The sequence below is a fragment of the Cryptosporangium minutisporangium genome, from assembly GCF_039536245.1.
Classification (GTDB): Bacteria; Actinomycetota; Actinomycetes; order Mycobacteriales; family Cryptosporangiaceae; genus Cryptosporangium; species Cryptosporangium minutisporangium.
Map to the genome: position 1 here is coordinate 1 of NZ_BAAAYN010000052.1, position 57,239 is coordinate 57,239.

Here is a 57,239-nt window from a genome sequence, read left to right on the forward strand (position 1 = left end):
GACCGAACCCGGCGCCAGGCCGAACTGCGCCTCGATCGCGGAGTGGCTGGACGGGATCAGCCCGTAGAGCCACTTCGTCGCGGTCGGCTCGCTGATCGTGAACTCGGTGACCGGCGCGTCCGAGCCGAACTCCGCCACCCGGCTGGCGGCGTGGAAGGCTCCGCAGACGTAGAGCGCCTGTGAGCGGTCGAGGCCGGTTCGGGCGAGGTGCCCCCGAATCCGCGTCCACATGTACCGCTCGCGGTCTTCGTCCCGGTCGAGCTTCGCCGCCTTCGACGGCCGCAGACGCCGGAACAGGCTGCCGATCAGCACCATGACCTGCCGGTAGGTGTCGTAGTCGGCGCCGACCAGCGGCTGCTCGACGTACTGGTCCCACCACTCCGACCAGTGCCGGACCTTGCCGTGGTGGAGCAGGTGCTCCTCCAGTTCGGCGAAGCCCGGCCGCAGGTCGCCGATCTCCAGTCCGATCGCGTCGCCGTGCAGAGCCGCCTGATCTTCGGGCGCCTCGCTTTCTTCCGCCGCCTTGCTCTCGTCCGGGTTGGCGGTGGCGTGGGGCTCCTTCGGCAGCCACTGGAAGACGTGGTCGGTGGACCGGTCGACGAGCACCAGCTCGACACCGGGCGTCTCCAACGCGTACGAGATCGCCTGGTACTCCGCCGAGGCGGCGGTGATCGGCGCGACGACCGAGAGCGGCGCCCAGTCTTGCGGGTGGCCGTGCAGTTCCGACGCGAACGCCTGCAGCGCGACCGGCAACGTGCAGTTGCGCAGCTCGGACAGGAGCGGCTGGAAATCCTCGCAGAGCTCCAGGTAGATCACCGACGGCTGCTTCTGGCGCAGCCGCCGAACCATCGCCAGCGCGGACGCCGGGGAGTGGTGGCAGACCGGGAAGATCTCCAGCGGCTCGCGCAGCGCCCGGTCGACGTCGTCCACCAGGCCGGTGAGGATGCCGCCCAGGTCGCGCGTGTCGTCGGTGAACGCTTCCGCCGCTCCGACCAGTTGGTCGCGCAGTGCCGCGAAGACCCCGTCGGCCACGCCCGCGTCCGCGGCGGCCTCGGTGGCGACCGTGTCGGGGCGGGGCGTCACGAGAGCGTCGCGATCGCCTCGCGACCGCCTTCCAGGAAGCCCTCCCACTCGCCGGCCTCCTTCTTGCTGCGCTTCTCCACCGTGCCGTGCCAGTACTTGTTCAGGATCGCGAGGTCTTCCGGGCTACGCCGGGCCAGCGAGCCGACCAGCGACCGGGCGAGCGTGTCGGCGCGCAGAGCCCGATCGCCGAAGAACTGGCTGTGCAGGATCGCGTCCTCCAGCACACCGATCTGCTCGGCGGTCGACAGCGACGACTCCAGCTTCTCGTCGTCGCTGGTCGCCGACGCCGCGGCGGTGCGGAGGTCGGCGAAGCTCTGCAGGAGGATGTCGAGCAGCGTCGGCGGCACCTCCAGCTCGATCTCGTGCCGGCGCAGCAGCTCGACGGTCCGGAACCGGACGATCTCCGCCTCGCTCTTCTTGTTCGTCACGATCGGGATGCGGACGAAGTTGAACCGCCGCTTGAGCGCGGACGACAGGTCGTTGACGCCCCGGTCGTGGCTGTTCGCGGTCGCGATGATCGAGAAGCCGGGCTGGGCGAACACCGTGTTGATCGCATCGTCCTTGAGCTCGGGGATCGACACGTACTTCTCCGACAGGATCGAGATCAGCGCGTCCTGGACGTCGCTCGTCGTCCGGGTCAGCTCCTCGAAGCGCCCGATGACGCCGCGCTGCATTGCGGTCATGATCGGCGACGGGATCAGCGAATCCGGCGACTGGCCCTTCGCGATCACCATCGAGACGTTCCACGAGTACTTGATGTGGTCTTCGGTGGTGCCCGCGGTGCCCTGCACGACCAGCGTCGAGTTGCGGCTGATCGCCGCGGCCAGCAGCTCGGCGAGCCAGCTCTTGCCGGTGCCGGGGTCGCCGATCAGCAGCAGACCGCGGTCGGACGCGAGCGTCACGATCGCACGCTCGACGAAGCTGCGGTCACCGAACCACTTCTGCGCGACCGGGCGGTCGAGGCCGTCGGCGCGCTCGGAGCCCAGGATGAACAGCCGGACCATCTGCGGGCTCAGGCGCCACGAGAACGGCTTCGGGCCGGTGTCGATCGACTCCAGCCAGTCGAGCTCGTCGGCGTACTTCACTTCGGCGGGGGCCCGGAGCATGTCGGTCATGAGCAGCCTTTCACGTGAGGAAGTTCTTGAGCTCGAACACGAGCTTGTCGATGCGGCCGGAGATCACCGGCGTGCCGAGGGTCTTGAACCGGTCGCGGAACCAGGGGTTCACCTGCTGGCTGCCGGAGCTGGTCACCGAGCCGACCGGGATGAACTTCACGCCGGACCGGTGCACCGCCTGGATGCCTTCGAACAACGGCTGCGACCGGTCGAACTCGTAGAAGTCGGAGATCCAGATCATCGCGGTGTTCCGCGGGTCGGCGATCTTCGGCCGGGCCATCGCCATCGCGACCGGGCCGTCGTTGCCGCCGCCGAGCTTCGTCCGCAGCAGCGTCTCGAACGGGTCGTGGACCCACGGCGTGAGGTCGAGCGCCCGGGTGTCGAACGCGATCAGGTGCACGTCGACCTTGGGCAACCCGGCGAAGATCGACGCGAGGATCGTGCAGTTCACCATCGAATCGACCATCGAGCCGGACTGGTCGACGACGACGATCAGCCGGGACGGAGTGCTCTTCCGGGCGGTCTGCCGGTAGTACAGCCGCTCGACGTAGAGCCGCTCGTCCTCGGGGTTCCAGTTGGTGAGGTTCTTCCAGATCGTGCGGTTGACGTCGAGGTTGCGAAACACCCGCTTCGGCGGCACCGATCGGTCGATCGGGCCGACCGTGGCCTTCTCCACCTGGGTGCGCAGTACCTCGGCGACCTGGTCGACGAACTTCCGGATCAGCGATTTGGCGTTCGCGAGCGCGACCCCGGAGAGGTTCGACTTGTCGCGCAGTAGCTGCTCGACCAGTGACATGCTCGGGGTCAGCTTCGCGGCCAGCGCTGGGTCGGCGAGGACTTCGCGGAGCGCCATCCGCTTGATCAGGTCGCCCTCCATCTCGGCGAGCACCTCGCCGAAACCGTTCTCCTCCGAACGGCCACGCAGCTGTCCCGGCTCGTGGCCGAGCGCCCGCTCCAGCCACCCCGAGTCCTGCTGCCAGGTCGACAGCTGCCCGGCCGTGACGTTGCCCGAGCCGGTGCAGAACACGTTGAGCAGCAGCTTCGAGACGAGTGCCGCGCGCCGGACCTCGGCCGCGGTGTCCCGTGCCTCGCCGTCGGCCGGCTCCGGCGGCTTCATCAAGCCGTCGATCTCCGCCGTCAGTTCCGGAAAGCGCTGGAGAACGGTGTCCACCGAGACGGCGGGATCGAGCAGCGCGGCGGGCAGCCCGACGTCGTCGACGACCGCGACGCTCGCGGCCTCCAGCGTCGGCTGCTCGGAGGGGTCGAACAGCTGGGCGAGCAGCCGCCAGTAGAGCACCTGGCGACGAGCGGCGTCGGACTGCGTCGTGTCGGGCTGGGTCTCGTCGGGCAGGGTGGCGTCGGTGCCCGAGCCGAGGGGCGTCGTCATTTGCGCAGCAGTCGGCTCGCCCGCTCGCGGAGTACCGCGACCGTGTCACCGGCGGCCTTCACCGCCTTCGCCGCCTTCGGATCGGTGGGGCCGGACGCCCACTCACCGCCGTGCATCGGCACCGGCTTCCGCTTCACCGTGGCCTGCACGGCCAGCGGCTGCAACGACCACTGCCCGGCGTCCCAGCGGAGCAGCCCGACGCAGGCCGTGGAGCCGCTGACCAGCTGCGGCGTCAGCGGCCCGAGCGTCGGTAGCCGATCGAGGTCGAGCCGCAGGCGGTGCCCATGGAGTACCAGCTCACCGTTGTCGACCGCGTAGCCCTCCACCAGCACCGGCTCGGCCACCCGCACCGGGTGCCGGTCGAGCGGAGGCACCGGCGGGGCGACCGCGTCGGGCAGCTGGAGCCGCGCGACGACGAACGGATCGGCCGGGTCACCGACCTGCGCCCGGTCGTCGGCCCAGAGCAGGTCACCGCTGCTGAGCAGCGGAACGTCGGTGACCGTCAGCGCCCGCCCGTCGGTGAGCGCGGCCAGTAGGGCCGGGTACCCGTCGAACAGCCGCCAGATCGCCGGACCGACGATCGTGTCGACCTTCGCGGCGGCCACCGCGGTACGCACCAGGCGCGGTGCGGCCTCGCCCCGGACCTCCAGCAAGCCGTGCACCTGCACCTGGACCGCGGTGGCGTGCTCGTGCACGTCGATACCGAGCACGAGTAGGCGGCCGGAGACCGTCTCGGCCGCACCGCCCGGCCACGCACCGGCCTGGCAGAGCAGCAGCGCCCGCGTCCAGAGGTCGGCCCAGCGCCGCACCGGCAGCTGGTCCATCGTCGCGATCGGAGCCGAGGCCCGCAGCTCCGCGGCCAGCCCGTCGACGAGCACGGCCAGCCGCCGCAGACGCGGGTCGGCGAGCATGGCCTCCAGCACCTGACCGGACGAGGAGACCAGGTCGTGGTCCACGCCGCGCCAGCCGGTGACGGCCAGCTCGCGCAGCCACGACCGGCAGCCCTCCAGCAGGTTGCGTGGGGCGTCCGGGACGTCGTCGGCCGGGTTGGCCCACTCGCCCCGGGTGCGGCCGAGCGCCGTGTCGACCCGGTCGAGCAGCGCGTCGTGCACCGCGCCCAGTAACGCGGCGCGGGCACCGGCCAGCGTGATCAGGTGCTCGTCGGCGACCGAGCCGGCGGTGAGTTTGGCGGCGGCCTCCGCGGCCCGGTCGCCCAGCGGCGTCACCGCGACACCGGCGGCCAGTGCGGCGAGCGCCGCGGCCCCGTCGTCACCGAGGCGGCCGAAGCCGGAGACCAGGCAGGCGTCGAACCCGGCGACCAGGTCGAGCGCCTCGGGGGTGCCGGCCGGTAGGTCGTCGACGAGCGACGCGAGCTGTGTGCCGAGCATCAGCGCTCCGATCCGTAGGCGGGGAACCACTGCAACTCGGGGATCGGCTCGCGAGCGTCGGGCAGCTCCAGGTACGCGAGGTGACGCAGGAACCGGCTGAACACGGTGGCCGCCGGCGACGGCTCGTGGCCACCGAGCCGGCGCATCAGCTCGTGCTGGTCGGGCACGTCGACCAAGTCGACGCCGAGGTACCGGCCCACTCGCGGGTAGCCGTACTGCAGCACCGCCTCGTCGGCGAGCGAGAGCAGGTGCTTGCAGGGCGTGCCGCGCAGCCCTCCGCACGGCCGGTTGTTGTTCGTGCTGCAGTGGTAGGTGAGCGTGCCGGCGACGATCGACGAGACGTAGACCCGCTCGATGTCCGAGCCGCTGGAGACGACGCCCTGCAACCTCCCGTCGGCCAACTCGACGAACGGGACTTTGGCCAGCTTTCTCGGCGCGACCGGCGGCACGACTCTGGCCGTGCTACGCAGCGCGAGGTCGGGGGCGTTCACGACCGAGAGACCTCCGGCGTCGGGGAACGATGACGATGCCCGGCCGAGCCGGACGCTGTAGTTCCTATCGCACCGGTGCGACAGTTTCGTCAGTCAGTCCCTGGGGCTGGAGAGGCTCCTGAGGCGGAGAGGCCGCGAAGGCGGCGCTGCCAGAACGGGGCCGTCGGCCAGCGGTCCTCGGCGGCGTAGTACTCCACACGCCGGCGCAGGTAGGCCGTGCACTCGTGGTCGAGCGCCGCTTCGTAGGCCGGAAGGGCGTCGCGCCCGGCGAGGAGCGCGAGAACCGTCTCGGCCGCGGCCTGCGCGGAGCGGAGTGCCCGGACGACGCCGGTGCCGGTGATCGGATCGACGGCGAGGGCCGCATCGCCGACCGCCAGCCACGGCGCACCCTGCCCGGCGAGGTCCGGCGCGGAGCGGTGCAGTCGGTGGCTCGATGCCGGGACGACCCGCAGACCCTCGGAGTGCGGTGGGAACGTGGCGTGCGGTGAACCCGGGCCGCGGAGCCGCGCGGCGGTCTCCGGACCCTGGTGCGCCCGCCAGCGGTCGACCTCGCCGAGCCGGAGCCCGCGGCACAGCTCGGCGTCGGTGAGCAGCATCGCGACGAGACGATCCGCCCCGGCCGGCGCGGAGTACCACCAGCCCTCCGGCACGGTCTCGAGCAGCCCGAAACCCCCGGGGTCGGCAGCGGGCAGGAACCCGGTCACCGCGACCAATCGGTCGAACGCGAGCCGCTCCGCGTCCAGGCGCCGGCCGATCCGCGCGGCTCGGCCGGTCGCGTCGACCAGGACGCGAGCCCGGACGGGCTCTCCCGGTGACAACCGCAGGGTCCACCCGGGCGAGATCCCGACGCAGGTCGTCCCGGTCCGCAGCACCGCCCCGGCCGCGGCGGCGGACCTCGCCAACCGGTCGTCGAACGCGACCCGGTCGACGTACCAGCCGGTGCCGTACGGGCTGAACACCGTCGAGCTGGACGCCGCGCCGCCCCAGAAGCTCCGGACGCCGTAGGACGGCGTGCCCTCGGGCAGCGGCACGCCCAACTCGCGGAGCAGGGGATTCACGTCGGGGGAGAGCGACTCACCGACCCGGGGGTGCTCGAAGCGCGAGCGTTCGAGCAGCACCACCCGGGCTCCGGCGCGCGCCAGCCGGAGCGCCGTCGCCGACCCGGCCGGGCCGGCGCCGACGACCGCGACGTCGTAGTCAGTCACCGAGGTACTCGGCCACTGGGTATTCAGCCGCTTGGGGATGCTCAGCCAACCGGGCGCCACACCGCCGCGGTCAGCGTCTGCTCCCGGGCGATCGACTCGCCGCTCGGGGTGGTGCCCCGGCCGCGGATCCGGATTCGGTAGGCGCCGATCTGGTGCGCGGCGAACCCACCGGTGAACCGTCCCTCGTCGCCCTCGGCGAGTGCCACCCGGAAGCCCTCGGTGTCCGGCCTCGTCACCTCCGCCCACACCTGGCCCCAGCCGACGAGCGGCACTCCCGCCCTGGCCAGCGTGGCGTCCAGGTCCACCCAGGAGCCCGGCCCGAACTCCCGCTGCGTGACGTGCGCGTTGAACGTCAGCGACGAGTACGCGTGCACGAGCAGGCTGAACGGCACACTGCGGAACTCGGCCGCCTCGGCAGCGGGGACGTCGGCATCAGCTACGCCCTCCGCGGCGAGCACGGCCCGCCGCGCGAGCCGCGGGAGGTCGTCGGTGTCCGGCGCGCCGGGGACGACGTGCGCCCGGGCGGGCGCCGCGTACCGGAGCGACTGGTCGGTGCCGTTCGGGCTGGCGCTGCGCGCGTCCCGCGGCGCACCGAGCTGCAGGACGACGTGCCACGTGCCGGCGTGGTCGAACCGGTTCTGGTCGTACTCGAACGGCAGCGCGAGCCGGTAGTACGCGACGCCGTCCGACCGGACGTGCCGCATCCCCGGCTCCGCCTCGGCGCGCCACGGCTCGATCAGCTGGCCGCTCGGCGTCTCCAGCCGGAAGTCCACCGCGGCCGGATCCGGCGTGAGCAGGACGACGTCCACGCCGGAATCCTCGGCCACCAGCGTGAACGGGAACCGTTCGAGTTCACCCTCGGGCAGCGTGGCGTCCGGGTCGAGTACCACCTCGGCCTGCGCGATCCCGGCGAGGATCTGCAAGAAGTACTTGTGCAGCCGGAACCGGTCGTCGCCGTCGATCGACCCGGTGACCAGGAGGTACGCGCCGGTGTTCCCGGAGAGCGCCTGCAGCGCCGGCACACTGATGTTCTGCGGCTGCCCGAACCCGATCGCGTACGTCGACGCGGTGAGGCCCCCGACGACGTCGGCGATCCACCGTTCCTGGTTCTCCAGGCCGTCGGTGAGCACGACCAGCGCGCCCGCGTCGAAGTCCGCGGCGGCGCCGGCCAGGAGGTTCCGGCCCTCGGCGACCCCGTCGCCGATCGACGTCTCCCCGTCCGGATCCAGCTCGGCGCTGCTGAGCAGGTCCTTGATCCGGCCCCGGTGGACGTCCGACAACCCCCCGGTGCCCAGCGGGAGCACCGACTGGAGCGGCTGGGCGTCCTCGTTGAACCGCACCAGCCCGACGCCGTCGTCCTCCAGCATCACGTCGACGAACGCGGCGGCGGCCGCCCGCAGCGACACGTGCTTCGGCACGCCGTCGCCACGGTCGTCGGCCATGCTGCCGGACCGGTCGAGGACGAGCGAGACCGCGGTGGTGCGCCGCGCCACGGTGTCGCCGGTGACGGTCACGGTCCAGGTGGACGACGTGCCGGCCTGGCGGATCGTGAGTCGCTGCGGTGGCAACAGGGCACCGGCCAGCCCGGTTCGATAAATCACCCAGAGCCGGGCGGTGGCGACGCCGGACGGCCCGGTCGGCCCGACGGTGACCGACTGGGTGAACGCCACCAGCTGGGGATGTGCCGGACCGCCACCCGGTACGTACTCCAGCGTCACCGGGGCGCTCGCCGCGGTCACCTCGAACGTGATCGCGAGCGCGGCCTCCCTGGCCATGCCCATCAATCCCTGCGGGACGTGCTGGAAGTCCAGCACCGGCGTCAACAGATTCACCGACGTGGTGTCGCAGCGGTCGACCTCCACGTGCTGGTTGCCCTGCCGGACGACGAACCCGAGCCGGTGCCAGGCGGTCACCATGTCCTCGGCGCTGTCCGCCACTCCCGCGGTGAACGACTGGCCGAGCCGTCCACCCCGGATCACCGAGTTCGGCCGGGGAACCGGCCACCACCGGGTACCGCACGCGGCGAAGTCGGCCTGCCACGGCAGCGCCATGACGTGGGTCAGGCCGCCCGGCCGGAGCCGGCTGTGGTCGAGCCGGTACGGCTCGGCGTAGTTGCCCGGGTCGATGATCGGGCGCGACGACTCGTCGAGACCGCCGGCCTCGATGCCGGGAAAGAACGACGCGCCGACGCAGGCGTCCAGCGCGGCCCGGTCCATTCCGTCCGGTGTGACGTCGGCCTGCGGCGCCGGGACGCCGACCCAGTCGTTGACGTAGGCCCCGTCCTTCCAGCGCTGTAGGTGCCCGTACTGGACGCCGGTGAGCCGGCCGTCGCCGGTGCTGTCGTTGAGCCGCGGCATGTTGCCGCCCCCGCCGCCCGGTGTCTTCAACCGGGCGAAGATCCGGGCGCGCAGCGGGTCGGCGACGACCGGCTCGCTCCAGGTGTGCACGCCCGGCACGTCCTCGACCCAGCCGGTGTCCCGGGTGCGCTGCAGGATCGGGTGGACGTCGCGGGTGTACGACGTGGTCGTCGGCGCCGGTAACCGCCCGGCGTCGACCAGCGCGCCGGTGATCCGGTCGTAGAGCGTGACTAGGCTGTCCAGGTCCGGCGCGAACTTCGGCGGGGCGACGAGCACCCAGGCGCCGACCACCGGCGGCGTCGAGCCGTCGGCGCGCACCGTGATCGACGCGGTGACCGGCCCGTCGGCGACGTCGTCGTACCAGTCGTCGTTGGCCCAGAAGTGCCCGCTGAGCGCGGTTCCGGCGGGAGACGCCGAGTGCCCGGAGCCGCCGAGCACGAGCAGCCGGTTCTCCGGGGTGGAGCGGAGCTCACCGAGCGGGACGGTGGTCACCGGGGCGCCGGCGAAGCGGATCGTTCCGGTGTCGAACAGGTGCCGCTGGTTCGGACCGGTCACCGTGCGGGGCCCCGGATCGATCGTGAGGTCGGCGGCGGACTCGGTGTTGCCGCGGTCCGGGTGGGCCGCCTTCGAGTTGGCGAGGTGCACGGTCCAGCGGATCGTCGCCTGCGCGTCGGTGACCTCGGCGACCGTGCCGTCGTCGTGATGGGCGAAGATGCGGAACCGGGCGGCTTGGCGCTTGATCCGGCACTGGTCGTCCTTGTATCCGCCGGGCGGCTCGGGGCGCGCGCCGACACGCTCGGGGCCGAGAAAGAACTCGTCCGGGCTGTTGCCGACGCGCGCTACGCCGATCGCCGGGTGAATTTTGTAGACGGTCGCCATCGACTGCCCCCCTGGTCCGTCGTGGACACTCCGCCCGCAGTGTGCGGGAAGCGCACCCCAGGCGTCCGGTGACTGTTTCCGGGTCGGCCGGTCGGATGACCCGACGTCGTCCGTGTGCTCAGACGGTGACCAGCGCACGCCCGGCGAGACCGAGGCCGACGAGGAGTACCATCCCGGCGGTCGCGAGCGGGGCCGCCGACGACCAGCGCGCGGTGAGCCGGGGGAAGGGGCGCCACCGCCAGCGTTCTTGCACGACGATCAGCGCGAGCCCGGCGGCGGTGAGCGCGCCCGCCATGCCGAGCCCGTAACCCACGACGAGCAGGACGCCGAACGCGGTCCGTCCCAGGCCGATGGCGCCGAGCAGGATCACCAGCGCGGATGGGCTGGGAACGAGCCCGCCGGCGATCCCGATCCCGATCAGCCCGGCCCGCCCCGGCCGCGTCGGCCCGTGCTCCGGTCCGTGCGAGTGATCCGGCGAGTGCGAGTGGCCCGGCCCGTGCCCGTGCCCGTGCGAGTGCGAGTGCGAGTTCGAGTGGCCGTGCCCGTGCGAGTGCCCGTGCGCGCGGCGTCGGCGCGCCGAGACCAGCATGCCGGTACCGACCGCCGCGACCAGCACCCCGCTGGCCACGCCGAGGTACCCCAGAGCGGTCTCCCCGGCCAGCCCGGCCACCGTGGTCAGCACCAGCCCGAGCACCAGCACGCCACCGGTGTGCGTCAGCGTCACGGTCGCGCCCACCACCAGCGCGTCCCGGCGTCGTCCGCGGCGGCCGGCGAGGTACGCGGCCATCACGGTCTTGCCGTGCCCGGGCAGCGCGGCGTGTCCGGCGCCGAGTGCGAGGGCCAGCAGCACCGCCAGGATGCCGACCGTCGGCGTGAGCTCCGACCGTCCGAGCATCGACCGCAGCGTCTCGTCCGCGGCGGCGGTCCACCGGGCGAACACCGAGCCGTCGGCGACCGCCGGGGCTTCCGCATCGAACGTGGAGGCACCTCCGGGACGCGTCCGGAACGACGCGGACCGGACGTCGAGCGGCGAGTTCAGCAGGTCCGCCGGGTAGCTGCGCAGCTCGTTGCTGGAGTCGGTCGTCGGGAGCGGCGAGTCCACCAGCGCGACGCCGCGCCCGACGGCGGTGATCTCCCGCCAGCCGACGCGGTCGGTCCGGTACGCGCTCCCCACGTCCACCGCCGCGGGGGACCCCAGCCCGGCCGGACCGGTCAACTCGCACGTCAGCCTGCTGGTCGTGAGCCCGGCCGACCCCGGTTCGTAGCCGAACGCCGCCGACGCCACCGTCCACGGCACCCGCGCGCCGCCGACCCGCACCGTGAACCCGCGGGCGAGCGCCGCGCAGGCCGTCCCGGCGTACGCCGCCCGCTCGGCCGTGGACGGTGACCCGTCCCGATCCCGGTCGACCGCGGGCTTCTCCTGGAGCGTCGGCAGTTCGGCGGCGTCGACGACCGCCCGGACGTCGACCCGCTCCGGCGAGAACGTGAGCGCCGCGAGCTGGTTCACCGAGAAGTTGCCGAGCGGATGCGCCTCCGCGGGGTCGGCCGACCACACCACGACCAGGCCGAGCGCCGCGCAGACGACAGCCAGCCTGCTGATCAACGTCCGCATCTGCTGCCTCTCAGAGCATCGCGAGGGTGCGCCGGGCCGCCGGGGCCTCGACCGGGGAGAAGTGCGGGTTGAGCGCCAAAGCGGCGCTCAGAGAGCGCCGCGCCTCGTCGGCTCGGCCGAGCGCGGCCTGGATCGCCCCCCGGTGGTACAAAAAATGCGCATTGCGGACGCCGAGCGCGGACGCTTTCTCGGCGAACCGGAGTGCCTCGGCGTTCCGTCCGGAGGCGTGCAGTGCCTGGGCCATGGCGTCCGCGACCTCGGCGAACTGGCGACGCTTCCACTCGCGCTCGGCGGCGGCCAGTGCCTCGGCCGGCTCGCCCAGGGCCAGCTTCAGCGCCACCGTCGTCAGGTCGTCCGAGCCGCCGTTCGCGGCGAACAGCTGCCCGGCCGCCTCCGCGAGCGCGAGCTGCGCGGCGGCGTCGGCCGGACGGTCGGCGGCCCGCAGGAGCTCCGCGTACTCCAGGAGGTAGGTCGGGGTGGGCGAGCGCTGGGTGACCGTGCGGTAGCCGGCGAGTGCGGCGTCGAGATCGCCCTGCGCCGCGGCGACCTTGGAGCGGCCCTGGTGCAGCGGCAGGTAATCCGGATCGGCGGCCAGCCCGGCCCGGTAGTGCCGTGCGGCGGCGTCGAGGTCGCCGGTGTTCCAGGCCAGCTCGCCCAGCTGGTAGCGGCAGAACGCGATCTCGGCCGGGTCGACGGCGGCCGCGAGCGCGCGCCGCATCAGCGCGGCGGCCTCGTCGGTGCGGCCGCGCTGCTCGAGGTCGTAGGACGCCCGGGTGAGGGCGGGCAGCGCCGGGCGCAGGTCCAGCATGCGCTGGATCGCGGCGGTCGCGGCGTCGGCGTGGCCGAGCTGCGTCTCCGCATCGGCCAGGACGCCGTACGCGTCGGCGCTGTAGGGGTTCTGCGCCAGCGCGCGCTGCGCGTGGACGCGCGCGGCGGCGAAGTCGTGGCGGGCGTTCGCGAGCGCGCCGAGACCGGTGAGCGCGGCAGCGTTCGGCGCCGGACGTACGTCGAGTGAACGCCGCAGCGCGCCCTCCGCCCTCGGGTACCAGCCCGGGTCGGCGGTGATCCGGGACTTCTCCAGGTAGGCGCTACCGAGCGCCGCCCAGGTGACGTGATCGCGCGGCAGGCGGCGGAGTCGCTCCTGGGCTGCGGCGATCGAGGCGTCGAGCGCGGCAGTGGGGGCCTTCGGCCGTGGCGCGGCGGCCGGTGCGTCCGGGGACGGGGTGTCCCGGAGGCCGAGCACGCCGCCCACCGCGAGCAGCACCGCCGCCAGTACCGCGACGATCACCACGCCCCGCAGGGCCCCGCGCCCCCGGCCGGTGCGCTCGTCAGCGGGTGCTGCCGCCGAAGCTGCGCCGACCGCGGCGGGTGCGTCCGCGGCCGACCTCGCTGCGTCGGCTTCGTTCGCGTCGGCTTCGTTCGCGGCGGGTGCGGCCGCGGGGGGCGCCGCGGCCGCGTCTGCGGTTCGGGTCATCCGCGTCTCCTGGGGATCGGTGCCGACGGGCGGGCGGCGGTGGCCGGCCGGGATGCGCCCTGACCCGGCCGGCCACCTGGTTCGTGCGGCGGAACTACGCCGCTCCGCGTTGGGCCGTCAGCGTCGTCGGCGGCCGCGGTGCGCGGGGAGCGTCGCCGACGTCGGACGACGCCGGTACCAGGCGACGAACCCGGCGATCGAGCAGAGGATCGCCGTGGTGGTCACCGCCGTGATCAGCGAGGCCCCGGTCGTCCCGAGACGGCTCGCCGCGGCGACGTTGTCCGTCCTCGTCTCCGCAGCGCTCCGGTTCACCGCCTCCTCGTTCGGCAGCGCCACGAACGGGAACTGGCGCTCGAAGCGCACGTCGTTCGCGTTCACCTTGTCGCCGGCGGCGAGCGCGTCGACGAGCTTGCCCTCTTGGGCGGCGCCCTCCATCACCTGGATCGCGATGTCGATCACGTCGTCCCCGAGGCGACGGCCGTTCGGGAAGCCCTCGGTGTCGCCGGCGAGTACCCCGAGCCGGTCGGGCTTGGTGTTGTGCTTGTTCGCGAGGTTCAGCCGCAGCATCTCGGACGCCCGGAACTTCTTCGCGTCGACGTCCTTGTTGTTCAGCTGGGAGTTGAGGTCGACCTCGATCGGGCCGCCGCCCTTCGTCGTGATGCCGGTCAGGAAGATCTCCGCGAGGTCCTCACGGGGTACGTCCGGCGCCGGGATCTTGTAGATCTGCTCGATCAGCTTCGGCAGCTCCGGATCGTTGACCCGGTCGACGACCTCTTCGATGCCCGCGTCCTGGTCCGGGGAGAGCGCGTTGAACGCGTCCTTCAGCCCGGCCGGCAGCACGACCTCGTTCACCAGCGGGTTGCCCAGGCGCGAGACCTGCACGGTGTCGTTGCCGAGCTTCGCCTTCGTGTTGCCGGAGATCCGGACCCGGTTCCGCTCGGTGGTCGACCAGAGCCCGACCACCGGGTTCCGGTCGACCTTGCCGTTGAGGGCGAGGGCCGAGGCCGGCACCTGCAGTGCGATCGAGTTGACGTTGTACCCGCCCAGCGTGTCCTGGCCGACTTCGCTGAGGTCACCGCCGTAGAGCAGGTCGAACACGCGCAGGTCGGCGAAGAACGGGTCGTCGGCCTGGCCGACGAACGACTTCACGCCGTTCTTCAGCTCCAGCGTCGCTTCCTTGCGGAGCGCGGCGTAGTCCGGCATCGACGCCTTGCCGACGAACGACGGCGCGACCGGCGCGTCCTTGACGATCGTGTCGCGGTACCGGCGGCCCCCGTCGTACGACGCCTGCAGCGTGTAGGTCTGCTTGAAGAGCAGGTTCTCGTCGTCCAGCGACGTCACCTGCCCGTTGTTGTAGAGGAACGTGTCGTTCTTGCGCTGGTCGTCGTTCTTGAACGTCCACCGGAAGACGACGTCGGGCTTGGCGTCGCCGTCGTTGTCGACGTTGACCTTGTAAGCGGCGTCGGTCGCGAACGGGTAGAAGTTCGGGCCGCCAGTGGGCTCCTCGAACGGCTGGAAGTTCGCGACCAACAGGATCGAGCCGGGGGTGTCCGGGCTGGCCATCGCGTAGAAGTCGGTGTTGTCGACGGCCGGGTCCGCGGCGATCAGCGGCGCTTCCCGGTGGCTGGAGCCCTGCGCGGTGAGCGGTCCGAGGCCGGTCACGGCGGTCCCCAGCGCGAGGCCCGCGGCGGCGAGCGCGGCGGCGGTCCGGCGCGGCAGCCGAGGTCGCCGCGCGGGTGGGGGAGGCTCCGCGAGCGGGCTACTCGGGGGGTGCTGCGCCGTCGTCGTCATCCGGGATCCTCCACGTTGGAATAACCGTGAGCGCGGTCATCCGGGGGACGGCCCGCGCGCCTTGGAGGATCAGTGGTGTGACTTGGGCCACAGTTCTTCGGATCGAGCAACCCCGGTCTCTCCGCAGGTCAGGACGTTGTTCGGAGTTGCGCTCTGCTTTATGGGGTGTCACATGTACCTCGTCGGGTGACACACGACCCAGAAGGCTCAAAGGGCCCATCGGGCACACACGACCCGCGGAGGCGCCCGGCGGCACGGCACGAATGGACCCGCTGCTCGGTACGGCGCGTCACACGGCCACGACGGACCGGCTGCTCGGCCGACCCAGGCGTCGGCTGATGGTTGTCGCGCTGTCGGGAGAGCGCGCAGTGTGGTTGTCGCGTTGTCGGGGTGGCGCACGGTGTCGTTGTCGCGCTTTCCGGGTGATGCGCGAGATGGTTGTCGCGCTGTCCGTGCCATGGTCGGCGCCGGAACGCTGCTCAGCAGCCGTCCGTCTCCGGACTCGGGGCGACCTCNCGGGGCGACAACCATCCGGCGGCCACCCGGACGGGGCGACAACCATCCGGCGGCCACCCGGAAATGGCGACATCCATCCCGGCAGGCCCCGGGAACGGCGACAACGATTGCGGCGGGCGTCCGGGAACGGCGACAACGATTGCGGCGGGCGTCCGGGAACGGCGACAACGATTGCGGCGGGCACCGGAACGGCGGTGACCGACCGCCGCTCTAGGCTGGTGGCCCCGCCTTCTGGGAGGGAGCCGCCTCAGCGGGCGGCGTGGGCCTCGAGGGTGGGAAGGACGTCGGTGGGGGACGGCATCGCGGCGATCTGCTCGCGGAGCGCGTGGGCGGTGGCGCGGTACACCGGCTCGCCGAGCAGCGTCCGGGCGCACTCGGCGACGATGTCGGGCGTCACCTCGTCGCCGACCAGCGACAGGCCCGATCCCTGTGCCGTCAGCACCTCCGCGTTGACGAACTGATCGGCGCCCTGGGGTAGCACCAGCTGGGGCAGGCCGTGCGAGGCAGCGCCGAGCGTCGTCCCGCTGCCGCCGTGGTGCACGACGAGGTCGGCGTGGCGCAGCACCTGGTCCTGCGGCACGAACCGCCAGACCTCCACCCGGTCCGGCACCGGGCCCAGCGCTGCCGGATCACCGGGGCCGACCGCGACCACCACCCGTACCGGCAGCTGTGCCAGCCCGTCGAGCGCCGCCCGGAACACCTCGGTGGCCCGGAACGCCACCGTGCCGAGCGTCAGGTAGACCAGGGGCGATCCCGGCGAGTGCCACGGCGGCGCCGGTGGACTCCACGGCACCGGGCGCAGCGGGAAGCGCGTCGGAATCGCGGCGGCGATCGGATCGGCGAGCCCTGGTGGCCAGAGGTCGATGCAGGCGTCGCCGAGCATCGGGTTGGCGGGCGATCGTCCGCTCCAGATCCAGTCGAAGGAGTCGGCGGCCTTGTCGCGGATCTCGGGCGGCATCGAGCGCCCGATCGTGATCGACACCGCGGGGACGCCGGCCCGGAGAGCCGCGCCGGCCGCGCCGACGTCGCTCATCTCGTAGATCACCAGATCGGGAGGCTCCGCGGCGAGCACCGGCTCGAGATCGGCCAGCGTCCGGCGCGGGAGCAGGTCGCCGAACATCGTGATCATCACGTCGACGACCGGGCCGTCCGGATGCCGCCGCACGGCTTCGGCTTCCGCTTCGGCGACCGAGATGCCCACGGTGCGGGTGTCGAAGCCGAGGGCGGTCAGCCGGGGCACGAACGCCGAGCCGGTCGCGAGCGTGACCTGGTGCCCGGCCTCGCGGGCAGCCGCGGCGAGCGGTAGCAGCGGATAGAGGTGGCCGTACGCAGGTCGGCCGGAGAACAGGATCCGCATGTCACCGACCGTAGGGGGCAGCGCAACCCGTAGTCGGCGTTGTGCGGAGGCGCTCGCCGCGCTATGTTGTTCTCAGTCCGAGATATACTCATCATGAGAACAACGGAGGCGGCGGTGGACGAGCAGGAGTTCCTCGCGGCGTACGACCCCGGCGACTTCCCGGCGGTCGCGGTCACCGTCGACGTCGTCGCGCTGACGATCCGCGAGGGCGTGCTCCAGGTGCTGCTGGTCGAGCGCGGTGAGGCGCCGTTCGCTGGGCGGCTCGCGCTCCCGGGTGGATTCGTCGGCGACGAGACGCTGGACGCCGCTGCCCTGCGTGAGCTCGCCGAGGAGACCGGGCTCCACCCCGACGCCGGCGCCTCCCGCAGGGCTGGCGCGGCGGACGATCCGGGCACCCGGAACGGCGCGCTGGCACGCGTCCACCTGGAGCAGTTGAAGACCTACGGCGATCCGGGGCGGGACCCGCGGATGCGGGTCGTGTCGGTGGCCTACCTGGCGTTCGCGCCGAGCCTGCCCGACCCGCGGCCCGGCGGGGACGCGGCCGGTGCCGCCTGGCTCCCGGTCGCCACCGCGGCCGAGACCGCGCTCGCGTTCGACCACGGGCGGATCCTCGCCGACGGTCTCGAGCGGGCACGGGCGAAGCTGGAGTACTCGCCGCTGGCGACCGCGTTCGTCGGCACCGAGTTCACGATCGCCGAGCTGCGGGCGGTGTACGCCGCGGTCTGGGGCGAGGACCTGCACGCCGGCAACTTCCACCGGAAGGTGCTCTCGGTGCCGGGCTTCGTGGAGAGCACCGGATCCACCACCGCGCGCGGCGGCGAGCGGGGCGGCCCCCGGGCCAAGCTCTACCGGGCCGGGGACGCGCGGGTGCTGCACCCGCCGCTGCTCCGGCCGGCCAGTGAGGACGGTGTGCGGTGACCACCGTGGTCAGCGGTGACCTCGCCGACCTGTACGGCGTGCGGTCGGCGGACGGCCTCGCGCTGCTGAAGGTCGCCCGGGACCCGGCCGACAACGACCTGCTCGCGACCGAGGCCGAGGCGCTGCGTCGGCCGATCGACGGGCAGTACCGCGCGTACTTCCCGCGGCTCGTCGAAACGCTACGGGTCGAGGATCCGGACACCGGCGAGCAGCGGGCCGCGAACGTCCTGGAGTTCTGCGACGGGTTCGTCAGCCTGGCCGACGTCGCCCGCGCCTACCCCGACGGCCTCGACCCGCGGGACGCCGCCTGGATGTGGCGGCGGCTGCTGGTCGGGCTCGGCGCGGCCCACCAGGCGGGGCTGGTGCACGGCGCGGTGCTGCCCGAGCACGTGCTGATCCACCCCGGCGAGCACGGTCTCGTGCTTGTCGACTGGTGTTACGCGGTGACGCAGCCCGGCGGGTACGTACCGGCGCTGGTGGCGCGGTACCGGGACGCGTACCCGCCCGAGGTGACCGACCGGAAACCCGCCACCCCCGCTACCGATCTCTACCTCGCGTCCGGGCTGATGCTCCGGCTGATGGGTGGCCGCGTGCACCCGGCGCTGCGCCGGTTCGCCACCGGCTGCCGGCTCTCCGCGCCACGAATGCGGCCGCAGGACGCCTGGCGTCTGCTCGCCGAGCTCGACGAACTCCTGCACACCCTCTACGGGCCGCGACGGTTTCGGCCCTTCTCGATCCCTGCCTGATCTCACTCCCGAAGAAGGGACACCACGATGGGAAGCGGACGCTGGTCCACCGACGTCTACTCCGCCGCGGAGAACTACCGTGCGGCCACCGGCCGGAGCGCCTTCGCCTACAGCGACGGCGGTGCCCGGAAGGTCCACCCGAGTCTGGACCCGCGCGGCGTGACCGTGCGGGAGAGCCGGGACAGCGACGAACACCCGCGGAGCACACCGATCGCCGTGTTGTTCGACGTCACCGGCTCGATGGGCACGGTGCCCCGGGTGCTGCAGACGAAGTTGCCGCAGTTACTCGGGCTGCTGCTCCGCAAGGGGTACGTCACCGACCCGCAGATCCTGTTCGGCGCGGTCGGCGATGCGACCTGCGACCGGGTTCCGCTCCAGGTCGGACAGTACGAGTCGGACAACCGGATGGACGACCACCTGGCGAACATCGTCCTGGAGGGCGGCGGTGGCGGCCAGCGGCACGAGTCCTACGAGCTGGCGATGTACTTCCTCGCCCGGCACACCGACACCGACGCCGCCCGGCACGGACGTCGCGGCTACGTGTTCCTGATCGGCGACGAACTGCCCTACGACACGGTCAAGGCGAAGGAGGTCCGGCGGGTGATCGGCGACCCGCTCACCGAGAACATCCCGGTCGAGGCGATCGTGGCCGAGCTGCGCCGCCGTCACGAGGTCTACTACCTGCTGCCGCAGGGCTCGTACTACGCCGGTGACCAGGACATCCTCCGGCGCAGGGGGCAGCTGCTCGGCGAGAACGTCCTCCAGCTGGACGACCTGGGCGCGGTCTGCGAGACGATCGCGCTGACCATCGGCCTGAACGAGGGAACCGTCGGCCTCGACGAAGGCCTCGCCGATCTGGCCGACGTCGGGTCGGCGGCGGGCGCGACGGTCGGCAAGGCGCTGGCGCCGCTGAGCCGGGCGGTGGCCCGCCGGGGACGGACGGTGCGTGCCGCGCTGCCGCGGCCCGGGTCCGCCGGGAGCGGATCGGTGCGGCTGTGAGCCACACGATCGTCGTCGACCTCGGCTACGGGGACGCGGGCAAGGGCCGCGTCGTCGACCTGCTCTGCGCGGGATCAGACGTCACCGCTGTGGTCCGGTTCAACGGGGGCGCGCAGGCGGCGCACAACGTGGTGCTGCCGGACGGACGGCACCACACGTTCGCCCAGTTCGGGTCCGGCACGTTCCGCGGTGTACCGACGCACCTCTCGCGGTTCGTGGTGATCGATCCGCTGGCGCTCGCCGCGGAGGCGGCGCACCTGGCGGCGCTCGGGGTGCCGTCGCCGTTCGAGCTGCTCACGATCGAGGAGGGGGCCCTGCTCGCCACGCCCTGGCACCGGGCGGCGAACCAGGCGCGGGAGCGGCGACGGGGCGCGGATCGGCACGGCAGCTGCGGGCTCGGCGTGGGGGAGACGGTCGGCTACGCGCTCGCCCACCCGGACGCGCCGCGCGTCGGTGACGTCCGGGACCCGGTGCGGCTCCGGCAGCGGTTGGCGGCGGTCCACGACCGGCTGACCGCCTCCGTCGGTCCGCTCCAAGCCCCGGACCTGGACGACGTCGTGCGCGTGTTCACCGCGTTCGGGGACGTCGTCCGCATCGTGGACTCGCGACACCTGGACGGGCTTCTTCGCGCCGGGCCGTGTGTGTTCGAGGGGGCCCAGGGCGTGCTGCTCGACGAGTGGTTCGGCTGGCACCCGCACACCACGTGGTCGACGACGACGTTCTCGAACGCCCAGGCGCTGCTCGGCTCGGCACCGGCCCGGCGGCTGGGGGTGGTGCGGACGTACACGACGCGGCACGGCGCGGGGCCGTTCGTCACGGCCGATCCGGCGCTGGACGCGCTGCCCGAGCCGCACAACGGGGCCGGGGAGTGGCAGGGCACGTTCCGGCGAGGGCACTTCGACGCGGTGGCCCACCGGTACGCGGTCGAGGTGTGCGGTGGGGTGGACGCGCTGGCGGTGACCCACCTGGACGCCCCGGCGTTGGTGCCGTCGCTGGGTCTCTGCACGTCGTACGACACGGGCGCGGGCCGGACGAGCCGGATCCCGATCGGGCGCCGCGGGGACCTACCGGGGCAGGAGCGGCTCACCACGATCCTGCGAGCCACCACCCCAGCGGAGGTCCACCGGCCGGACGACTGGGCGGGCGCGATCGGGGACCTGCTCGGCGCCCCGGTCGTGCTCGGCACCGACGCCCCGAGCGGCCCCGCCGCACTCCGGAGCGGCCCGCCGCACTCCGGAGCGGCCCGCCGCACTCCGGAGCGGCCCGCCGCACCCCGGAGCAGGGCGCCGGGTGGCCGGCGCGGGCCTCACCGCCGGCGGCGGGCGGCGGAGCGTTGCGCGGCGATTGGAGAATGAATGCGGATCAGGCGCGCGATCACACGCCTGATCCGCGATCGTTCGGGGGCGGCGTCGACTCGGGCGGCTCCGTCGACTCGGGCGGCTCCGTTGGCGTCGGCGGCTCCGTCGGCTTCGGGGGCGCGGCCGGAGCCCGGAACGGCGGGAAGAAGCGGCCCAGCGTCGGCAGGCCCGGGGCCGGTGCGGCCGGCGCCTGCGCGGCCCGGACCTCCGCGATCTGGTGCCGCAGGTCGTCCTGGCTGATCGCGCTCGCCGGGGTGCCGGTGCGCGCCTCCCGCATCGCCTTCGACAGCTGGGCACGGCGCAGCACCTCCTTGAGGTCGGCGCCGGTCAACCCCTGGCTGAGCGCCGCGCACTCGGCGATGTCCACGTCGTCGGCGAACATCAGAAAACCCGGCACCTCGTGCTCGACGATCTGCTGGCGGATCATCTTCGCGAGGATCTGGGCCCGGCCGGTGGCGTCCGGGGCGGGGACCGCGAGCTTGACGTCGAACCGTCCGGACCGGATCAGCGACGGGTCGATCCGCTCCGGGAAGTTCGTCGTCGCGACCACGAAGACGTTCGGGTTCACGTCGATCAGCGAGTTCATCTCCTGCTTGAAGATGCCGGCGACCGAGTTGATCGCCTGGCTGGCCGCGTCCCCGCCCTCGCTGGCGTAGCCGATGATCGTGTCGAACTCGTCGAACAGCATCACGGTCGGCTCGGTGTAGCGCCGGGCGTCGCGGAAGATCTGCTTGATGTTGCGCTCCGAGGCGCCGAGCCACTTGTCCAGGATCTCGGTGGTCCGGATCTCCCGGAACCGGGCTCCGATCTCGTTCGCCAGCGCCCGGGCGAGCATCGTCTTGCCGGTCCCCGGCGGCCCGTAGAACAGCGCGCCCTGCGGCCGCCGCGCGCCCCAGCGGGCCATCGCCTGCGGGTGCCGGAACGACGCGGCGATCTCGCGGAGTTGGTTCACGATGTCGTCCAAGCCACCGACCTGGTCGAGCGTCACGCGGTCGGGCCCGCCGGACGTGGCGCTCACCGCGACGGTGCGGCCGGTCAACGCGTCCGGCCCGGTGGCCTCCGCGACCGCGTCGAGGATCAGGCGGCAGAACCCTTCCAGGTGCTCGACCGATAGCTCCGCGGCGGGCACTTCGGCGCGGAGGACGACGGTGCGCTCCGCGGTCCGCGCGGTCGCGGTGAGCCCGCTCGTGTCGTCGCGGACGCTCGCCTCCGTCGCGTGCGGCTCGGCGGGCGCCGGGTCGGTGTGGACTTCGTCCGACGGATCGAGGCGGCGGAGTACCGCGCCGACGCCGTCCACCAGGCGGGTGGCCCAGGGATCACCGGCGTCGACCCGCCGGGACAGGAAGACCCCGATCGGGTCGTTGCCCAGCACGCCCACGCTTCGGTTGGCGTCCCGGGGCTCGGTCCCGGTGCGGATGCTCGCGTCCAGGTAGACCTGGGCGTCGTCGCGGGTCAGCGCGAACGACACACCGCGGACCGGCGGTGGGAACGCGGCCCCGGAGAGCAGCTCGACGCGCTGGCCGTCGACGGTGGTCAGGATGCGGGCGGCGTCAACGAGCGTCACCGTGCACCCGGCGTGGGTGAACGTCCGCAGGTCCGGCCGTACCGGGTACGTCGTGTCGCGCTCCATCCCTCGTTGCTACCCCGGCCGCGCAAGGTCTACCCGACCGGCGTCGGCTTCCGCGGTCGCCGGTGGGAGGTTGCGCCGGGTCCGGGGCGTGGTGGGGCGCGGACGCGGTGGGAGCAGGCGGACGACCCGGCGGCGCGCCGCCAGCGCGGACCGCACCGCCCACCGCACCGGCGCCGGGGCGTCCGGAAGACCGACCGCGGCCCGGACGCCGGGGGACAGCAGCGTGGCGAACACCGGGACCACCAACGGCCGGATCGGCCAGGGCGCGTGGGCGCGCACCATCGCGAGCGTGCGCTCGCTGGCCACCCGCCCGGCCTCCGACGGTGCGAACCGGGTGCGCTCGCACGCGGCGAGGTACTCCGCCTGAGCCGGGTACGTCCGGGGCAGGTCGGGAACGCCCATCCGGCGGCCGAGCTCGGCGTGGAACACCGCGATCGCGGTCCGCTCCGCGGGGGCGAGCGGACGCCAGCCGTAGCGATCGAGCCATCGGACGGCGGTCACCGCGAGCGCGGCGAGTGCGTACCGGTTGTCTTCCGTCGATACCCTGCCGGAGCGGTGACCACGGTTGATGCCGCGGAGGACGGTCCGCCCGGAGGGCGAGTCGAAACCCTCGGCGACCAGGTCACCGAACGCAAGCGACGTGGTGTGGGATCGTCCGGCGAGCGCGTCGGTAGGGCCGATCCGCGCCGCTGTACCCGGAACCGCATAGAGGTGCCAGATGACCAGTTTGCCCGCCGTGCGGAGATCCCAGGGAAACTCGTGGAAGAACAGCAAGCGGACGATCTCGGCGTGGTCGGACTCGGGGTCCAGCCTCTGGATCCGAGCGGTGAGCGTGTTCCGGGGCACCGGCACACGGTAGGGGCGGTTGTCATCAATCGGAGTCGAGCGGGAGCCGGGGTGTCGATGTTCCGGAGACGGCGACGGGAGCGTCGGGGTTCCGTCGTGACCCCGGACTCCGTTCTCCGGGACCGGGTGGTCCTCGGGCACACGCTGCTGGAGCACGGGCGCGCCGGTGAGGCCGAGCGGGTCCTCGTCGAGTCGCTGCCGCTGGTGACGACCGTCGGGGCGCACCCCAACGCGTTCCTCACCCTGCGCTTGCTCGGCCAGTGCGCGCGTACCGCCGGACGGCTGGATCAGGCCCGCGGTTATTACAGCCGGGCGCTGGACGTCGCCGAGGCGCTGGGCGACCCGGACCTGGCCGGAGCCGCAGTCAGCGGTATGGCCTACGTCGAGCTGGCCGCCGACGACCTGGCCCGCGCGGACGGCTACTTCCGGCAGGCCGTTCAACTCGTCCGGACCGTCGCGCCCGGCCCCGGCCGTGTCGCCGTGCTCCGCGACTACGCGGACCTGCTCGTCCGGACCGGCGACCTGCGCGCCGCCGCGTTCTACCAGGAGGCCCTCGACCAGCCCGGCATCGACCCGGCCGACCGCGCGGCGATGCTCGTCGCCCTCGGCCGCGAGCTCTACCGCCGCGGCCGGACCGCGGCGGGCCTGGACCGCCTGCGGGCCGCCGCGACGCTGCTGACCGAGGCGGGCCCGGACGCCGAGGCGTACAACGCCCTGGTGCTGCTGGCCGGCCTCGCGCGGGAGACCGACCCCGCGACCGCCGCGGACGCGTTCGTCCGCGCGCACGACCTCGCGCAGACGCTCTACGGCGGCGTCGACGTCCGGCACTACACGGAGGGCTACGCGGCCCGGGTCCGGCAGGTGGAGGCCGAGACCCAGCGCCGGGCCGACGCCGGTGAGCTGCCCGCCGTGGCGCCGCCCGCACTGCTCGAGGCCACCCGGAACCTCGGCCCGGACGCCGTCCGCACGGTCGCGGTGGGCGCACCTGCGATGATCGGCGCCCGGTCGCTCACCGAGGGCGAGAACCTGCTGGCCGATCACCGCTACTCCGAGGCGGACGAGAAGCTGCGGATGGCCGCGGTGATGTGGTCGGCGCTCGGGGCCGGGCACGTGCTGCCCCAGGTCTGGTCGGCGCAGGGGAGGCTGGAGCTGGCCCGCGGAGACGACGACGCGGCCTGGGCGCTGCTCGACCGCGCCCGCTCGCAGGCCGCCGCGCTCGGCGACGCCCGGACCGAGCTCACGGCGCTCGTCGCGCTGTCCGAGTTGCTCGCCACGGCGGCGGAGCCCCGGCCGCCCGCCGGCGAGGTGCGGCGCGAGCTGCGGCTACTCGACGTGGTCGTGCGCGCGCGGAGCCTCGCGTCGTACCTGGGGGAGACACTGCCGGCGTCGGTGGACACCGCCGCGGCGGTGCTCTGCGAGCGCTACCGGGCCCACGACCTGGCCGAGCGGCACTTGCGGGCCGCGCTGGCGGCGGCGGAGCGCGCGCCGGCGATCCCGCTGGCGAGACTCGTCGCGTACCTGGCCCGGCGAGGGGACGGTGCGGGGGTGGCCGCGCTGCGCGGGCGGCTCGTCGCGGTGGCTGAGGGCAGCACGGATCCGTCGGTCCGGGCAGCGGTGGACGGCGCGCTCGGGCGGATCGACGCCGCCGCCGGGGACTGGTCCGCGGCGACGTTCGAGCGTCTGCGTGCTGCCTGTGCCGCCCACGACGCGCTGCGGGGACGGGCGGGCGCACTCGACCCCGGGATGGAGCCGCCGTACACCGTGGCCGCCGAGGTGGCGCTGCGGCTCGGGCGGTTCCCCGAGGCACTCGCGCTGGTCGAGCGCGCCGAGACGGCGGGGGCGCCGGACGCGCCGGAAGCCGGGGGAGACCCCGGCGACGCCGCGCGGGTCGTGGTGTTCGCCGGCGATTGCGGGGTGTACGCGCTCACCACGGCACCGGGCGAGCCGGTGGCCGGCGCGGTAGTGGCGGCCGGACCGGCCGTCTCGGTGTCCGCGGACGATCCGGCGCAGCGTCGGCTGGCGGCGGTGGTCGACGCGGCCGAGGCGCGGAGCACGGTGGCCCTGACCGCGGCGGGCGCGCTCTACGGCGTCCCGGTGCACCGGCGGCCGGACGGCGGCGCGCGCCTCCGGGTGTCGCTGCTGCCCAGCGCGTCGTTGCGGTCCCCGGCGCCGCACCCGGTTCCCGGCGGGCCCCGGCCGGGCCTCGTCGCCGTCGATCCGCTGGACGAGTTGCCGTTCGCGCGGATCGCGGCCGACCACGCCGCCGGACGGCTCGGCGTCGCCACGCTCGGCGGTGCGGCGGTCACCGCCGAGCGGCTCGCCGCTGACCTGGCGTCGCTGACGGTGCCGGTGGTGCACTTGGCCTGCCGCGTCGTCACCGACGAACGACGTCCGGAGCGCAGCGGGCTGTTGATGGCCGGCGAAGCCGGGGCCGACCGGGTGACCCCGGCGCGGCTCGCGGCGATGACCTGGAACGGCGCGGTCGTCGTGCTCAATTCCGGTGAGGCGGGTGGGCTGCCTCCGATCCTGGTGCGGACGCTGCTCGCGGCCGGCGCCACCGCCGTTGTCACCACCGCCCGCCCGGTCGACGGCCTGTCGGCGGCGCTGCTCACCACATGGTTCCACGACGAGCTCGACCCGGGCGTCGCGGACGTCGCCCACGTGGACGCCGCACTCCTCGCCGCGCAGCAGCGGCTCCGCACCGCGACCGGCGACGACCTGCTCACCTGGGCGGCCGACCGGCCGGTTCTCGGCGCCGACCAGCTCGCGGTGGTGACCGAGCGGGCGGAGTCCGAGCACCCGTTCGCCGACCCCGACCACTGGGCCTGGTGGGCGACGTACGGCGCCGGGGCACAGTGAGCGGCCCGCGCGCCGGGCAGCTGGTCGTAGATACGACGACGTGGCCGTCGTAGATGCCTGACGCGCGAGCCGCTGTGTAGCTGCCCTGGAATCGGCCGGGTAAACGGGGACGGGCACGTCCGTCTGCAGTCGTCTGACACATGGCCGGGTCACGGCGTCCGGCGTAGGTTCGATTCAGATCGCGCTGCGAGTCGAAGGAGTACCCGTCGTATGTCGGAGTCCAATGCTGTTACCGCCAGTGCCGCCGGCACGATCGACGTCGGCGGTGACCTGACCGTCAACCGTCTCGGCTTCGGTGCCATGCGCATCACCGGCCAGGGCATCTGGGGTGACCCGCCGGACCGCGAGGCCGCGAAGGCCGTGCTGCGCCGCGCCGTCGAGCTCGGCGTCAACTTCATCGACACGGCCGACTCGTACGGGCCGAACGTCAGCGAGGAGTTGATCGCCGAGGCGCTGTACCCGTACCCGGACGACCTGGTCATCGCCACGAAGGGCGGGCTGACCCGCACCGGCCCGGGCGTCTGGCCCCGCAACGGTCGTCCCGAGCACCTGGTCAAGGCGCTCGAGGGCAGCTTGAAGCGGCTCAAGCTGGAGCAGATCCCGCTGTACCAGTTCCACGCGCCGGACCCGGCGGTACCGATCGAGGAGTCGCTCGGGGCGCTGATCGAGGCGAAGCAGGCCGGCAAGGTCCGGCACATCGGTGTCTCGAACTTCGACGAGACGCAGATCGCGATCGCCCAGGGACTGACGCCGATCGTCTCCGTGCAGAACCGCTACAACGCGGACGATCGCACGTCCGAGTCGGTCGTCGACCTCTGCGAGCAGGAGCAGCTCGCGTTCCTGCCGTGGGCACCGATCAGCGCCGAGAGCGCGGCGGTGAAGGAGGCCGCGGTCAACCACGGCATCTCGCCGCGGCAGGTAGTGCTGGCGTGGCTGCTCGCGCGGTCGCCGCAGATGCTCCCGATCCCGGGCACCGGCTCGATCGGGCACCTGGAGGAGAACATCGCCGCGGCGAGCGTCAGGCTGAGCCCGGCCGAGGTCGCGGCGATCACCGGCTGATGCCGCTGTCCGCGTTCCCCTTCCCGTTCCGTGCCGACACGTTCCGGTACGGCACCAACGTCGAGCGGGCCCGCACTCCGGTGCGGACCGACGCCGGGGAGTGGGGCGCGCACGTCGTCGACGTCGACGACGACTACCGGGACGAGCTGGCGGAGCGGGCCCGGATCCTGGCCATGGATCCGGGCCGGCTGCGGGTACTGCCGCACGCGCGCCCGGCCTGCTGGGACGCGCTGGTCACGGTGCTGAGGGATCTGGCGTCGTCCTACCCGGACGTCATGTCGCTGGACGCTGTCGACGGCGAGTACCGGTGGCGCAACCGGCTGCTCGGCGTCGACCAGCGGTTCCGCGAAGGGGACGATTCCTCCGTCCCCGGTGGCCCGCTGGCGTTCCTCGGTAGTCAGATCCCGGACGACATCGTGCTGCTCGACCAGCGGGAGGGTGCGCTCTGGGCGGACGCCGCGTGCGTGACGTTCGCGGCCGGGTGGTCGGTGGGGTTCGACGTGGGGATGACGTTCAGTGAGATCCACGGTCCGGTGCCGCGCGTCCACGCCGACGGGGTGGTGTCCCGGGCGGAGCGTTTCCTGATGCGCCTGCAGCCCGGCGAGGAGTACCGGCGGACGAACTGGTCGGTGACGGTCGGCAGAATCCTCGACCAGTCGACCGAGGCACAGCCGTCCTGGGGACCGGCGCGAGCGGCGGCCGGGGCGCTGACCGGCGACGAACTGGCGCGGCAACTGCACCTGCGGGTCGAGGTGCAGCATCTGATCCGGCTGGGCTACTCGGGGGCGGTGCTGTTCCTGATCCGGACGTATCTGCTCTCCCTGGCCGAGCTGGCTACGGTGCCGGCCTGGCGACGGCGGTTCGGGCTGGTGCTCGCGGAGCTGCCCGAGGACATGGCGTCCTACAAGGGGTTGTCCCCGTTCCGCGACGCGGCCGCCCGCTGGCTCCTGGCCGCCTGAAGCACCGCGCCCCACCCCGGCGCCGCGCTGCCCCGCGCGCCGGGGCTGTTTCGCGAAAATCCGCCTCCCGGGGCGCGGCGAGCGGTGGTCTTCCGAAATCCGCCCCCTCAGGCGCCGGGAGCGGTGGTCTTCCCGAAAATCTGGCTGGGCGCGGGCGGGGGTGGGGCGGTGGTGCCGCGGACGACGAGGTGCGGGGGGATCACCTGCTCGCGCTGGAGGACGTCCTGCCCCTCGATGCGAGCTACCGCGCGGGCGATCGCCAACGTCGTCATGGTGGCCGTGTCCTGCGCGATCGTCGTCAGGTCGAGGTAGGTCAGGCGTGCCAGCCGGCTGTCGTCGTAACCGACCACGCTGACGTCGCCCGGCACGCTCAGCCCGGCGCGGCGGAGCGTGTCCAGGACACCGGTCGCCGCGAGGTCGTTGAAGACCGTGATCGCGGTGGGCCCCTCCGGCGGCGGCACGGTGTCGAGCAGCGTCGCGGCTGCGGCGGCGCCGTCCTCCCCGGTGGGGCCACCCGGCACTACCCGGATCTCCCGCTCGAGGCCGTGGCGGCGCATCGCGTCCCGGTACCCGCGACGGCGCTCCGCGGTGCCGGGGGTGCGCCCGCCGTCGACGTGGACGATCCGCCGGTGTCCGAGCCCGACCAGGTGATCGACGGCCTGGTGCAGTCCCTGGCAGTCGGCGTTCCGGACGACGTCCACCGCGCGGTGCCGGATCTCGCGTCCGAGTGCGACGACCGGCAACCGGGATGCGAGCGTGGCCAGCGCGGACGTCGGGGACTGCGGGCCGAGCACGAGGAGCGCCTCGCACCGGTCCTGCAGCAGGCCACCGATCGCGGTGCGCTCGTCGCGGCGGGGCGTGACGGCGCTGAGCGTCAGCTCGTAGCGCAGCGGCGCGGCCGCCTCGTACAAGCCGGTGACCAGGTCCCCGTGGAACGCGTGCTGAACGCCGAACACGACGCCGAGCAGCCGGCTCCGTCCGCTGCGGAGCAACCGGGCCCGGCTGTCCGGGTGGTAGCCGAGTCGGTCGGCGACGTCGAGGACGCGGCGCCGGGTGGCATCGCTGGCGCCCGGGGCGTCGCGCATGACGATCGACGCGAGCGCGGTCGAGACCCCGGCCTGCGCGGCGACGTCGGCGAGGGTCGGCCGGCGCGGTGGCGTCCGCATCCGCGTAGCGTACTGATCAGCGCGTCTCGCTCAACGCGGCAGCGGTCTCCGGGTGCGGCTGCGCCGGGTCCCGGCGGGCGTCGAGGCGGAAGCTGACGACCGCGAGGCCGAGGCCGAGCAGCGCGAGGCCGACACCGACCCAGACCGGGGACAGGTAGCCGAAGCCCGCCGCGATCACCAGGCCGCCGAGCGCCGCCCCGAGGCTGTTCGCGACGTTCGTCGCCGACTGGTTGATCGCCGCCCCCATCAGTTGAGCCTGGGGCGCCACCGCGATCAGCCGTGCCTGCAGCGCCGGGGCATTGAACAGGCACGCCGCACCGACCGCGAACGCCGCGCCGAACAACCCCACCGGGTGCCGCGCGACCGTTCCGAACACTGCGGCGGTCACCACCACGGCGCTCAGCCCGAGCAGGATGCTGCGGCGCAGGTTCCGGTCACCGACCGCGCCGCCGAGCAGGTTGCCGACCGTCATGCCGAGGCCGATCGTCCCGAGGACCCAGGGCACCGCGGACGAGGACAGCCCGGTGACGTGGGTCGTGATCGGCGCGATGTAGCTGTAGACCGCGAAGAACCCGGCGAAGCCGATCGCCGCGACGGCGGCGGCCATCCAGACCTGCGGGGTGCGGAACGCGTCGAGCTCCCGGCGCGGCGAACCACCGGGCGCGGCGGCGATCGGCGGCACGGTGGCCAGCACCGCGAGCAGCGTCAGGACGAACATGCCGGCGATCGCCAGGTACGCGACCCGCCAGCTCGTCGCCTGTCCCAGGCCGGTGATCGCCGGTACGCCGACGATGTTCGCCGCGGTCAGCCCGGAGAGCACCGCCGCGAAGCCCTTCGCCTGGCTCCCGGGGCCGATCAGCGCGGCGGCGACCATGCCGGCCGCGCCGAAGTAGGCGCCGTGCGGCAGGGCGGCGACGAACCGCGCCAGCAGGACGAGGGGGAACGTGGGCGCCAGCGCGGACGCCAGGGTGCCGGCCGCGAACAAAGCCAGCAGGCCGAGGACGAGGCGCTTGCGGGGGACTCGCGCGGTCAGCGCGGCGATCGTCGGTGCACCGACGACGACGCCGAGCGCGTAGACCGTGATCGTCCACCCGGCCTGCGCGACCGCGTCCGAGGCGGAGCGGTCGTACGCGTCCGCCAGCAGTCCGCGGGCCAGTTCCGGCAGCAGACCCATCGCGACGAACTCGGTCAAACCGATCGCGAAGCCGCCGAGCGCGAGCGACAGGACAGCCGCGCTCCGGCGCGCGCGGGTCACGGATTCCACTGGGCCCTCCCGAGACGGTGCCGATGCGCACCGGCGGACGGAGCCATCGATCGACGCAGGTCAGCGTAGCTCGGTCCTTCTAGAACGTTCTAGTGGACCTCCTCACAGCCACAATGGGAGGCGTGCTGCCGCAACTGCACTCCGCATTGGCCGACCCCGGCGCCGGACGCTGCTCGACCACCGTCAGCGTCGCCGCGCCGTGGCTGCGCCCCTACGTCGTGGGGTACGGCGGCTACCGCGCCGGCGCAGCGGACCGTCCCGGCCCGCTGCGCCGGCGGATGTTCCCCATGACGCTGACGACCGTCCTCCTCGACGTCGACCCGGCGGTGCGCCTGGTGACCGGAGCGCGCCACACCGGTGTGCTGCACGACGGGCCACCGTGGCGCGTGGGGGTCTCGGTCGGCCTGACGCCCGCGGGGGTGCGGACGCTGCTCGGTCCGGACGTGCGCGAGCTGGCCGGGGAGACCGTGCCGCTGGAGGCGGTCGCACCCCTCGCCGGCCTCGCCGATCGGCTCGCCGAGCTGCCGGACTGGTCGGCCCGCGTGGCGGCGCTGGACGCGGAGTTCACGGCCCGGCTGCGGGCCGTGCGCACTCCGCCGGACCGGATCGTCGACCGGGCCTGGCTCCGGCTGCAGCGCCCGGCCGGCCGCGCGCCGATCGGTGCGCTCGCCGCCGAACTCGGCGTCAGCCGCCGCTACCTGGAGTTGGAGTTCCGGCGCCGGATCGGGCTGTCGCCGAAGACCGTCGCGCGGGTGGCCCGGCTGCAGCGGGCACTGGCGGCACTGGCCGGCCCGGAGGCGACGCTCGGTGCGGCCACCGCGGTCGGGTACGCCGACCAGTCGCACCTGAGCCGGGAGACCAGGGCGCTGGTCGACGCGACGCCGGGAGAGCTGTTCGCATTCGTCCAAGACACCGTGCGGGCAGCGCCTTAGCGTTCGGCGGCATGACGCTCTCCGGATCGTGCTCACTCGAAGGACTGGTCGCGGTCGTCACCGGCGGCTCGCGCGGTATCGGCCGGGCCATCGTCGAGGAACTTGTCGGGCGCGGCGCGCGGGTCGTCTTCTCCTACCAGGAGAACAAGGCCGCGGCCGACGACCTGGTCGACGCGCTGGGCGACGCCGTCCACGCGGTCGCCGCCGATCAGGCCGACCTGGACACCCTCGACGCGCTGTTCACGCCGGTCACCGACGGGTTCGACATCCTGGTGAACAACGCCGCGATCAATCCGGGCGCGGCGATCGCCGACCTCACCCCGGCGGAGTTCGATCGGGTGCTCACCGTCAACACGAAGTGGCCGCTGTTCGCGATGCAGCGCGCGGCGACGCTGCTGCGCGACGGCGGCCGGATCGTGAACGTCTCGACGCTGAACACCGTGATCCCGGCGCCCGGGCACAGCCTCTACTGCGCCAGCAAGGGGGCGCTGGAGCAGTTCACCGCGGTCGCGGCCCGCGAGTTCGGACCGCGCGGCATCACGGTGAACACCGTGTCGCCCGGCGCCTGCGAGACCGACCTGTTCCGCGACACGAACCCGCCCGAGGCGGCAGCGCAGACCGCGGCGTTGACCGCCCTGGGGCGGATCGGCCAGCCGGTCGACGTCGCCCGGGTCGTCGCGTTCCTCGCCGGGCCGGACGCGGGGTGGGTCACCGGCCAGAACCTCCGCGCGACCGGCGGTCTGATCGTGTGACGGGCCCGCTCAGCCGCCGTTGAGGCCGGCGATCTTGCGGTGGTCCCAGGACGCGATCTTGCTGGGCGTCAGCTTCACCCAGCCGTGCCGGCCGTCGTGATACATGTTGCCCTCGCCCTCGAAGTACTTGGCGGCGAACAGTCGCTCGGCGGCTTCGAGCTCGGGGATCGACTCCGCGCCGGTGCGGGGCGCCTCACCGACCTGCTCCAGCGTTCCGCGCAGCTCGACGCCGAGCAGTTCGAAGAAGTCGTGCCCGGCGTCCACCACCACGGCCACCCGGGGATCCCGGAGGATGTCGGTCCAGCGCTGGCTCTTGACGATCGAGTAGAGCCAGAGCGACGTACCGTCCCAGACGTACCAGAGCGGCGACACGTGCGGTGCGCCCGAGGACGTCAGCGTGGCGACGCGGCACGTGCGGCTGTCGGCGAGGAACGCGTCCAGTTCCTCCTTCGTCATCGCGATCCGACGTCCCCGCTTCTGCGTGCTCAGCACGTCACTGTCGACCACAGCGCCTCCCTCGGTACCGGTCCGCGTACCGGTCTACCGGACGACACGGCCGCGCGTCACCGTACCCGGATATTCGGACCGGTCTAGTTCAGAAACAGTGCGCACCACAGCGCAACCGGACGGTGACGTACAGACGCCGCAGCGGGCGGTTGCAAGTCGAGAACGGTCAGACGGCTGAAGACCGTGCCAGGTGGGTAGAGACCCGGCGCGGGCCGCCGCTGCCCGCCCCGGCCGTGCCGGGACCGACCGGGAGACGCCATGCACGTAACCACGCTTCTTGCCGCGGACGCACCGAGCCCCGCCAGCTCCGATGCCCGACTGATCATCGCCGCGCTGATCGGCATCGCGGTGATCGTCATCCTGATCACCTGGCTGAAGATGCACCCGTTCATCGCGCTCACCGTCGGCGCGATCGGTCTCGGCCTGGGCGCCGGGCTCCCGGCGCTCGACACCGTCGAGAGCTTCAGCAGCGGGTTCGGCGCCACGATGGCGTCGGTGGGCCTGCTGATCGGCCTCGGCGCGATCTTCGGCAAGCTGCTCGCCGACTCCGGCGGCGCCGACCAGATCGTCGACACGATCGTCGGGCGCGCGCGGCCGGCGGCGCTGCCCTGGCTGATGGCGCTGGTCGGCGCGATCATCGGCCTGCCGATGTTCTTCGAGATCGGCGTCGTGCTGCTGATCCCGGTGATCATCCTGGTCGCCCGCCGGTCCGGGCTGTCGCTGATGCGGATCGCGGTCCCGACGCTGGCCGGCCTCTCGGTGATGCACGGCCTGGTACCACCGCACCCCGGGCCGCTGGTCGCCGTCGACGCGCTCGAGGCGAACCTCGGACTCACGCTGGCGCTGGGCATCCTGGTGGCGGTCCCGACCGTCATCATCTCCGGCCCGCTCTTCAGCCGGTGGGCCGCGCGCTGGGTGGACGTCCCGGTACCGGACCTGTTCACGACGGACCAGGACCGCCCGGGTGGAGCGCCCGCCGCGCGGGCCGAGTCGGGCGACGGCGCGGCGGAGCCCGGGCGGCGGGTCGCGGGGAGCGGGGGCTCCGGTGTGGAGGACGTCGCCGACGCCTCGTCGGGCTCCGACGACTACCGCGGCGCCGTGGCGACCGCCGCTCGACCGGGCATGGATGCCCGGCGTCGGCCGAGCTTCGCGGTGACGCTCGGCTGCATCCTGCTGCCGGTCGTGCTCATGCTCGCCAAGGCGATCGCGGACGTCGTCGCGCCGGACTCGGAGACCGCGCTGAAGGACGCGATCGACTTCGTGGGGACGCCGCTGATCGCGCTGACCATCGCGGTGCTCGTCGGCATCGTGGGCTTCGGTCGCGGCGGCGGCATGGACCGCGGAGCGATCGCCTCGTCGATCGGCGACTCGCTGCCGCCGATCGCCGGCATCCTGCTCATCGTCGGCGCCGGCGGCGGCCTCAAGCAGGTGCTGATCGACACCGGGCTCGCGCAGATCATCGCGGACACCGTCGAGGGCAGCGCGCTGCCGGTGCTGCTGCTGGCCTGGATCGTCGCGGTACTGATCCGGGTGGCTACCGGCTCGGCGACCGTCGCGACGGTCACCGCGTCCGGCATCCTGGCACCCGTGGCCGCCGATCTGTCCAGCGCGCACGTCTCGCTGATGGTGCTGGCGATCGGGGCCGGCTCGCTGTTCCTGTCCCACGTCAACGACGCCGGGTTCTGGCTGATCAAGGAGTACCTGGGTACCACCGTCGGCCAGACCCTCAAGACGTGGACCGTGATGGAGTGCCTCATCTCGGTCTGCGGCCTGATCGGTGTCCTGCTGCTGAGTCTGGTGATCTAACTGCAGACCTTCCTCCCCGTCGCCGACTTCGCCGAGTCGGCCGCGCTGCTCGACTCGCCACGGCTGGGCAAACAACGCGTCGAGACGCTGCAGGTGCTGCGCGCACTGGAGCTGCCGGACTACGGCTGGGCCTCGCACCCGGTGACGACGATGTGGCGCGGCCGCACCGCCGGGCTGGTGGTCTACGGGCTGGCGATGGTGCGCGGCTGGCGGGAGCGCGGGTTCGCCGACAGCACGGCGCCGCTGATCGCCGAGTTCGCCCCGGACGCCGCGAGGCTCACCCAGGCCGAGGCCGCCGCGGCCGGGCTGCTGCCGAGCTGGGTCGGCGACGAGGAGGTGCACCGCTCCCACCGGTCGAACCTGCGCGCGAAGGACCCGGCGTACTACGGCCCGTTGTTCCCGGACACCCCGGACGACCTGCCGTACGTCTGGCCGCCGGCGGACGACGTGCCCCCGGCTCCGGCCCCGGACGGTGTGCCGGTGTGGATCGTGCGCCCGCCGGGGCCGTTGGAGCTCGGCACGGCGTTGAGCCAGGGCGTCGTCGGGCTGGGCCTCGAGGCAGGCGTCCCGGTCGACGCCACCGGGCTGGGCCCCGTCGAGCTGCGAGGACTCGCCCGCGAACTGTCCGGACGACGCCCGGCCAAGGCGCTGCGGCAGCTGTCGGCGTTCCTGGACGAGATGCAGCCCGGTGACCTGATCGGCGTCCCGCTGGAGCAGGGCGCCGGACTGCTGCTTGGGGAGGTCGTCGGCGACTACCTGTTCGCGCCGGGGGAGCCGTTGCCGCATCGGCGTCCGGCCCGGTTCACGCACGTCGTGGCGCGGGCCGCCGCCCGGCCCCCGGCGTCGTTGCAGGACCCCCGCGCCCTCTTCCGCGTGGCCTTGGATCCTGTGCACGGCCCGCCCAGGGGGCGAGCCCGACAGGCGAGCGCGAGGCCTTGAGACCACAGCAAAGGTCGCGGCGGCCTCGCGCTCGACTGCCAGCCTCGTCCTGGGCGGGCTCCACCGCCGTCTCAGGAACACGAACCAGGTGCAACGAGGAGCGGGCATGACCGACGTGGAGTTCGGGCTGGACATCTTCGGCGACCGGAGCGTCGACCTGGACGGGAACCCCGTTCCCTACGCCCAGGTCATCCGGAACGTCGTCGAGGAGGGCGTGCTCGCCGAGCGGGTCGGCGTCGACAGCTTCGGCGTCGGCGAGCACCACCGCGACGACTTCGCGATCTCGGCACCGGAGATCGTGCTCGCCGCGATCGCCGCGGGGACCGAGCGGATCCGGCTGCGCACCGCGGTGACGGTGCTCAGCTCGGACGACCCGGTCCGCGTCTACGAGCGGTTCGCGTGGCGACCGCGATCGAGCTCTACGGAACCCAGGTGATCCCGCGAGTGCGGGAGATCCTCGCCGAGGCGCCGCAGCCCACCCCGGTCGGCTAGACCGCCCGCGGTTTCACGCGGGTTGACGTCGAATCGGGGTCCAACGGCGCCGTTGGACCCCGATATGACGTCAAACCCCGGGTGCCGTCAACAACCCGGGGGTCGGTGCGCGCACCGGTAGTCGATTTTATGGTGCTTTGATGCGTAGTGCGTGTGTGCGGGTCGGGCTCGGCCTGGTGCTGGTAGCAAGCGGCGCGACCGCGGGGCACGCGTCGACGCGGGTACCCGGCGCGCCGCGGCCGTACCTCGACGGACCGGCCGGATGTGTCCTCCCGGACCCGGTGCGCACCAGCGGCTGCGTCACCGCGCCGACGGACTGGCTGGTGCTGCAGGTGCGCAACCGGTTCGGCGACCTTCCGGGAGCATGCTGGGACGCGCACGTCTGGAATCCCCGGAGCGACCACCCGCGCGGGCGGGCCTGCGACTACACGATCGGGCGGATCGGTGCGTTCCCGGACCGGGCCCAGGTGGCGGAGGGCTGGCGACTGGCCCGGTGGCTGCGCACCCACGCCCGCGCGCTGCACGTCCACTACGTGATCTTCCAGGGCCGGATCTGGTCCTGGGAGCGCGACGCCGCCGGCTGGCGTCGCTACACCGGCGGCGGTGTCTACGACCCGGCCGACGTCACCGGTGGCCACTACGACCACGTTCACGTGTCCACGGTCGATCGCCCACCCGCCGAAATCTTCCCCGCGGCCGCGACCGGCCCCTAGGCGCGGAAGTCCCCTGAACCATCGAACCTTAAGACCTTCCGGCATTCCGAACCGGTTGAAGCCAGCCGTCCGTACCTCGCTATCGAAGGTCTCAGCGAAGTACGGCCGAAGGGTGTCTCGTGCGGAATCGGAAGTCGAGTTGGCGGCGGACGGCGGCGATCGGTGCGGGCATGGCGCTCGTGTTCGGCGGGGCGACCGCGGTGAGCATCGGAGTGAGCTCGGCCGGCGAGAGCGCCGCGGTGCAGAGCGCGGCGCCGCGGGAGGACTGCGGTGGTCTGGACACCGCGCTGCGCAACAACCTGAACTTCATCGCCGACCAGCAGCGCAACCCCGACGCCCAGTCGACGGCCCGGATCGCGAACCGGCAGGCCGTCGTCGACCTGATCCAGCAGCGTCGCGCGGTCGCCGGCTGCACGGCCGTCGTCGTCGCCGATGCGGCGCCGGGGCAGCCCGCCGCGCCGGCTCCGACGACGGCTGCCCCCGCGCCCGCCACGTCGGCCCCGCCTGCGAACGGCAACGGCGACGCCGCCGAGGGGGACGTCGTCTGCGCGGGCAGCACCGTGACGCTCTCCGGCGAGGAGGGCGGTACGCCGGCCGCGTCGAGCAACCAGTTCCCGGCCGGGACCCGGCTGCGGGTCACGAACCTCGACAACAACAAGTCGATCACGGTGGAGGTCACCGGCCCGTCCGGCAGTTGCGTGCTGCTCAACAACGCGGCGTTCGAGCAGGTCCGCGAGCCGGGTAAGTTCCTGATCCGCCGCGCGGTGATCGAGCGGGTGGGCTGAGCCGCCGGCGTGGACCACCGCCCCGGCGCGGAGGACCGCCCCCGCGCCGGGCGCGGTCACGGCAGGTCGATCGTCGTCGTGATGCGCACCAGCGACGGAGCCTTCGGGGTCGAGCCGAAGCCGAACTGCACCGGCGGGTCGATCTCGGCCGGAGCGCCGAGGTCGCGCCCGTCGAACCGCGCCGTCGCGCCGACGATCGGCCGCAGGTCTCGGGCGCCGTACCACTCGTAGCGGCCGTTGCCCGCGCTGCCGTGAGTCCGGACGCCCGGCAGCACCACCCGGGCGGGCAGGTCGACCAGACGGACCCAGGCCGGCGACCCGGCCAGCCACCGTGGCACCGCCCGCAGCAGCAGACCCAGCGGACCGCGCGGGCCGGTGGTGAACGCGTAGTCCAGCGGCCCCGCCGTCACGCTCCACCGCGCACCGCTCCGCCGGACGTCCACCGGCACCACCCGCACCTCGTCGAACCGGTACGTCGCCGCCACGAATTCGCCCAGCTGGGACGAGGTCGCCAGCAGCGTGCGGCGGCCGGCGGAGTCCTCGATCATCACGTCGCTGACCGGCCCGAACGGCGAGACCGGCCAGTGCCCGAGGACCAGCCGGGTGCCTTCGGTGGTCCCCACGCCCGCGATCCACCCGTCGAAGCGCACGCGATCCCCCATGGCGGTAGCCTCGCGCCCCGCGGCGTCGCCCGCATCTCGGGATGCCTACGATCCGTTCCGCACGCACCCGTTCCGCCACAGGGAGAGCCATGGGCCGCCCGGTCTACCTGGACTGTGACACCGGTATCGACGACTCGCTCGCGATCGCCTACCTGATGGCCCACCCGGACGTCGACCTGGTCGGCGTCGGCACGGTCTTCGGCAACATCGACGCCCACCGGGCGGCGCGGAACACGCTGGACCTGCTCGCGCTCGGGGGCCACGGCCACGTGCCGGTGGCGATCGGGGCGGAGAAGCCGCTGGCCGGCGCCTGGCTCGGCGGTCCGGCGCACATCCACGGTGGGAACGGTGTCGGGAACGTCGAGTTACCGCGTGGCGACCGCGAGCCGCTGTCCGACGAGTCGGCCGCCGACCTCCTGGTCCGGCTGGCTCACGAGCACGAGGGTGACCTCCGCGTCCTCGCGGTCGGCCCGCTGACCAACCTCGCGCGGGCCCTCGACGTCGAGACCGCGCTGCCCTACCTCGTGGAGAGCGTCGTCGTCATGGGCGGCGCGGCGCGGGTACCCGGCAACGTCACGCCGGTGGCCGAGGCCAACATCTTCAACGACCCCGAAGCCGCCGACCGGGTGCTCTCCGCCGAGTGGCCGCTGACGCTCGTGCCGCTGGACGTGACGATGGAGCACATGATCGAGGAGGCCGACCGGGAATCGCTGCTCGCCGCCGACGTCCCGATCCCGCGTGCGCTCGGCCAGATGCTCGACGTCTACTACGAGTTCTACGTCGGGACGTTCGGTCGCCGGTGCGCGCCGCTGCACGATCCGCTCGCCGCCGCGATCACCGCCGGCGGGGCCACCCCCTTGGTGGCCCCGACGGTGCAGGTCGTCGTCGACTCGACCGACGGTCCCGGCCGTGGCCAGACGATCTGCGACCTGCGCGGCGAGCGGGTGGGCTACCCGGACCAACCCACCGCGCACTGCCGCCTGGTGCTCTCGCTCGACGCCCCGTTCGGCCCCCACCTCGTCGAGCGGCTCACCAGCTCCTGACGCCCGGCACGACCGATGGCAGTGCACCCCTCCGACACTGCCTCCGGCCGCGGTCGCGGGAACGTCACCACGAGGGTGCCGTGGCCGCCGCGGATACGCATGACGTGATCACGGGATTCCGTGCCCGCTGACCCGGTCGAGCACGGCGTTCCAGTCGGTGGGTGCGGCGTCGGCGCGCCACGCGATGTGCTGGTCCGGGCGGACCAGCACCAGGCTCCGGTCCCAGCTGGTGCGCACCGACCGATCGCCGACGACGAGATGGGCCATCGGGATGCCCCGCCGCTCCGCGGCCAGCACCAGCGGCTTTCCGGCCTCGTTCTCGGTCAGGTCGACCAGCGTGAACTGCGGGCCGAGCCGGTCGAACAGCGGCGTTCCGTCGTCCAGTCGGACCGCCGGTGCCCGGCCGCCGGTCCAGGTCGTCGGCAGTGCCCTGATTCCCGGCCCGAGCGGCGCGACGACGTCCTGGTCCTGCCAGATCACCGCGGACGTCGCGTACCGGCTGGCCAGGGCCGTGCTGAGCGCCCCGTCGGTCGGAGTCACCTCCTGCCGCAGCACGCCGGCGAGGTACTCGCGGGACGCGCCGGCCGCGGCCAGCCGCCCGAACCGCCGTCGGGTCTCCAGCTGCCGTGCCACCAGCTCCCGGTCCATCAGCGCCCGCGGACGACGTTCGGCCTCGTAACTGTCGAGCAGGCCGGGTCCGCCCCACCCGTTGACCACCGCGGCCAGCTTCCAGCCGAGGTCGACGGCGTCCTCGATGCTGGTCGCGGCGTTGTCGCCGGCCGGGTAGAACCGATGCGCCGACTCGCCGACCAGGAACGCCGGACCGCGGCGGTACCGCCGGGCCACCGCGAGCGAGTCGTCCCACTGCCGTACGTCGAGAACCTCCGCCGACTCCAGGCGCCCACCCAGCTCGGCCCGCAGCAGCGCGATCGGGTCGGCGGTGAGGTCCCCGGACGCCAGCCGCAGGTGCCCGACCCACAGATCGCCGTCGTCCCGGTACTCCAGCGTCAGGCCGCCGACGATCAGCGTGGCGGGGTGGCGACCGTCGAACCGGCGGCTCAGCTCCGGGCTGCGGAAGTACACCGAGCAGTGCTGGACCGGAGCGCTCAGCTCCTCCATCGGCACCTGCAGGCACTGGCGGACCGTGCTCTGGGCACCGTCACAGCCGGCGAGGTACCGCGCTTCGATCGTGGTGCGCCGCCGGCCCGGTGCCGCGCCGTGCGCGAGCGCGACGGCCACGACGCGGTCGAACTCGAGCCGGGCGCCGCTGAACGTCCAGCCGAGCCGCAGGTCGATCAGCGGGTGCTGCTCGACGGCGGTACGCAGCTGGGCGGCGAGCCGCACGCCGGACACCCGCTGCGGCAGCTCCACCGGCGCACTGCCGTCCCGCACGTCCGCATAACGCCCACGCAGCTCGTTGAGCGACGGCACGGTCGACACCAGCACCGGCGGCTCGTCGAGCGCTTGGCTCCACCCCACCTCGTCCGGGACGTCGGGTCCGACGCCCTGCGCGCGGATCGCCGCGGAGAGCCGTAGCCGCCGCAGCAGTTCCATGCTGCGGCCGTCCAGATAGTCCACGTCGGTGGTTTGCGGCGGCGTCTCCGCGCGATCCAGCACGATGCTCGATACCCCGTGGTGCGCCAGCTCCAGTGCCAGGATCGAGCCGACCGCTCCCGCTCCTACGACCAGCACTGGTGCTCCCGGTGCGGATGTGGCCATCGGACCTCCCCGTCGATGCCCCCGTCGATGCCCACGCGGCGGCTCCGCCACGTGTGGTCATGCTGGGGCGGCACCGACGATCGACGCCATCACGTCTTTCCGTGATTCCGGCGACCGCTGGGCGGCCCCGCACCGGGATCGTCGCGGGTGCGGGCCACGAGGACCGCGGCGGCGGCGCGGTTCTGGATGCCCCATTTGGAGAAGATCTTGCGGAGGTGGCTGTCCACGGTGTGCGGCGACACGTGCAGGATCTGGGCGATCCGGTGGTTGGTCAGCCCGTCGGCGACCAGCAGCGCGACCCGCAGCTCGGCGGGGGTCAGCAGGTCCAGCGGCGACGCGGGCTCGTGGCCCGGCCCGGTGGAGGCGCCGAGAACCTGCTCCAGACGACGTCGGGCCCGGTGGGCGCCGCCCGCCCCGGTGAGCGCGTGGGCCTCCTGCCGCCACTCCCGGGCCTGTCGCGGAGCGCCGCTCAGCGCGGCGGCGTCCTCCAGCGCGGCGGCGAGCGCGAGCGGACGCGGTGACTTGCGGTAGTGCCCGATCGCGACGCGCAGCGCGCCGAGGTCCCGGCGGAGCAGCCCGTCGGTGTGGGCGGCAGCGGCGGCCAGCGCGTGCAGGCCGGCGTTCCGCTTGGCCAGGCTGTCGGTGGTTCGGACGACGATCTTGGCGCGCGCGTCGTCGCGTGCGTCGAGGGCGATCCGCAGCAGCGTCGCGGCGTTGCCCGGATTCTGTCCGATCAGGACCGGGCGGGAGGGCAGCGCGTCGTAGAGACCGGCCGCGAGGCGTAGCGCCGGGCCGGCTCCCTCGGTGGCGGCCAGGAACAGGGCCTCGGGCCAGACGACGTCCTCGGGTGCGGCGGTGATCCCGGTGTCGATCAGCGTGTGCATCCGGCCGAGGTGCTCCTCGGCGGCGGGGAGCTCGTCCCGCTCGACGGCCAGCCGGGTCAGCGTCCCGAGCAGCGGAACGGCCAGCTGGTGCGAGCCCAGCTGGGCGGCGACGGTGAGCCCGGCGTCGGCTTCGGCGGACGCGTCGTCGAGCAGGCCACGGGCGGCCAGCAGCGCCGCGCCGTAGTAGTGCCAGAGCGGCGCCGACCAGCCGGTTCCCAACTGCGCGGACTCCTGCCGACCGCGGTCGAGGGCTCGGGCGGCGTCGGCGAACCGGTCGAGGTCGGTGTAGGCGCTGGCCAGCCAGATCCGCGGATGCCGCAGCAGCGCCGCGCCACCGACCCGGTCAGCGGTCTCGGTCGCCTCCAGCGCGTGCCGGAGTGCCCCGTTCAGGTCACCGGTGGCCTGCGCGACGAGGCTGCGTGCGGTGCGCCCGAACACCGACGCCGCGTGCTCGCCGCAGGTCCGGCCGATCATGTCCGCCAGCTCCCCGGACCGGTCGGCGGCGTCCAGATCACCGCTGTAGACCAGCGCGTGGGCGCGGATCGCATAGAGCTGCGCGGCCAGCGCGTCGGACCCGGTGAGCTGTGCCAGACCTTGCTCGGCGTAGTCGACCGCGGTCTCGTTCTTGCCGGCGTGCTTGAACGCCTCGGCGAGGCCGAGCAGCAGCAGCGACTCGGTCTCCCGGTCCAGCCCGGCGCGGAGCGCCGTGCGGCCCAGCGCGTGTGCCTCGGTCAGCCGCCCGGCTGCGGCCAGCAGGCGAACGGCCTGCGCGACCAGCGCGCTGCGCCCCTGCCCGTGGTCGCCGAGCACCTCCAACGCGCGGACGGTCAGGTCGGCGGCGGTGCTCGGTGCGACGTCGGCGACGTCCTCGGCCGCCGCCCGCAGCATCTCGACGGCCTCTCGGCTGCCGTCCGCGCCACCGTGCAGCAGGTGCTGGGCGACCTCCATCGGCGGCCGCCCGTCGGCGCGGGCGATCGCGGCGGCCTCCCGGTGCAGCACCACGGTGATCGGCTCGCCGATCGTGCTGTACACGGCCTGCCGCACGCGCTCGTGGACGAACGTCAGCGCGCGTCCCTCGTCGACGAGGATCGCCGCGGCGGTGGCCTGCTCGACCAGCGGGACCAGGTCGGCGGCGCGCTGCCCGAGCAGCCGGGCCACCTCGTCGATCCCGAACGGGCGGTCGAACACCGACCCGGCCTGCACCAGCCGGCGGGTGCGGTCGGGCAGCTGGTCGAGGACCTGCCGGATCATCGCGACGAAGCTCGACGGCAGCGCCGTACCGACGACCGATGCGATCCCGTCGCTCACCACGAGCTGGTCGGTCACCCGTAACGACGTCATCAGCTGGGTCACCGGCAGCGGGATCCCGCCCAGCCCGTGGGCGAGCGCGAGCACGGTGCCGTCGACCTCGGCCTCGAGCACCTGGGCGCAGAGCTCGCCCACCGCCGCGTCGGAGAGCCGCCCGAGCGTCAGTTCCTCGGCGCCTTCCCGGACCAGCCAGTGCAGCACGTGCTGACCCGGCGTGTCCGCCGGCTCCGGACGCCGGGCGAACAGCCACCGGACCGGTGAAGACGCCAGCGCGGGTACCAGTTGCCGGATCGCCAGCGCGCTGAACTCGTCGATCCAGTGTGCGTCGTCGATCGCGACGACCAGCGGCGCCACCGCGGCCCTCGTCTCCAAGACTGCGCCCAGCCGCTCCAGGATGCCGTAGTGTGGGTCGGCGTCGTCCGACAGCCAGTCGAAGGCGTCGGTCGCGGGCTCGCTGCGCCGCAGCGCGGTGGCGAGCGTGATCAGCGGGACCGCGCGGTCCAGCTCGAACGCCCGCCGGGACGCCACCGCCATCGATCGCTCGGCCGCCATCTGCACCGCGGCGCGCAGCAGGTGCGACTTACCGATCCCGGCCGGACCACTCAGTACGAGACACCCGCCGGTGCCGCCCGCCGTGTCGACGAGCGCATGCCGCAGGGCCTCGAGTTCCCGTTCGCGACCGACCGGCGGGGTCACGCGGCCGGATGGGCGTTGTCCGCCGCGGTACGTCGCGGAGCGGCGGTTCCGGTCGTCAGTACGGTTCTCGAATGGACGGTTCTTCTCGTGAGAGGGGGGCACACTGAGATCACCGAGGGGGTCGTCGTCCGGGTTCGCGGACGAATTGTCGTGGACGGCGTGGAGCGAGCTGAACAGCCGTTCGGGCAGCTCACGCGCGCCATCTGGCGTCGGTGGGGTCGCCGACAGATGAGACGTTACCGGCCGGATGTCCGGCCGTTGACCCCCGTTTGCGGGCATCTGCTCCCCGGATCGGCGGATTCTCCGCCGGGCTGGTCTCGGCGATCACCGCCCGCACCAGTTCCTCGACGACGGCCGGACCGTGCTCGGTCAGGATCGACTCGACGTGGAACTGCACCGATCGGACGCCGTACGTCGCGAGCGCCTGGACCACGCCGCTCGTCGGGTCCCGGAGCAGCCGGACCGCGCGGCCGGTGCGCGGGCAGCGCCACCGGTCGGTACCGCTGACCGCCGCGAACGTGTGGTAGAACGCGACCCGCTCCGGCCGTCCGTGCCAGTCGATCCACCGCTGCACCCCCTGTGCGGGCCGCGGTAGCCGGTGGATCGGGAGGCCGAGCGCACCGGCCAGCACCTGGTGGCCCAGGCACACCGCCAGCACCGGTCGCCGCGCGGTCAGCAACGTCCGGGTGAGCGCGTGCAGGCGGGCGATCCGCGGCACCGCGGTGTCCCGCGGATCGCCCGGGCCCGGTCCGATCAGCACCGGATCGTGCGGCCCGAGACCGGCGAGCAGCACGTGGTCCGGCGCGGTCAACGGACGGATCCGCACGTCGGCGCCGAGTGCGCCGGCGACCGCCGCGAGCATCGCGGTGAAGTCGTCGCCGGCGTCGACGAGGAGCAGGCGCCGATCGGTCAGACCCGGTCCGGCGGTGCCGGCGCCGAGCCCTCGCCAGAAGCCGGAGAGGCCGGTGTTGCGCTGGGCGAGCGCGGCACGGATGCGGTGGCCGGGCACGGCCGCGTGCGCTGTTCCGGCGACGGGCGCTGCCCCGGCGGCGGTGCCCGCCGACCGGATCGTGCGGGTCCTCAGGGGCGGAGCCTTCGGCGCGTGACCGAACGCGGCGAGCAGCGCGGCCGCTTTCGCGCGGGTCTCGGCGGCTTCGGCCACCGGGTCGGAGTGGCGCACGAGCGTCGCGCCGACGCCGATGGTGACTGCACCGTCGGCACGGACGTCCGCGGTCCGGATCAGCAGCGCGGAATCCAGCACACGGCGCCCGGCCCGTCGTCCGAACAGCGCGAGCGCCCCGCCGTAGTACCCGCGGCCGGTGAGCTCGTGGTCCGCGATCGCTTCGCAGGCGGCCGCCAGCGGACTGCCGGTCACGGTCGGCGCGGGCAGCGTCCGGCGGAGTACCTCCCGGACGTCGCGGGAGGTCCGCCCCTCGATCGCGTACTCGGTGTGCGTGACCCGGGACATCCGCCGCAGCCACGGGCCGCGCACCCGCGGCGGCCGGTCGCAGATCCGGGACATCGTCTTGAGTTCCTCGTCGACGACCATGAACAGTTCTTCGGTCTCTTTCCGGTCCGCGAGAAAGGCCGCCAGCTCCCGGTCCCGCGGCCCGGCGGCGGAATGCCGATACGTTCCGCTGATCGGGCTCATCGTCGCTATTCCGTCCTCGCACCGCACTTGCGCCTCGGGTGATGCGCCGATCAGCGTCCGGCCGTTCCCGTGCACGAGAAACGTCCAGTACGCGCCGTGCTCGGTCCGGAGTAGCCGACGGAAAACCGCGAGTGCGCTGCGGTGCGACCAGCCGGGAATTCGAGCGCGGAACACGCGACGCAGCACACAATTCGACCCCACGCCGCCACCGATGTACTCGGCGACCACCCGCCGGACGGCGTCCGCGTACTCGGCGTCCGATCGGTCGAAGCGCCCGTGCTCCGGCGCGGCACTCGACGCGTCCACCGCGTCCAGCGCGTCCACCGGGAGCGTGGTGGACGCGCGGATCGAGAGCGCGATCAGCGGCTCACCGTCGTCCACCGCCCGGAGCTCGCGCTCCGCGACCTGCCGGAACGGCACCACCGCCAGCAGGTCCGGCACCAGTTCGCCGGTGGCCCCGCCCAACTCGGGCAGCGGCAGATCCGCGAGGCTCGCCACGGCGGTGGCCTCGCCGGTGAACAACTCCAGGCGGTCGTTGCCCGCGCGGTGGAGCAGGGCGAAGGCGGGTGCGTCGTCGCGGAGCAGGCGCTCCAGATCGGGAGAGTCGGTCGTCATGGTGCGGAGCCTCTTTCGGCGAAAGGGAAACGATCCGGTCGCCGACGGTGCCGGTCCGTGATCGGCGGTCGCAACTACTCGGTCGGGTAGTACGCCGCTTCCGCTACCCGGAGAGGTAGTGGGGCCGGAGCGCGCACCGGATTAGCGTCCCGATCGAGAAGAGGTCGTGATTTCCGATTCCGAGAAATATCCCGAACCGAGGAGAAACACCGTGCCGGTGAACGATTCCTTCGCCCGCCGCATCCGATTGCAACATCTCTATCGCCGCGACTCCACCGGCCTGGTGATCGTTCCGCTCGACCACCCGGTGAGCGTCGGCCCGGCGGCCCACAGCGGACGCCTGGACCGGCTGATCGGGGAGATCGCCGACAACGGCGCGGACGCCGTCGTGCTGCACAAGGGATCGGTGCGTCAGGTCCGGCCGCGCTGGTTCCGCTCGATGTCGCTCGTCGTCCACCTGAGCGCCAGCACCGGGCTGGCCGGCGACCCGGACGCCAAGTACCTGGTGTGCGGCGTGGAGGAGGCGCTGCGCCTCGGTGCGCACGGGGTGAGCGTCCACGTGAACGTCGGATCGGCCACCGAGGCGCGGCAGATCGCCGATCTCGCGGCGGTCGCCGACGCCTGCGAGCGGTGGGGCGTGCCGCTGCTGGCGATGGTCTACGCCCGTGGACCGGCGGTCGTCGACGGCCGGGCCCCGGACGTCGTCGCGCACGCGGTGACGGTCGCCGCGGAGCTCGGTGCCGACCTGGTGAAGACCGCTCTGCCGGACTCGGCGGCCGAGGTGGCGGCGATCGTCGGGACCTGTCCGGTGCCGGTGGTGGCGGCCGGGGGAGGATCGGCGGACCCGGAGGACACCTTCCGTCACCTGCTCACCGCGGTGCACGGGGGAGCGGGCGGCGTGGCGGCCGGGCGCCTGGTGTTCACCGCGGACGATCCGGGCGCGCGGGTCCGTCGGCTGGCCGCGCTGGTGAGCGACCGGACCGCGGCGGTGGCCCGATGACCGCGCTGGTTCCGCCCGGCGCCGCAGATGCTCCGTCCACCGCCGTGGCCGCGGGGGGAGGTGCGCGCACCGCCGGTGCGGCCGACCGGCGGACGCAGTGCTGGCTGGATCTGCGGACCGTCGGCGATGCCGCCGGCGCCGTCCGCGACGAGGCCCTGCACGCCGGGTTCGACGCGATCCTCGCCGCCGACCCGGCCGACCTCCGCGAGCTGCCGCCGACGGTCACCCGGGTGCTCCTCCCCGAGGGGGCGGACCTGCCGTCCGACCTCGGCGCCGCCGACCTCGTCGTCGTCGTCCCGGCCGCCCACGGCGCCCGGGACCGGCTCGCCGCCGCGCACCCCGGCACGTCGTTCGGCAGCTACGTCGAGGTCACCGACGCCGACACCCTCGCAGCCGCGTGCGCCAGCGCACGCCGCGACCCCTGCACGGTGCTCCGCTTCCGCGACCCGACGAACATCCCGCTGGAGATCGTGCTCGCCGCGGCCGCCGACGCCGACCGCCTCGTGGTCACCGTCGTCGGCGACGCGGAGGAAGCGGCGATCCACGCCGACGTGCTGGAGCACGGCCCCGGAGCGGTGCTGCTCGCCCCCTCCCGGCCGGGCGAGGCGACCCGGCTCGTGGAGGCGGTCCGGCGTCGCTCACCCGACCTGACGCTCTCCACGTTCACGGTCACCGGCATCACCCACATCGGAGCCGGTGAGCGGGCCTGCGTCGACACCTGCACCTACCTCCGCCAGGACGAAGGCATTCTGGTCGGCTCCCGGGCCCGGGCACTCGTGCTCTGCGTCAGCGAAACGCACCCGCTGCCGTACATGCCCACCCGCCCGTTCCGGGTCAACGCCGGGGCGGTGATGTCCTACACGCTGGCCGACGTCGAACGCACCCGGTACCTGAGTGAGCTCCGGGCCGGCGACACGGTGCTGGCGGTCGGCGCGGACGGCCGCACCCGGCGCGTACCGGTCGGACGGGTGAAGATCGAGACCCGGCCACTGCTCTCGATCGACGCGGTGGCCGACTGCGGTGAGCCGGTCAACCTGATCGTCCAGGACGACTGGCACGTGCGCATCCTGGGCCCGGGGGCGCGCGTCCTCAACTCCACGGCGCTCCGCCCGGGCGACCAGCTCCTCGGCTACCTGCCCGAACGGGCGCGGCACGTCGGGTACGCGATCGACGAGCTGTGCCACGAGTTATGAGCGCCGTCGACTTCCACGCCCGGCTGCCGCCCGCCGCCGGGGCCCGTGACGACCTGCTGCGGGTCATGGACGACCTCGGAATCGGCCGGGCTGCGGTGTCCGCCGGTGGGCTGGTGGACCTGGATCGGCTCTCCGAGCTCGTCGGGGCCGGCGCCGGTCGATCCGCCCACCGCGGCGGACGGTCAGCGGTTCGGCCCGTCGCGGACAACGACTTCGTGCTCCGCAACACGCACCGCAGCGGCGGGCGCCTGCTGCCGTTCTTCTTCGCCGATCCGGCGACCGACGTGGCCGCCTACGCCGCCGAGGCGCCGAGCTACCGCGGCCTGGAGATCTCCCCGGCAGTGCACGGGGTGCGGCTCGACGATCCGGGTGTTCGTGCGCTGGTGGCCACTGCGGAAGCGGCTCGCCACCCGGTGTACGTGGTCTGTCTGGGCCGGCCCGGTACCCGCGCCGCCGACCTGGTGACGCTCGCCCGGGCGTTCCCGGCCGTGGACTTCGTCTTCGGACACTGTGGCTTCACCGGGCTGGACGTACGCGGCCTCGCCACGATCGCGCCGCAGCCGAACATCGTGGCCGAGACGTCCGGCTGCTTCACCGCGGTGGCCCGGCTGGCGCTGCACCGGCTCGGCCCGGACCGAGTGCTGTTCGGCACCGAGTACCCGCTGCAGCACCCCCGGGTGGAGCTGGCCAAGCTCGCCGCCCTCGACCTCGCCCCGGCCGTTCTCCGCAAAGTCACGTCGGAGAACGCGCTCCGCCTGCTCGGAGAGGAGACCTGAATGACCACCACGCTGCCGGAGATCGGGGACTGGTCCTCGTTCGCCGACCTCGCCCGGCTCCAGGACGCCCGGCTCGACGCCGTGCTCGCGGCCGCCGCCCGATCGCCGTTCTACCAGCGCCGGGGTGTCCCGTACGAGCTGGCCCTGGCACCGCTCACCACCACGACCGATTTACGGGACGCCTACCCGTTCGGCCTGCTCGCGGTCGACCGCGCCCAGTTGGCCACCTACCACGAGTCCAGCGGCAGCAGCGGCGAGCCGACGGCGTCGTACTACACCGCGGCGGACTGGGACGACCTCGCCGGACGCTTCGCCCGCAAGTGGACCGGGATCCATTCGCAGGACACCTTCCTGGTGCGGACGCCGTACGCGCTGATGATCACCGGGCACCTCGCGCACGCCGCGGCCCGTCGTGCCGGTGCGACCGTCGTACCGGCGGACAACCGGTCGCTCGCGATGCCCTACGCGCGGCTGATCCGCGTGCTGCACGATCTCGACGTCACGGTGACCTGGTCGCTGCCGACCGAGACGCTGCTCTGGGTCGCCGCCGCGCGGCTGGCCGGGTACGAGCCGGGTCGCGACTTTCCGGCCCTCCGGGCGTTGTTCGTGGCCGGGGAGCCGCTGAGCGCGGCCCGGCGGGCACGCATCGCGGCACTGTGGGGCGTCCCGGTCGTCGAGGAGTACGGCGCCACCGAGGTCGGCAGCCTGGCCGGCGTCTGCCCGCACGGGCGCCTGCACCTGTGGGCGGACCGGGCGATCGTCGAGGTGCACGACCCGGCCACCGGACAGATCAAACCGGACGGACGGGGCCGCCTCGTCGTCACGCCGCTCCACCGCGAGGCGATGCCGCTGCTGCGTTACGAGCTGGCGGACGAGGTCGAGGTCTCCTACCGGCCCTGTGCCTGCGGCTGGTGGCTGCCGGACGTACGGGTGCTGGGCCGGGCCGGCTCGGGCTATCGAGGGCTCACCCAGCTTGGCCTGGAGGAGATCGTCTTCTCGCTCCCCGCCGAGCTCGGCGTCCTGTTCTGGCGGGCCCGCTTCGACGGGACACGGCTCACCGTCCAGATCGAGGTCGCCGACCGGTACCGGGCCGCGGCGACGGAAGCGCTGGCGGTCGCGATCGGCGCCGCCTTCGACCTGGAGGTGACCGTGACCGCGGTGCCGCCGGGTGGCCTGGTGCCGGTCGAGCTGCTGACCGCCGCGCCGGACGTGCTGAAGCCGCGAATGCTGTTCGGCCCGGGTGAGTCCTGGGGCGCGGCCCACCGGTACTACTGATGACGCCGTCAGGGCTGGTCGGTCGGGGCGCGCTGGTCACCGGCGCGGGCCAGGGGATCGGCGCCGCGGTGGGCCGAGCGCTGGCGGCCGAGGGCGCCCGCGTCGTCCTGGCCGACCGGAACCACGCGGCGGCCGGCCGGCTCGCCGAGGAGCTGCGCGACTGCGGACACGACGCGACCGCGGTGCCGCTGGACGTCCGGGACACCGCGGCGACCGAGCACGCGGTCGCGACCGCCGAGTCGGCGGTCGGGACGCTGGACGTGCTCGTCAACGTCGCGGGCGTGCTGACCACCGGACCCGCGCTCGACACCGGCGACGGGGAGTGGGCGGAGGTGTTCGACGTGAACGCCGGCGGTGTGTTCCGGTGCTCCCGCGCGGTCGCCCGGCGGATGGTGCCGCGACGGCGCGGCGTGATCGTCACGGTGGGGTCGAACGCCGCCGGTGTCCCGCGGAGCCGGATGGCGGCGTACGCGGCGTCCAAGGCCGCGGCCGCGCAGTTCACCCGGTGCCTGGGCCTGGAGCTGGCCGAGTTCGGAGTCCGCTGCAACGTCGTCGCCCCCGGCTCCACCGACACCCCGATGCTGCGCGGGATGTGGAACGGCCCGGACGACCGGGACGCCACCCTGCGCGGTGACCCCGACCGCTACCGGGTCGGCATTCCGCTCGGGCGCCTCGCCCAGCCGGACGACGTCGCGGACGCCGTCGTGTTCCTCGCGTCCGACCGGGCGCGCCACATCACCCTGCACGACCTGTACGTCGACGGCGGCGCTGCGCTGCGGGCGTGAGAGAGAGGACTGTCCGGTGCCGATACCGTCGATCGCGTCGTACGCCATGCCGACCGCCGCCGAGCTGACCGAGGGCCCGGCGGGATGGCGGCCGGATCCGGCGCGCGCCGCGCTGCTCGTCCACGACATGCAGGGCTACTTCCTGGACTTCTTCCCGCCCGGGCAGTCGCCCACCACCGAGCTGCTCACGAACGTCCGCCGACTGAAGGACGCGGCGAGGACTCTCGGCATGCCGGTGATCCACACCGCGCAGCCGGGGCGGATGACGCCGGCCGCCCGCGGGCTGCTGCAGGACCTCTGGGGCCCCGGCATGACCGACGACCCACGGGCCACGGACATCGTGCCCGCGGTCGCGCCCGCACCGAGCGACACCGTGCTCACCAAGTACCGGTACAGCGCGTTCCACCGGACGACGCTCGCCGCCGACCTCGCCGTCGCCGGGCGCGACCAGCTGGTCGTCTGCGGGGTGTTCGCCCACATCGGCTGCCTGCTCACCGCCGCCGACGCGTACGCCAACGACGTCCAGCCCTTCCTGGTCGCGGACGCGGTCGCGGACTTCAGCGCGGAGGAGCACCGGATGGCGCTCTGGTACGCCGCGCGCCGATGCGCCGCCACCCCGACGACCGACCAGGTCCTGAGCGCGCTCGAGGTCACGCCGTGACCGGGCCGTCGTCCGGGCCGGTGTGGTCGCGGGCGAGCCGGGCCAGCTCGACCCGCGAGGTGAGGTCGAGCTTCCGGAAGATCTGCCGCAGGTGGTAGTTGACCGTGTGCGGCGAGCGGCCGATGCGGCGGGCGATCTGCTGGTTGGTCAGCGCGCAGCCGACCAGCACCGCGATCTGCCGCTCCTGCTCGGTCAGCCCGCGCCAGTCCGGAGCCGGTCGGTCCGGCCCGGAGGCCCGTGCCGGACCTCCGGGCGCCGGGCGGGGGCGACGCGACGCGCGCTCGTCACGGAGGGCCACCCGCACCGAGCGGGGTAGTGACTCCTCGACGGTCGCCCGCACCAGCTCGTGCCGGAACACCAAGTCCTCGTCCACCCCGATCACCAGGCCGGAGGCGAGCGCCTCGTCCACCGCGGGCACCAGCGCGGCAGCGTTGCGGTGCAGCAGCCCGGCCAGCTCACGGAGCCCGAAGCGCTGCCCGATCGTGGCGGCAACCTGCACCAGGTGGCGGGCCGGTGGCGACAGCGCGGCCAGCGTCGCGTCCAGCTGGGCTCGGATCCGCGCAGGCAGACGGATCGCGACGACGCCTGCGCGGCCGGCGTCGACCCGTAACAGGCGCTCCTCCCGCAGACCGGTGACGAGGTCCTGAACGGCCTGCGGATTCCCGGCGGCCACCGCGCTCAACGCGCGCAGTTCGGCGTCAGGCGCTCCGCCGGCGAGCGCCGTGAGCAGCGTGGCCACCGCCGACGGCGTCAGCGGTTCGAGCACCACCCGGTGCAGACCGGCCTGGGTCACCTGCTCCGGCTCCGGCCAGGTCGCACCGCTCCGCCGGACGAGCACGACCAGCACCGGCACGGTCCGGGCGATCGCCTCCAGCTCCGGCCACACCCGCGGGTGGATCCACTGCGGATGCTCACAGGTCAGCAGGCGAGGCACGATCGCACCCGGCGAGGCGTCGGCGGGCCCGTCGGCCGCGACGATCCGCCACATCCCGCTGCCGTCGATCCAATCCGCCTCGCGAACCGTCGCCGCTCCCCGTCGGCGGGCCGTGGTGACGAACTCCTGGAGCAGCCTGCTCTTCCCGCTGCCGCGGGGTCCCTCGATCACCGCCAGCGTCAACCGGCCGGCCGCCGTCCGGTCCAGGAGATCACGGAGTTGTCGCTGCTCGCGGCCCCTACCCACGAGCGCCGGGAACCCGGGGTGACGTCGATCCCCCTGCACGAGTCGTACCCCCTTCGCGAGACGCCGAATGGGGGCAGTCTGCGACGGATCGGCACCGGTGGCGGTGGCCGGGCATCAGTGGACACGGCGACCGGGCGCGGGCTACGATGCCCGACCCTCCCGCAGTGCGCCGCGACCGCGCGTTCTACCGTCGGTCTGTCGAGGTCCGGACGAGAGGCGGGGCGATGGCCGAACAGAAGCCGCAGGTCGAGGTCGAGTACTGCGTCCGGTGCCGGTGGTTGCCGCGCGCGGCGTGGCTCGCCCAGGAGTTGCTGACCACGTTCGAGAACGATCTCCGCGCGGTCGCGCTGGTTCCGGGAACCGGCGGGGTGTTCGAGGTCCGGGTCGACGACACCGTCGTGTGGAGCCGCAAGGACGACGGCTTCCCCGAGCCGACGCAGGTCAAGCAGCGCGTCCGTGACCGGGTCGCCCCGGGCCGCAGCCTCGGCCACAGCGACGCCGCCGACGCCTGACCGGCTCCCCACGTCCGTGCGACGGGAGAGCCGGCCGGAAGGGATGGGGATCAGCCGTTGATCTCGTCCCGCCAGGCGATCCACTGGCGCAGCTCGGTGAAGTCGTACGCGGGGCCGCCGGTCTCCACGGTGAACAGCGTGACGCCCAGATCGAGGAGCGTGCGACCGTTCTCGGCCGGCGTCCCCACGGCGCCGACCGAGATCTCGATCTCGGCCGGGTCCCGCCCGACGTCCGCGCAGTGCCGGCGGAGGACGCCGAGCTTGCGCTCGACCGTCGCGGCGTCGCCGAAGCTGTGCCAGATGTCCGCGTGCTGGGCGACGAGCCGCAGCGTCTTCTTCTCGCCACCGCCACCGATGAGCACCGGGATGTGTCGGGTTGGCGCCGGGTTCAGCTTCGCCAGCCGCGACTCGATGCGGGGGAGCGCTTCGGCGAGGTCGTCGAGGCGACCGCCGGCCGTGCCGAACTCGTAGCCGTACTCGTCGTAGTCCTTCTCGAACCAACCCGAGCCGATGCCCAGCAGGAGCCGGCCGTCGCTGATGTGGTCGACCGTGCGCGCCATGTCGGCGAGGAGCTCCGGGTTGCGGTAGCTGTTGCAGGTCACCAGTGCGCCGATCTCGGCGCGGGAGGTCTGCTCGGCCCAGGCCGCGAGCATCGTCCAGCACTCGAAGTGCTGGCCCTCGGGGTCGCCGTAGAGCGGGTAGAAGTGATCCCAGTTGAACAGGATGTCGACGCCGAGATCCTCGGCTTCTGCGGCCGCTCGGCGGATGGTCTGGTAGTCGGCGTGCTGGGGCTGGATCTGCACACCGATACGGACGGGCCTGGTGGTCATGGCCGAAGCGTAAACCGGCCGCCCCCGACCGGCGGTGGGCACGCCGGGGCTACGCGGCCGCTTCCCGACCTGCGGCCGGCCGTAGGCTGACGCGTCGTGGACGAGTTCGACGGCGCGGAGCTGAACACCGACCTGTGGTTGCCGCACTACCTACCGGCGTGGAGTTCGCGGGCGGAGACCCGGGCGTCGTACACGCTGGCCGATTCGTGCCTTCGCCTCTCGGTACCGGCCGATCAGGGCCTGTGGTGCGCCGACGACCACACGCCGCCGATGCGGGTGTCGGGCGTGCAGTCCGGGAACTGGTCGGGGCCGGTCGGCAGCACCCGGGGCCAGCAGCCGTACCGGGACGGGCTCGCCGTCCGGGAGGAGCAGCCGCCGTTCCAGGGCTGGCTGCCGATCGGCGGGCGCCTGGAGATGCGGGCCCGGATGGTGCTGGGGCCGACGTCGATGGCGGCGTGGTGGCTGGTCGGCTTCGAGGACGTGCCGTCGCGGTGCGCCGAGATCTGCGTGGCCGAGGTTTTCGGGAGTGCGGTGGTGCCGGGGGAGTCGGCGGAGGTCGGCATGGGACTGCACGCCTTCCGTGATCCGGCGGCACGCGAGGACTTCGCCGCGCCCCGGCTGCCGATCGACGTCGCCGAGTTCCACACGTACGCGGTCGACTGGACGCACGAGCGGGTGGTGTTCTCGGTCGACGGCGCGGTCGTCCGGGAGTGCGCCGGGCCACCGTGGTACCCGATGCAGCACATGCTCGCGGTGTTCGACTTCCCGGACGGCTCGGACGACGCGGGCCCGCCCCCCGAACTCGTCGTCGACTACCTCCGCGCGGAGTGACGGGCGCCCGGCCTCCAGCGCGTGCCGGATGCGCGTCAACCGGCGTCGGGGCGAAGGACCGTGATGCCGGGATGGGCGGCGGCCCCGACCTCGGCGAGGGCCTGCGGACCCGCGTCGAGGGGTAGCTCCCGGGTGACCAGGCGATCGAGGGGGAGGCTGCGCGCCAGCTCCAGCAGGCGCGGGTAGTCGTGCGCGGCCATGCCGTGGCTGCCGAGCACCGCCAGCTCGCGCGCGATGACCAGCTCCATCGGGACGCTCGGCCGCCCCGCGGCCGGGGGCAGCAACCCGACCTGGACGTGGCGTCCGCGTCGGCGCAGGCACCGTATCGACGCCTCGCACGCCGCGACTTGCCCCACCGCGTCGAGCGAGACGTGCGCGCCACCGCTGGTCAGGTCGACGATCGCGGCGGCGCTCGTAGCGTCCGCGGGGTCCAGCGCGTGCTCCGCGCCGAACGCGACGGCCAGCTGCCGGGCGTCCGGAGAAGGATCAGTGGCGAGCACCCGCGCGCCTGCCGCCACCGCGATCGCGACGGCCGACAGGCCGACGCCGCCGCACCCGTGCACGGCGACGAACTCCCCGGCGCGGACCCGCGCGACGTCGATCACGGCGCGGAACGCGGTCGCCACCCGGCACCCCAGGGCGGCGGCGTGCGTCGGCGAGAGGCCGTCCAGCCGGACGAGGTTGACGTCGGCGTGGTCGAGCGCCACGAACTGTGCGAACGAGCCCCAGCCGGTGAACCCCGGCTGCGTCTGGTTCCGGCACACCTGCTGGTCACCGGAGGCGCACTCGGGGCAGATCCCGCAGGCCGTGACGAACGGCGTGGTGACGACGTCACCGGGCCGCCACCGCCGGACGTCGGCCCCGACCGCGACGACCGTCCCGGCCAGTTCGTGGCCCGGAACGTGCGGCAGGTGGACGTCCGGGTCGTGGCCCTGCCAGCCGTGCCAGTCGCTCCGGCAGACACCGGTCGCGTCGACCGCCACGACGACGCCGTGCGGCGGTGGAGCCGGGTCCGGCACGTCGGTGACGCTCAGCGCGCCGCCGAACTCCTCGAAGTAGATCGCCCGCACCTCAGGACTCCCTCTCCGGAGTGGGGAACGGCGCCCGGTCGGGGCCGACCCACCCCTGCTTGGCGGTCGGCGTCGCGAGCGTCGCCGGGTGGTGGAACCGGGTGAGCAGGCGCTCGTCGAGCAGCGCGGGGTGCCGTTCGACGAACGTGTCGAACGTGTCCTCGCCGGTCTCGGCGACGGGGAGGCCGTCGCTCACCGGGCCACCTCCGTGAGGGCGTCGAGGCCGGCGCGCAGACCGTTGAGGGTTTCGGACGAGAGCCCGCCGAGAGCGCGCTGCTCCAGCGCGCTGATCGCGTCCCGGATCACGGCAGCGGTCGCGCGCCCGGCGTCGGTGAGTTCGATCAGTACGGCGCGTCGGTCGCCAGGGCGCGTCCCGCGAGTGACGAGCCCGCGCCGTTCCAACCGGTCGAGGACGCTGGTCAGCGTGGTCGGCCGGGAGCCGATGTCGGCGCCCAACTGGGAGACGGTGCGGGGCCGTCCGTCGGCGAGGTTGGCCAGGGCGCTGATCTCCGAGGCGGTCAGGTCCAGGTCGACCAGCTCGGCGGCGAGAAGCTGCAGCGTGGCGTGGGTGGCGCGCTGCAAGGCGAGCAGCGCGGACCAGCCGGTGGGTTCCACGATTTCGGACTATACGAATTCGTTCCTTCCGGGTCGAGCGCTTGACTCGGCTTACCGGCCGCTCCGACGGGGAATGCCGATCCCGACATCGCCGGCGAAGGAGTGAACGTGGACACGCCCGATCAGCAGATCTTGTACGCGATCCGGCAGGAGATCTCGCAGCACCAGCTGAGCATGAACGCCAGCGGCCTCGATCTCGGCGTCGGCGTGGCCCTCATCGACACCGGCCGCGCGCAGTGGCAGCAGGACCCGGACCAGGTCGTGAGCTTCACCGCGGTCCAGTTCGCCCAGGCGATCGCCGCGGCGAAGCACCAGGGCATGGAGGACGCCTTCCAGATCGCCCAGGACGTGATCTCCCCGTCCGCCCCCGACGCACAGCCGACGACCCACCGCTGAACCCGCGTCGGCGCTCCAGCCGGAAGGAGGCAATTCCGGAGTCGGCTAGCCGACCGGATAGTGCGGTGCCCGAACGTTGCTGTCTATCGTTCACGCCGGTCAGCAGGGTGGGCGAAAGGACACAATAGAATGTCGGGAGCGCTCGTCGCCGA

The 57,239-nt window shown here is 73.4% G+C and carries 48 protein-coding genes and 2 pseudogenes (1 of these 50 running past the window's edge); 25 read left to right on the forward strand and 25 right to left on the reverse strand.

Annotated features, from left to right (window positions below):
* From ABEB28_RS35485 to ABEB28_RS35535, 11 genes and pseudogenes are all read right to left on the reverse strand, one after another.
* Window positions 1-1,083: pseudogene (locus ABEB28_RS35485) on the reverse strand (DUF5682 family protein); the annotation flags it as partial.
* Complete coding sequence (locus tag ABEB28_RS35490; RefSeq protein WP_345732659.1) at window positions 1,080-2,198, reverse strand: ATP-binding protein; 1,119 nt, start codon at window positions 2,196-2,198, stop codon at window positions 1,080-1,082. The pseudogene ABEB28_RS35485 and the gene ABEB28_RS35490, both read right to left, overlap by 4 nt.
* A 10-nt stretch (window positions 2,199-2,208) precedes the next feature.
* Window positions 2,209-3,585 carry a VWA domain-containing protein gene (locus ABEB28_RS35495; protein WP_345732660.1) on the reverse strand — a complete coding sequence of 459 codons (1,377 nt, stop codon included), beginning with the start codon at window positions 3,583-3,585 and terminating at the stop codon, window positions 2,209-2,211.
* The gene (locus ABEB28_RS35500) at window positions 3,582-4,973 is read right to left on the reverse strand and encodes a hypothetical protein (RefSeq protein WP_345732661.1); all 1,392 of its coding nucleotides are present in this window, start codon (window positions 4,971-4,973) and stop codon (window positions 3,582-3,584) included. The genes ABEB28_RS35495 and ABEB28_RS35500 overlap by 4 nt, the downstream gene beginning before the upstream one ends.
* A complete protein-coding gene (locus ABEB28_RS35505) occupies window positions 4,973-5,464 on the reverse strand; it encodes a hypothetical protein (RefSeq protein ID WP_345732662.1) in 492 nt (163 codons plus the stop codon). The genes ABEB28_RS35500 and ABEB28_RS35505 overlap by 1 nt, the downstream gene beginning before the upstream one ends.
* Window positions 5,465-5,553: 89 nt before the next feature.
* Window positions 5,554-6,669, reverse strand: coding sequence for an FAD-dependent oxidoreductase (locus ABEB28_RS35510; RefSeq protein ID WP_345732663.1), 1,116 nt, complete (start codon window positions 6,667-6,669; stop codon window positions 5,554-5,556).
* 41 nt (window positions 6,670-6,710) lie between these two features.
* Window positions 6,711-9,905, reverse strand: a complete 3,195-nt coding sequence (locus ABEB28_RS35515; protein ID WP_345732664.1) for a LodA/GoxA family CTQ-dependent oxidase — start codon at window positions 9,903-9,905, stop codon at window positions 6,711-6,713.
* A 118-nt stretch (window positions 9,906-10,023) separates the two neighbouring features.
* The gene (locus tag ABEB28_RS35520) at window positions 10,024-11,517 is read right to left on the reverse strand and encodes a High-affinity nickel-transporter (RefSeq protein ID WP_345732665.1); all 1,494 of its coding nucleotides are present in this window, start codon (window positions 11,515-11,517) and stop codon (window positions 10,024-10,026) included.
* 10 nt (window positions 11,518-11,527) lie between these two features.
* Complete coding sequence (locus ABEB28_RS35525) at window positions 11,528-12,991, reverse strand: tetratricopeptide repeat protein (protein WP_345732666.1); 1,464 nt, start codon at window positions 12,989-12,991, stop codon at window positions 11,528-11,530.
* 117 nt (window positions 12,992-13,108) lie between these two features.
* Window positions 13,109-14,782, reverse strand: coding sequence for a DUF4331 domain-containing protein (locus tag ABEB28_RS35530; protein WP_345732667.1), 1,674 nt, complete (start codon window positions 14,780-14,782; stop codon window positions 13,109-13,111).
* A gap of 763 nt (window positions 14,783-15,545) precedes the next feature.
* Entirely contained in the window at window positions 15,546-16,655 is a 1,110-nt protein-coding gene (locus ABEB28_RS35535) for a glycosyltransferase (RefSeq protein WP_345732668.1), read from the reverse strand.
* Between the two features lie 93 nt (window positions 16,656-16,748).
* Here ABEB28_RS35535 and ABEB28_RS35540 point away from each other — a divergent pair, with 93 nt between their 5' ends.
* The 4 genes from ABEB28_RS35540 to ABEB28_RS35555 are packed head-to-tail and all read left to right on the forward strand — an operon-like array spanning window position 16,749 to window position 20,673.
* Complete coding sequence (locus ABEB28_RS35540; RefSeq protein WP_345732669.1) at window positions 16,749-17,573, forward strand: NUDIX hydrolase; 825 nt, start codon at window positions 16,749-16,751, stop codon at window positions 17,571-17,573.
* The gene (locus ABEB28_RS35545) at window positions 17,570-18,319 is read left to right on the forward strand and encodes a protein kinase family protein (RefSeq protein WP_345732670.1); all 750 of its coding nucleotides are present in this window, start codon (window positions 17,570-17,572) and stop codon (window positions 18,317-18,319) included. Before ABEB28_RS35540 ends, ABEB28_RS35545 begins: the two co-directional genes overlap by 4 nt.
* A gap of 27 nt (window positions 18,320-18,346) precedes the next feature.
* Window positions 18,347-19,318 (forward strand): hypothetical protein, encoded by a 972-nt coding sequence (locus tag ABEB28_RS35550; RefSeq protein WP_345732671.1) that lies wholly within the window; start codon window positions 18,347-18,349, stop codon window positions 19,316-19,318.
* Window positions 19,315-20,673 carry an adenylosuccinate synthetase gene (locus ABEB28_RS35555; RefSeq protein ID WP_345732672.1) on the forward strand — a complete coding sequence of 453 codons (1,359 nt, stop codon included), beginning with the start codon at window positions 19,315-19,317 and terminating at the stop codon, window positions 20,671-20,673. Before ABEB28_RS35550 ends, ABEB28_RS35555 begins: the two co-directional genes overlap by 4 nt.
* 19 nt (window positions 20,674-20,692) lie before the next feature.
* Here ABEB28_RS35555 and ABEB28_RS35560 read toward each other — a convergent pair whose 3' ends face one another.
* Entirely contained in the window at window positions 20,693-22,306 is a 1,614-nt protein-coding gene (locus ABEB28_RS35560) for an ATP-binding protein (protein WP_345732673.1), read from the reverse strand.
* A gap of 9 nt (window positions 22,307-22,315) precedes the next feature.
* The gene (locus ABEB28_RS35565; RefSeq protein ID WP_345732674.1) at window positions 22,316-23,152 is read right to left on the reverse strand and encodes an oxygenase MpaB family protein; all 837 of its coding nucleotides are present in this window, start codon (window positions 23,150-23,152) and stop codon (window positions 22,316-22,318) included.
* Window positions 23,153-23,248: 96 nt separating this feature from the next.
* On the opposite strand from ABEB28_RS35565, the gene ABEB28_RS35570 reads away from it, so the two are divergent.
* From ABEB28_RS35570 to ABEB28_RS35580, 3 genes are all read left to right on the forward strand, one after another.
* On the forward strand, window positions 23,249-26,011 hold the full coding sequence (locus ABEB28_RS35570; RefSeq protein WP_345732675.1) for a tetratricopeptide repeat protein: 2,763 nt from the start codon (window positions 23,249-23,251) through the stop codon (window positions 26,009-26,011).
* A 210-nt stretch (window positions 26,012-26,221) separates the two neighbouring features.
* A complete protein-coding gene (locus ABEB28_RS35575) occupies window positions 26,222-27,070 on the forward strand; it encodes an aldo/keto reductase (protein ID WP_345732676.1) in 849 nt (282 codons plus the stop codon).
* The gene (locus tag ABEB28_RS35580; RefSeq protein ID WP_345732677.1) at window positions 27,070-28,029 is read left to right on the forward strand and encodes a heme-dependent oxidative N-demethylase family protein; all 960 of its coding nucleotides are present in this window, start codon (window positions 27,070-27,072) and stop codon (window positions 28,027-28,029) included. The genes ABEB28_RS35575 and ABEB28_RS35580 overlap by 1 nt, the downstream gene beginning before the upstream one ends.
* 107 nt (window positions 28,030-28,136) lie before the next feature.
* Here ABEB28_RS35580 and ABEB28_RS35585 read toward each other — a convergent pair whose 3' ends face one another.
* Window positions 28,137-29,195 carry a LacI family DNA-binding transcriptional regulator gene (locus ABEB28_RS35585; RefSeq protein WP_345732678.1) on the reverse strand — a complete coding sequence of 353 codons (1,059 nt, stop codon included), beginning with the start codon at window positions 29,193-29,195 and terminating at the stop codon, window positions 28,137-28,139.
* A 16-nt stretch (window positions 29,196-29,211) separates the two neighbouring features.
* A complete protein-coding gene (locus ABEB28_RS35590) occupies window positions 29,212-30,459 on the reverse strand; it encodes an MFS transporter (protein ID WP_345732679.1) in 1,248 nt (415 codons plus the stop codon).
* Window positions 30,460-30,581: 122 nt separating this feature from the next.
* On the opposite strand from ABEB28_RS35590, the gene ABEB28_RS35595 reads away from it, so the two are divergent.
* Entirely contained in the window at window positions 30,582-31,391 is an 810-nt protein-coding gene (locus ABEB28_RS35595) for a helix-turn-helix transcriptional regulator (RefSeq protein WP_345732680.1), read from the forward strand.
* Window positions 31,392-31,402: 11 nt separating this feature from the next.
* Window positions 31,403-32,143, forward strand: coding sequence for an SDR family oxidoreductase (locus ABEB28_RS35600; protein WP_345732681.1), 741 nt, complete (start codon window positions 31,403-31,405; stop codon window positions 32,141-32,143).
* A gap of 9 nt (window positions 32,144-32,152) precedes the next feature.
* Here the strand turns inward: ABEB28_RS35600 and ABEB28_RS35605 are convergent, their stop codons facing one another.
* On the reverse strand, window positions 32,153-32,632 hold the full coding sequence (locus ABEB28_RS35605) for a pyridoxamine 5'-phosphate oxidase family protein (RefSeq protein ID WP_345732719.1): 480 nt from the start codon (window positions 32,630-32,632) through the stop codon (window positions 32,153-32,155).
* Window positions 32,633-32,908: 276 nt separating this feature from the next.
* Here ABEB28_RS35605 and ABEB28_RS35610 point away from each other — a divergent pair, with 276 nt between their 5' ends.
* The 5 genes and pseudogenes from ABEB28_RS35610 to ABEB28_RS35630 all read left to right on the forward strand — a co-directional run bounded on the left by ABEB28_RS35610 (window position 32,909) and on the right by ABEB28_RS35630 (window position 37,385).
* A complete protein-coding gene (locus tag ABEB28_RS35610; protein ID WP_345732682.1) occupies window positions 32,909-34,456 on the forward strand; it encodes a GntP family permease in 1,548 nt (515 codons plus the stop codon).
* Window positions 34,457-35,395 carry an MSMEG_6728 family protein gene (locus ABEB28_RS35615; RefSeq protein ID WP_345732720.1) on the forward strand — a complete coding sequence of 313 codons (939 nt, stop codon included), beginning with the start codon at window positions 34,457-34,459 and terminating at the stop codon, window positions 35,393-35,395.
* Window positions 35,396-35,501: 106 nt separating this feature from the next.
* Window positions 35,502-35,795, forward strand: a pseudogene (locus ABEB28_RS35620) (LLM class flavin-dependent oxidoreductase); the annotation flags it as partial.
* 232 nt (window positions 35,796-36,027) lie between these two features.
* Entirely contained in the window at window positions 36,028-36,600 is a 573-nt protein-coding gene (locus tag ABEB28_RS35625) for a VldE C-terminal domain-containing protein (RefSeq protein ID WP_345732683.1), read from the forward strand.
* A gap of 170 nt (window positions 36,601-36,770) precedes the next feature.
* On the forward strand, window positions 36,771-37,385 hold the full coding sequence (locus tag ABEB28_RS35630) for an RlpA-like double-psi beta-barrel domain-containing protein (protein WP_345732721.1): 615 nt from the start codon (window positions 36,771-36,773) through the stop codon (window positions 37,383-37,385).
* Between the two features lie 56 nt (window positions 37,386-37,441).
* On the opposite strand, the gene ABEB28_RS35635 is transcribed toward ABEB28_RS35630, so the two are convergent.
* Window positions 37,442-38,047, reverse strand: a complete 606-nt coding sequence (locus ABEB28_RS35635) for a hypothetical protein (protein ID WP_345732684.1) — start codon at window positions 38,045-38,047, stop codon at window positions 37,442-37,444.
* Between the two features lie 89 nt (window positions 38,048-38,136).
* On the opposite strand from ABEB28_RS35635, the gene ABEB28_RS35640 reads away from it, so the two are divergent.
* Window positions 38,137-39,090: a nucleoside hydrolase gene (locus ABEB28_RS35640; RefSeq protein WP_345732685.1), complete on the forward strand. Its 954-nt coding sequence runs from the start codon at window positions 38,137-38,139 to the stop codon at window positions 39,088-39,090.
* A 108-nt stretch (window positions 39,091-39,198) separates the two neighbouring features.
* Here the strand turns inward: ABEB28_RS35640 and ABEB28_RS35645 are convergent, their stop codons facing one another.
* From ABEB28_RS35645 to ABEB28_RS35655, 3 genes are all read right to left on the reverse strand, one after another.
* Entirely contained in the window at window positions 39,199-40,809 is a 1,611-nt protein-coding gene (locus ABEB28_RS35645; RefSeq protein ID WP_345732686.1) for an FAD-dependent monooxygenase, read from the reverse strand.
* 89 nt (window positions 40,810-40,898) lie between these two features.
* The gene (locus ABEB28_RS35650; RefSeq protein WP_345732687.1) at window positions 40,899-43,697 is read right to left on the reverse strand and encodes an ATP-binding protein; all 2,799 of its coding nucleotides are present in this window, start codon (window positions 43,695-43,697) and stop codon (window positions 40,899-40,901) included.
* Window positions 43,698-43,887: 190 nt separating this feature from the next.
* The gene (locus ABEB28_RS35655; protein WP_345732688.1) at window positions 43,888-45,963 is read right to left on the reverse strand and encodes an anthranilate synthase family protein; all 2,076 of its coding nucleotides are present in this window, start codon (window positions 45,961-45,963) and stop codon (window positions 43,888-43,890) included.
* A 211-nt stretch (window positions 45,964-46,174) separates the two neighbouring features.
* Between ABEB28_RS35655 and ABEB28_RS35660 the strand changes: the two genes are divergently transcribed.
* The 6 genes from ABEB28_RS35660 to ABEB28_RS35685 are packed head-to-tail and all read left to right on the forward strand — an operon-like array spanning window position 46,175 to window position 51,653.
* Entirely contained in the window at window positions 46,175-46,963 is a 789-nt protein-coding gene (locus ABEB28_RS35660) for a 2-amino-3,7-dideoxy-D-threo-hept-6-ulosonate synthase (protein WP_345732689.1), read from the forward strand.
* Complete coding sequence (locus ABEB28_RS35665) at window positions 46,960-48,156, forward strand: 3-dehydroquinate synthase II family protein (RefSeq protein ID WP_345732690.1); 1,197 nt, start codon at window positions 46,960-46,962, stop codon at window positions 48,154-48,156. The genes ABEB28_RS35660 and ABEB28_RS35665 overlap by 4 nt, the downstream gene beginning before the upstream one ends.
* Window positions 48,153-48,932: an amidohydrolase family protein gene (locus tag ABEB28_RS35670; protein ID WP_345732691.1), complete on the forward strand. Its 780-nt coding sequence runs from the start codon at window positions 48,153-48,155 to the stop codon at window positions 48,930-48,932. Before ABEB28_RS35665 ends, ABEB28_RS35670 begins: the two co-directional genes overlap by 4 nt.
* Entirely contained in the window at window positions 48,933-50,207 is a 1,275-nt protein-coding gene (locus tag ABEB28_RS35675; RefSeq protein WP_345732692.1) for a phenylacetate--CoA ligase family protein, read from the forward strand.
* Complete coding sequence (locus ABEB28_RS35680; RefSeq protein WP_345732693.1) at window positions 50,207-50,992, forward strand: 2,3-dihydro-2,3-dihydroxybenzoate dehydrogenase; 786 nt, start codon at window positions 50,207-50,209, stop codon at window positions 50,990-50,992. Before ABEB28_RS35675 ends, ABEB28_RS35680 begins: the two co-directional genes overlap by 1 nt.
* Before the next feature lie 16 nt (window positions 50,993-51,008).
* On the forward strand, window positions 51,009-51,653 hold the full coding sequence (locus tag ABEB28_RS35685; RefSeq protein ID WP_345732694.1) for an isochorismatase family protein: 645 nt from the start codon (window positions 51,009-51,011) through the stop codon (window positions 51,651-51,653).
* Here the strand turns inward: ABEB28_RS35685 and ABEB28_RS35690 are convergent.
* Complete coding sequence (locus ABEB28_RS35690) at window positions 51,643-52,833, reverse strand: LuxR family transcriptional regulator (protein ID WP_345732695.1); 1,191 nt, start codon at window positions 52,831-52,833, stop codon at window positions 51,643-51,645. The genes ABEB28_RS35685 and ABEB28_RS35690 overlap by 11 nt on opposite strands.
* Before the next feature lie 224 nt (window positions 52,834-53,057).
* Here ABEB28_RS35690 and ABEB28_RS35695 point away from each other — a divergent pair, with 224 nt between their 5' ends.
* The gene (locus ABEB28_RS35695; protein WP_345732696.1) at window positions 53,058-53,345 is read left to right on the forward strand and encodes an Rdx family protein; all 288 of its coding nucleotides are present in this window, start codon (window positions 53,058-53,060) and stop codon (window positions 53,343-53,345) included.
* A 50-nt stretch (window positions 53,346-53,395) separates the two neighbouring features.
* On the opposite strand, the gene ABEB28_RS35700 is transcribed toward ABEB28_RS35695, so the two are convergent.
* The gene (locus ABEB28_RS35700; protein ID WP_345732697.1) at window positions 53,396-54,175 is read right to left on the reverse strand and encodes an LLM class F420-dependent oxidoreductase; all 780 of its coding nucleotides are present in this window, start codon (window positions 54,173-54,175) and stop codon (window positions 53,396-53,398) included.
* A 96-nt stretch (window positions 54,176-54,271) separates the two neighbouring features.
* Between ABEB28_RS35700 and ABEB28_RS35705 the strand changes: the two genes are divergently transcribed.
* Complete coding sequence (locus tag ABEB28_RS35705; RefSeq protein WP_345732698.1) at window positions 54,272-55,006, forward strand: glycoside hydrolase family 16 protein; 735 nt, start codon at window positions 54,272-54,274, stop codon at window positions 55,004-55,006.
* Between the two features lie 35 nt (window positions 55,007-55,041).
* Here ABEB28_RS35705 and ABEB28_RS35710 read toward each other — a convergent pair whose 3' ends face one another.
* Genes ABEB28_RS35710 through ABEB28_RS35720 form a run of 3 tightly spaced genes read right to left on the reverse strand, consistent with a single transcriptional unit; the run spans window position 55,042 to window position 56,691 of the window.
* Window positions 55,042-56,076 carry a zinc-binding dehydrogenase gene (locus ABEB28_RS35710; protein ID WP_345732699.1) on the reverse strand — a complete coding sequence of 345 codons (1,035 nt, stop codon included), beginning with the start codon at window positions 56,074-56,076 and terminating at the stop codon, window positions 55,042-55,044.
* A 1-nt stretch (window position 56,077) separates the two neighbouring features.
* Entirely contained in the window at window positions 56,078-56,272 is a 195-nt protein-coding gene (locus ABEB28_RS35715) for a hypothetical protein (protein WP_345732700.1), read from the reverse strand.
* Window positions 56,269-56,691 (reverse strand): MarR family winged helix-turn-helix transcriptional regulator, encoded by a 423-nt coding sequence (locus tag ABEB28_RS35720; RefSeq protein WP_345732701.1) that lies wholly within the window; start codon window positions 56,689-56,691, stop codon window positions 56,269-56,271. The genes ABEB28_RS35715 and ABEB28_RS35720 overlap by 4 nt, the downstream gene beginning before the upstream one ends.
* Window positions 56,692-56,799: 108 nt before the next feature.
* Between ABEB28_RS35720 and ABEB28_RS35725 the strand changes: the two genes are divergently transcribed.
* Window positions 56,800-57,087 carry a hypothetical protein gene (locus ABEB28_RS35725; protein WP_345732702.1) on the forward strand — a complete coding sequence of 96 codons (288 nt, stop codon included), beginning with the start codon at window positions 56,800-56,802 and terminating at the stop codon, window positions 57,085-57,087.
* Window positions 57,088-57,216: 129 nt separating this feature from the next.
* Window positions 57,217-57,239 carry the 5' end (the start) of an ATP-binding cassette domain-containing protein gene (locus ABEB28_RS35730; protein ID WP_345732703.1) on the forward strand. It continues 742 nt past the right edge of the window, so 23 of the gene's 765 nt are visible here — the first part of the coding sequence; it begins with the start codon at window positions 57,217-57,219; its stop codon lies off the right edge, out of view.

What these genes read in the sequence shown, in the direction of transcription:
- ABEB28_RS35515 (WP_345732664.1), bottom strand. Translation starts at nt 9,905, where the DNA reads ATGGCGACCGTCTACAAAATTCACCCGGCGATCGGCGTAGCGCGCGTC.
- ABEB28_RS35495 (WP_345732660.1), bottom strand. Translation starts at nt 3,585, where the DNA reads ATGACGACGCCCCTCGGCTCGGGCACCGACGCCACCCTGCCCGACGAG.
- ABEB28_RS35550 (WP_345732671.1), top strand. Translation starts at nt 18,347, where the DNA reads ATGGGAAGCGGACGCTGGTCCACCGACGTCTACTCCGCCGCGGAGAAC.
- ABEB28_RS35670 (WP_345732691.1), top strand. Translation starts at nt 48,153, where the DNA reads ATGAGCGCCGTCGACTTCCACGCCCGGCTGCCGCCCGCCGCCGGGGCC.
- ABEB28_RS35500 (WP_345732661.1), bottom strand. Translation starts at nt 4,973, where the DNA reads ATGCTCGGCACACAGCTCGCGTCGCTCGTCGACGACCTACCGGCCGGC.
- ABEB28_RS35520 (WP_345732665.1), bottom strand. Translation starts at nt 11,517, where the DNA reads ATGCGGACGTTGATCAGCAGGCTGGCTGTCGTCTGCGCGGCGCTCGGC.
- ABEB28_RS35640 (WP_345732685.1), top strand. Translation starts at nt 38,137, where the DNA reads ATGGGCCGCCCGGTCTACCTGGACTGTGACACCGGTATCGACGACTCG.
- ABEB28_RS35700 (WP_345732697.1), bottom strand. Translation starts at nt 54,175, where the DNA reads ATGACCACCAGGCCCGTCCGTATCGGTGTGCAGATCCAGCCCCAGCAC.
- ABEB28_RS35525 (WP_345732666.1), bottom strand. Translation starts at nt 12,991, where the DNA reads ATGACCCGAACCGCAGACGCGGCCGCGGCGCCCCCCGCGGCCGCACCC.
- ABEB28_RS35490 (WP_345732659.1), bottom strand. Translation starts at nt 2,198, where the DNA reads ATGACCGACATGCTCCGGGCCCCCGCCGAAGTGAAGTACGCCGACGAG.
- ABEB28_RS35600 (WP_345732681.1), top strand. Translation starts at nt 31,403, where the DNA reads ATGACGCTCTCCGGATCGTGCTCACTCGAAGGACTGGTCGCGGTCGTC.
- ABEB28_RS35535 (WP_345732668.1), bottom strand. Translation starts at nt 16,655, where the DNA reads ATGCGGATCCTGTTCTCCGGCCGACCTGCGTACGGCCACCTCTATCCG.
- ABEB28_RS35630 (WP_345732721.1), top strand. Translation starts at nt 36,771, where the DNA reads ATGGCGCTCGTGTTCGGCGGGGCGACCGCGGTGAGCATCGGAGTGAGC.
- ABEB28_RS35645 (WP_345732686.1), bottom strand. Translation starts at nt 40,809, where the DNA reads ATGGCCACATCCGCACCGGGAGCACCAGTGCTGGTCGTAGGAGCGGGA.
- ABEB28_RS35585 (WP_345732678.1), bottom strand. Translation starts at nt 29,195, where the DNA reads ATGCGGACGCCACCGCGCCGGCCGACCCTCGCCGACGTCGCCGCGCAG.
- ABEB28_RS35610 (WP_345732682.1), top strand. Translation starts at nt 32,909, where the DNA reads ATGCACGTAACCACGCTTCTTGCCGCGGACGCACCGAGCCCCGCCAGC.
- ABEB28_RS35580 (WP_345732677.1), top strand. Translation starts at nt 27,070, where the DNA reads ATGCCGCTGTCCGCGTTCCCCTTCCCGTTCCGTGCCGACACGTTCCGG.
- ABEB28_RS35560 (WP_345732673.1), bottom strand. Translation starts at nt 22,306, where the DNA reads ATGGAGCGCGACACGACGTACCCGGTACGGCCGGACCTGCGGACGTTC.
- ABEB28_RS35575 (WP_345732676.1), top strand. Translation starts at nt 26,222, where the DNA reads ATGTCGGAGTCCAATGCTGTTACCGCCAGTGCCGCCGGCACGATCGAC.
- ABEB28_RS35530 (WP_345732667.1), bottom strand. Translation starts at nt 14,782, where the DNA reads ATGACGACGACGGCGCAGCACCCCCCGAGTAGCCCGCTCGCGGAGCCT.
- ABEB28_RS35665 (WP_345732690.1), top strand. Translation starts at nt 46,960, where the DNA reads ATGACCGCGCTGGTTCCGCCCGGCGCCGCAGATGCTCCGTCCACCGCC.
- ABEB28_RS35635 (WP_345732684.1), bottom strand. Translation starts at nt 38,047, where the DNA reads ATGGGGGATCGCGTGCGCTTCGACGGGTGGATCGCGGGCGTGGGGACC.
- ABEB28_RS35540 (WP_345732669.1), top strand. Translation starts at nt 16,749, where the DNA reads ATGAGAACAACGGAGGCGGCGGTGGACGAGCAGGAGTTCCTCGCGGCG.
- ABEB28_RS35680 (WP_345732693.1), top strand. Translation starts at nt 50,207, where the DNA reads ATGACGCCGTCAGGGCTGGTCGGTCGGGGCGCGCTGGTCACCGGCGCG.
- ABEB28_RS35675 (WP_345732692.1), top strand. Translation starts at nt 48,933, where the DNA reads ATGACCACCACGCTGCCGGAGATCGGGGACTGGTCCTCGTTCGCCGAC.
- ABEB28_RS35625 (WP_345732683.1), top strand. Translation starts at nt 36,028, where the DNA reads ATGCGTAGTGCGTGTGTGCGGGTCGGGCTCGGCCTGGTGCTGGTAGCA.
- ABEB28_RS35695 (WP_345732696.1), top strand. Translation starts at nt 53,058, where the DNA reads ATGGCCGAACAGAAGCCGCAGGTCGAGGTCGAGTACTGCGTCCGGTGC.
- ABEB28_RS35655 (WP_345732688.1), bottom strand. Translation starts at nt 45,963, where the DNA reads ATGACGACCGACTCTCCCGATCTGGAGCGCCTGCTCCGCGACGACGCA.